Annotated in this window: 58 protein-coding genes and 1 tRNA gene (1 of these 59 running past the window's edge); 33 read left to right on the plus strand and 26 right to left on the minus strand. The window is 64.0% G+C overall.

Annotated elements, in window-relative coordinates; genetic code table 11:
* Nucleotides 1-405: 405 nt before the first annotated feature.
* Entirely contained in the window at nt 406-1,083 is a 678-nt protein-coding gene (locus tag NKH03_RS21805; protein WP_352872431.1) for a redoxin family protein, read from the plus strand.
* A 205-nt stretch (nt 1,084-1,288) separates the two neighbouring features.
* On the opposite strand, the gene NKH03_RS21810 is transcribed toward NKH03_RS21805, so the two are convergent.
* The 3 genes from NKH03_RS21810 to NKH03_RS21820 form a co-directional block, all read right to left on the minus strand.
* Nucleotides 1,289-3,025, minus strand: a complete 1,737-nt coding sequence (locus tag NKH03_RS21810) for an adenylate/guanylate cyclase domain-containing protein (RefSeq protein ID WP_352970466.1) — start codon at nt 3,023-3,025, stop codon at nt 1,289-1,291.
* Nucleotides 3,026-3,242: 217 nt separating this feature from the next.
* A complete protein-coding gene (locus NKH03_RS21815) occupies nt 3,243-3,800 on the minus strand; it encodes a c-type cytochrome (protein ID WP_352970468.1) in 558 nt (185 codons plus the stop codon).
* A gap of 21 nt (nt 3,801-3,821) precedes the next feature.
* Nucleotides 3,822-4,808: a methyltransferase gene (locus NKH03_RS21820; RefSeq protein WP_352970470.1), complete on the minus strand. Its 987-nt coding sequence runs from the start codon at nt 4,806-4,808 to the stop codon at nt 3,822-3,824.
* Nucleotides 4,809-5,553: 745 nt separating this feature from the next.
* Between NKH03_RS21820 and NKH03_RS21825 the strand changes: the two genes are divergently transcribed.
* The gene (locus tag NKH03_RS21825; RefSeq protein ID WP_352970472.1) at nt 5,554-6,477 is read left to right on the plus strand and encodes an AraC family transcriptional regulator; all 924 of its coding nucleotides are present in this window, start codon (nt 5,554-5,556) and stop codon (nt 6,475-6,477) included.
* Between the two features lie 64 nt (nt 6,478-6,541).
* Here the strand turns inward: NKH03_RS21825 and NKH03_RS21830 are convergent, their stop codons facing one another.
* Nucleotides 6,542-7,402 (minus strand): SMP-30/gluconolactonase/LRE family protein, encoded by an 861-nt coding sequence (locus tag NKH03_RS21830; protein WP_352970474.1) that lies wholly within the window; start codon nt 7,400-7,402, stop codon nt 6,542-6,544.
* Nucleotides 7,403-7,515: 113 nt separating this feature from the next.
* On the opposite strand from NKH03_RS21830, the gene NKH03_RS21835 reads away from it, so the two are divergent.
* On the plus strand, nt 7,516-8,316 hold the full coding sequence (locus NKH03_RS21835; protein ID WP_352970477.1) for a helix-turn-helix domain-containing protein: 801 nt from the start codon (nt 7,516-7,518) through the stop codon (nt 8,314-8,316).
* Nucleotides 8,317-8,434: 118 nt separating this feature from the next.
* Complete coding sequence (locus NKH03_RS21840; protein WP_352970479.1) at nt 8,435-9,811, plus strand: adenylate/guanylate cyclase domain-containing protein; 1,377 nt, start codon at nt 8,435-8,437, stop codon at nt 9,809-9,811.
* 66 nt (nt 9,812-9,877) lie between these two features.
* Here NKH03_RS21840 and NKH03_RS21845 read toward each other — a convergent pair whose 3' ends face one another.
* Genes NKH03_RS21845 through NKH03_RS21855 form a run of 3 tightly spaced genes read right to left on the minus strand, consistent with a single transcriptional unit; the run spans nt 9,878 to nt 12,159 of the window.
* On the minus strand, nt 9,878-10,705 hold the full coding sequence (locus NKH03_RS21845) for a YiiX/YebB-like N1pC/P60 family cysteine hydrolase (RefSeq protein ID WP_352872416.1): 828 nt from the start codon (nt 10,703-10,705) through the stop codon (nt 9,878-9,880).
* Nucleotides 10,706-10,756: 51 nt separating this feature from the next.
* Entirely contained in the window at nt 10,757-11,689 is a 933-nt protein-coding gene (locus NKH03_RS21850) for a CHAD domain-containing protein (RefSeq protein ID WP_352970481.1), read from the minus strand.
* Nucleotides 11,686-12,159: a CYTH domain-containing protein gene (locus NKH03_RS21855; protein WP_352970483.1), complete on the minus strand. Its 474-nt coding sequence runs from the start codon at nt 12,157-12,159 to the stop codon at nt 11,686-11,688. The genes NKH03_RS21850 and NKH03_RS21855 overlap by 4 nt, the downstream gene beginning before the upstream one ends.
* Nucleotides 12,160-12,259: 100 nt before the next feature.
* Here NKH03_RS21855 and NKH03_RS21860 point away from each other — a divergent pair, with 100 nt between their 5' ends.
* The 4 genes from NKH03_RS21860 to NKH03_RS21875 are packed head-to-tail and all read left to right on the plus strand — an operon-like array spanning nt 12,260 to nt 15,957.
* On the plus strand, nt 12,260-12,940 hold the full coding sequence (locus NKH03_RS21860; RefSeq protein WP_352872410.1) for a CerR family C-terminal domain-containing protein: 681 nt from the start codon (nt 12,260-12,262) through the stop codon (nt 12,938-12,940).
* Nucleotides 12,941-12,953: 13 nt separating this feature from the next.
* Nucleotides 12,954-13,907, plus strand: a complete 954-nt coding sequence (locus NKH03_RS21865) for an HlyD family secretion protein (RefSeq protein ID WP_352970484.1) — start codon at nt 12,954-12,956, stop codon at nt 13,905-13,907.
* Nucleotides 13,904-14,824, plus strand: a complete 921-nt coding sequence (locus tag NKH03_RS21870) for an ABC transporter ATP-binding protein (RefSeq protein WP_352970487.1) — start codon at nt 13,904-13,906, stop codon at nt 14,822-14,824. The genes NKH03_RS21865 and NKH03_RS21870 overlap by 4 nt, the downstream gene beginning before the upstream one ends.
* A complete protein-coding gene (locus NKH03_RS21875) occupies nt 14,821-15,957 on the plus strand; it encodes an ABC transporter permease (RefSeq protein ID WP_352970489.1) in 1,137 nt (378 codons plus the stop codon). Before NKH03_RS21870 ends, NKH03_RS21875 begins: the two co-directional genes overlap by 4 nt.
* Here the strand turns inward: NKH03_RS21875 and NKH03_RS21880 are convergent.
* Both NKH03_RS21880 and NKH03_RS21885 read right to left on the minus strand, forming a co-directional pair.
* On the minus strand, nt 15,938-16,939 hold the full coding sequence (locus tag NKH03_RS21880; protein ID WP_352970490.1) for a threonine/serine dehydratase family protein: 1,002 nt from the start codon (nt 16,937-16,939) through the stop codon (nt 15,938-15,940). The two genes, NKH03_RS21875 and NKH03_RS21880, sit on opposite strands and share 20 nt — an antisense overlap.
* A 234-nt stretch (nt 16,940-17,173) precedes the next feature.
* Nucleotides 17,174-17,497, minus strand: coding sequence for a hypothetical protein (locus NKH03_RS21885; protein WP_352880385.1), 324 nt, complete (start codon nt 17,495-17,497; stop codon nt 17,174-17,176).
* A gap of 166 nt (nt 17,498-17,663) precedes the next feature.
* On the opposite strand from NKH03_RS21885, the gene mbfA reads away from it, so the two are divergent.
* On the plus strand, nt 17,664-18,647 hold the full coding sequence (gene mbfA / locus NKH03_RS21890; protein ID WP_352970492.1) for an iron exporter MbfA: 984 nt from the start codon (nt 17,664-17,666) through the stop codon (nt 18,645-18,647).
* A gap of 39 nt (nt 18,648-18,686) precedes the next feature.
* Here mbfA and NKH03_RS21895 read toward each other — a convergent pair whose 3' ends face one another.
* From NKH03_RS21895 to NKH03_RS21905, 3 genes are all read right to left on the minus strand, one after another.
* Nucleotides 18,687-19,031: an antibiotic biosynthesis monooxygenase family protein gene (locus tag NKH03_RS21895; RefSeq protein ID WP_352970494.1), complete on the minus strand. Its 345-nt coding sequence runs from the start codon at nt 19,029-19,031 to the stop codon at nt 18,687-18,689.
* On the minus strand, nt 19,028-19,360 hold the full coding sequence (locus NKH03_RS21900; RefSeq protein ID WP_352872395.1) for an NIPSNAP family protein: 333 nt from the start codon (nt 19,358-19,360) through the stop codon (nt 19,028-19,030). The genes NKH03_RS21895 and NKH03_RS21900 overlap by 4 nt, the downstream gene beginning before the upstream one ends.
* Before the next feature lie 86 nt (nt 19,361-19,446).
* The gene (locus NKH03_RS21905; RefSeq protein WP_352880378.1) at nt 19,447-19,662 is read right to left on the minus strand and encodes a DUF1127 domain-containing protein; all 216 of its coding nucleotides are present in this window, start codon (nt 19,660-19,662) and stop codon (nt 19,447-19,449) included.
* A gap of 77 nt (nt 19,663-19,739) precedes the next feature.
* Between NKH03_RS21905 and NKH03_RS21910 the strand changes: the two genes are divergently transcribed.
* Nucleotides 19,740-20,414 (plus strand): ArsR/SmtB family transcription factor, encoded by a 675-nt coding sequence (locus tag NKH03_RS21910; RefSeq protein ID WP_352970496.1) that lies wholly within the window; start codon nt 19,740-19,742, stop codon nt 20,412-20,414.
* A 12-nt stretch (nt 20,415-20,426) separates the two neighbouring features.
* On the opposite strand, the gene ligD is transcribed toward NKH03_RS21910, so the two are convergent.
* Both ligD and ku read right to left on the minus strand, forming a co-directional pair.
* Nucleotides 20,427-22,940: a DNA ligase D gene (gene ligD / locus NKH03_RS21915; protein ID WP_352970498.1), complete on the minus strand. Its 2,514-nt coding sequence runs from the start codon at nt 22,938-22,940 to the stop codon at nt 20,427-20,429.
* 12 nt (nt 22,941-22,952) lie between these two features.
* Nucleotides 22,953-23,807, minus strand: coding sequence for a non-homologous end joining protein Ku (gene ku, locus NKH03_RS21920; RefSeq protein WP_352970500.1), 855 nt, complete (start codon nt 23,805-23,807; stop codon nt 22,953-22,955).
* A gap of 376 nt (nt 23,808-24,183) precedes the next feature.
* Here ku and NKH03_RS21925 point away from each other — a divergent pair, with 376 nt between their 5' ends.
* Nucleotides 24,184-24,324, plus strand: a complete 141-nt coding sequence (locus NKH03_RS21925) for a hypothetical protein (protein WP_013528645.1) — start codon at nt 24,184-24,186, stop codon at nt 24,322-24,324.
* Between the two features lie 320 nt (nt 24,325-24,644).
* Here NKH03_RS21925 and NKH03_RS21930 read toward each other — a convergent pair whose 3' ends face one another.
* From NKH03_RS21930 to NKH03_RS21940, 3 genes are all read right to left on the minus strand, one after another.
* Nucleotides 24,645-25,028 (minus strand): DUF1850 domain-containing protein, encoded by a 384-nt coding sequence (locus NKH03_RS21930; RefSeq protein ID WP_352872389.1) that lies wholly within the window; start codon nt 25,026-25,028, stop codon nt 24,645-24,647.
* Nucleotides 25,025-27,124 carry a TRAP transporter permease gene (locus tag NKH03_RS21935; RefSeq protein ID WP_352970501.1) on the minus strand — a complete coding sequence of 700 codons (2,100 nt, stop codon included), beginning with the start codon at nt 27,122-27,124 and terminating at the stop codon, nt 25,025-25,027. Before NKH03_RS21935 ends, NKH03_RS21930 begins: the two co-directional genes overlap by 4 nt.
* A gap of 169 nt (nt 27,125-27,293) precedes the next feature.
* Entirely contained in the window at nt 27,294-28,253 is a 960-nt protein-coding gene (locus NKH03_RS21940; protein ID WP_352970503.1) for a TAXI family TRAP transporter solute-binding subunit, read from the minus strand.
* 259 nt (nt 28,254-28,512) lie between these two features.
* On the opposite strand from NKH03_RS21940, the gene NKH03_RS21945 reads away from it, so the two are divergent.
* Both NKH03_RS21945 and NKH03_RS21950 read left to right on the plus strand, forming a co-directional pair.
* The gene (locus NKH03_RS21945; RefSeq protein ID WP_352872385.1) at nt 28,513-28,881 is read left to right on the plus strand and encodes a YciI family protein; all 369 of its coding nucleotides are present in this window, start codon (nt 28,513-28,515) and stop codon (nt 28,879-28,881) included.
* 7 nt (nt 28,882-28,888) lie between these two features.
* Nucleotides 28,889-30,133, plus strand: coding sequence for an RNA polymerase sigma factor (locus tag NKH03_RS21950; RefSeq protein WP_352970505.1), 1,245 nt, complete (start codon nt 28,889-28,891; stop codon nt 30,131-30,133).
* Nucleotides 30,134-30,154: 21 nt separating this feature from the next.
* On the opposite strand, the gene NKH03_RS21955 is transcribed toward NKH03_RS21950, so the two are convergent.
* The 6 genes from NKH03_RS21955 to hrcA all read right to left on the minus strand — a co-directional run bounded on the left by NKH03_RS21955 (nt 30,155) and on the right by hrcA (nt 35,651).
* Nucleotides 30,155-30,781, minus strand: a complete 627-nt coding sequence (locus NKH03_RS21955) for a glutathione S-transferase family protein (RefSeq protein WP_352970507.1) — start codon at nt 30,779-30,781, stop codon at nt 30,155-30,157.
* Between the two features lie 130 nt (nt 30,782-30,911).
* On the minus strand, nt 30,912-31,892 hold the full coding sequence (gene cysK / locus NKH03_RS21960; RefSeq protein WP_352970508.1) for a cysteine synthase A: 981 nt from the start codon (nt 31,890-31,892) through the stop codon (nt 30,912-30,914).
* Between the two features lie 199 nt (nt 31,893-32,091).
* Nucleotides 32,092-32,709: a LysE family translocator gene (locus NKH03_RS21965; RefSeq protein ID WP_352970510.1), complete on the minus strand. Its 618-nt coding sequence runs from the start codon at nt 32,707-32,709 to the stop codon at nt 32,092-32,094.
* A 115-nt stretch (nt 32,710-32,824) separates the two neighbouring features.
* Nucleotides 32,825-34,174, minus strand: a complete 1,350-nt coding sequence (locus tag NKH03_RS21970) for a PQQ-dependent sugar dehydrogenase (protein ID WP_352970511.1) — start codon at nt 34,172-34,174, stop codon at nt 32,825-32,827.
* A 113-nt stretch (nt 34,175-34,287) separates the two neighbouring features.
* Nucleotides 34,288-34,485, minus strand: coding sequence for a hypothetical protein (locus NKH03_RS21975; protein WP_013528634.1), 198 nt, complete (start codon nt 34,483-34,485; stop codon nt 34,288-34,290).
* Between the two features lie 83 nt (nt 34,486-34,568).
* Entirely contained in the window at nt 34,569-35,651 is a 1,083-nt protein-coding gene (hrcA, locus tag NKH03_RS21980) for a heat-inducible transcriptional repressor HrcA (protein WP_352880360.1), read from the minus strand.
* A 198-nt stretch (nt 35,652-35,849) separates the two neighbouring features.
* On the opposite strand from hrcA, the gene rph reads away from it, so the two are divergent.
* The 7 genes from rph to NKH03_RS22015 all read left to right on the plus strand — a co-directional run bounded on the left by rph (nt 35,850) and on the right by NKH03_RS22015 (nt 40,351).
* The gene (rph, locus tag NKH03_RS21985) at nt 35,850-36,566 is read left to right on the plus strand and encodes a ribonuclease PH (RefSeq protein WP_023762602.1); all 717 of its coding nucleotides are present in this window, start codon (nt 35,850-35,852) and stop codon (nt 36,564-36,566) included.
* Nucleotides 36,567-36,749: 183 nt separating this feature from the next.
* Nucleotides 36,750-37,160, plus strand: coding sequence for a VOC family protein (locus NKH03_RS21990; protein ID WP_352880359.1), 411 nt, complete (start codon nt 36,750-36,752; stop codon nt 37,158-37,160).
* Nucleotides 37,160-37,807 (plus strand): RdgB/HAM1 family non-canonical purine NTP pyrophosphatase, encoded by a 648-nt coding sequence (gene rdgB / locus NKH03_RS21995; protein ID WP_352970513.1) that lies wholly within the window; start codon nt 37,160-37,162, stop codon nt 37,805-37,807. The genes NKH03_RS21990 and rdgB overlap by 1 nt, the downstream gene beginning before the upstream one ends.
* A complete protein-coding gene (gene hemW, locus NKH03_RS22000) occupies nt 37,804-38,967 on the plus strand; it encodes a radical SAM family heme chaperone HemW (RefSeq protein WP_352970515.1) in 1,164 nt (387 codons plus the stop codon). Before rdgB ends, hemW begins: the two co-directional genes overlap by 4 nt.
* 162 nt (nt 38,968-39,129) lie before the next feature.
* Nucleotides 39,130-39,456 carry a hypothetical protein gene (locus tag NKH03_RS22005; protein WP_352870316.1) on the plus strand — a complete coding sequence of 109 codons (327 nt, stop codon included), beginning with the start codon at nt 39,130-39,132 and terminating at the stop codon, nt 39,454-39,456.
* The gene (locus tag NKH03_RS22010) at nt 39,435-39,914 is read left to right on the plus strand and encodes a hypothetical protein (protein ID WP_352870315.1); all 480 of its coding nucleotides are present in this window, start codon (nt 39,435-39,437) and stop codon (nt 39,912-39,914) included. The genes NKH03_RS22005 and NKH03_RS22010 overlap by 22 nt, the downstream gene beginning before the upstream one ends.
* Entirely contained in the window at nt 39,914-40,351 is a 438-nt protein-coding gene (locus NKH03_RS22015) for an EamA family transporter (RefSeq protein WP_127297006.1), read from the plus strand. The genes NKH03_RS22010 and NKH03_RS22015 overlap by 1 nt, the downstream gene beginning before the upstream one ends.
* A gap of 73 nt (nt 40,352-40,424) precedes the next feature.
* Here NKH03_RS22015 and NKH03_RS22020 read toward each other — a convergent pair whose 3' ends face one another.
* Nucleotides 40,425-40,604: a hypothetical protein gene (locus tag NKH03_RS22020; protein ID WP_352870313.1), complete on the minus strand. Its 180-nt coding sequence runs from the start codon at nt 40,602-40,604 to the stop codon at nt 40,425-40,427.
* 149 nt (nt 40,605-40,753) lie between these two features.
* On the opposite strand from NKH03_RS22020, the gene rsmI reads away from it, so the two are divergent.
* Both rsmI and NKH03_RS22030 read left to right on the plus strand, forming a co-directional pair.
* Nucleotides 40,754-41,668, plus strand: coding sequence for a 16S rRNA (cytidine(1402)-2'-O)-methyltransferase (gene rsmI / locus NKH03_RS22025; RefSeq protein WP_352870312.1), 915 nt, complete (start codon nt 40,754-40,756; stop codon nt 41,666-41,668).
* Nucleotides 41,661-42,038, plus strand: coding sequence for a YraN family protein (locus tag NKH03_RS22030; RefSeq protein WP_352870311.1), 378 nt, complete (start codon nt 41,661-41,663; stop codon nt 42,036-42,038). The genes rsmI and NKH03_RS22030 overlap by 8 nt, the downstream gene beginning before the upstream one ends.
* A 33-nt stretch (nt 42,039-42,071) precedes the next feature.
* Here NKH03_RS22030 and NKH03_RS22035 read toward each other — a convergent pair whose 3' ends face one another.
* Entirely contained in the window at nt 42,072-42,878 is an 807-nt protein-coding gene (locus NKH03_RS22035; protein WP_352870310.1) for an undecaprenyl-diphosphate phosphatase, read from the minus strand.
* A 160-nt stretch (nt 42,879-43,038) separates the two neighbouring features.
* Between NKH03_RS22035 and NKH03_RS22040 the strand changes: the two genes are divergently transcribed.
* The 11 genes from NKH03_RS22040 (at nt 43,039) to NKH03_RS22090 (ending at nt 54,009) form a co-directional block, all read left to right on the plus strand.
* A complete protein-coding gene (locus tag NKH03_RS22040; protein ID WP_352870309.1) occupies nt 43,039-43,731 on the plus strand; it encodes a glutathione S-transferase family protein in 693 nt (230 codons plus the stop codon).
* Complete coding sequence (gene queG, locus NKH03_RS22045; RefSeq protein WP_352970517.1) at nt 43,712-44,866, plus strand: tRNA epoxyqueuosine(34) reductase QueG; 1,155 nt, start codon at nt 43,712-43,714, stop codon at nt 44,864-44,866. The genes NKH03_RS22040 and queG overlap by 20 nt, the downstream gene beginning before the upstream one ends.
* On the plus strand, nt 44,863-45,762 hold the full coding sequence (locus NKH03_RS22050) for an SDR family oxidoreductase (protein WP_352970519.1): 900 nt from the start codon (nt 44,863-44,865) through the stop codon (nt 45,760-45,762). Before queG ends, NKH03_RS22050 begins: the two co-directional genes overlap by 4 nt.
* A gap of 65 nt (nt 45,763-45,827) precedes the next feature.
* On the plus strand, nt 45,828-46,916 hold the full coding sequence (mepA, locus tag NKH03_RS22055) for a penicillin-insensitive murein endopeptidase (protein ID WP_352970521.1): 1,089 nt from the start codon (nt 45,828-45,830) through the stop codon (nt 46,914-46,916).
* Nucleotides 46,917-47,111: 195 nt separating this feature from the next.
* On the plus strand, nt 47,112-48,152 hold the full coding sequence (locus NKH03_RS22060) for a glucokinase (RefSeq protein WP_352880342.1): 1,041 nt from the start codon (nt 47,112-47,114) through the stop codon (nt 48,150-48,152).
* 78 nt (nt 48,153-48,230) lie between these two features.
* Nucleotides 48,231-50,102 carry an ABC transporter ATP-binding protein gene (locus NKH03_RS22065; protein ID WP_352880341.1) on the plus strand — a complete coding sequence of 624 codons (1,872 nt, stop codon included), beginning with the start codon at nt 48,231-48,233 and terminating at the stop codon, nt 50,100-50,102.
* Entirely contained in the window at nt 50,099-50,941 is an 843-nt protein-coding gene (gene dapB / locus NKH03_RS22070) for a 4-hydroxy-tetrahydrodipicolinate reductase (RefSeq protein ID WP_352970523.1), read from the plus strand. The genes NKH03_RS22065 and dapB overlap by 4 nt, the downstream gene beginning before the upstream one ends.
* 48 nt (nt 50,942-50,989) lie before the next feature.
* On the plus strand, nt 50,990-51,610 hold the full coding sequence (locus tag NKH03_RS22075) for a 2,3-bisphosphoglycerate-dependent phosphoglycerate mutase (protein WP_023762619.1): 621 nt from the start codon (nt 50,990-50,992) through the stop codon (nt 51,608-51,610).
* 85 nt (nt 51,611-51,695) lie between these two features.
* Nucleotides 51,696-51,780, plus strand: a tRNA-Leu gene (locus NKH03_RS22080).
* A 148-nt stretch (nt 51,781-51,928) separates the two neighbouring features.
* Complete coding sequence (locus NKH03_RS22085; protein ID WP_352970525.1) at nt 51,929-53,614, plus strand: FAD-dependent oxidoreductase; 1,686 nt, start codon at nt 51,929-51,931, stop codon at nt 53,612-53,614.
* Between the two features lie 86 nt (nt 53,615-53,700).
* Complete coding sequence (locus NKH03_RS22090; RefSeq protein ID WP_352870301.1) at nt 53,701-54,009, plus strand: UBP-type zinc finger domain-containing protein; 309 nt, start codon at nt 53,701-53,703, stop codon at nt 54,007-54,009.
* 34 nt (nt 54,010-54,043) lie between these two features.
* Here the strand turns inward: NKH03_RS22090 and NKH03_RS22095 are convergent, their stop codons facing one another.
* Nucleotides 54,044-54,092: the final stretch of a DUF2127 domain-containing protein gene (locus NKH03_RS22095; protein ID WP_352970528.1), read on the minus strand. The gene runs 434 nt beyond the window's last position; 49 of the gene's 483 nt are visible here — the last part of the coding sequence; its start codon lies beyond the right edge, outside the window; its stop codon occupies nt 54,044-54,046.

The raw sequence follows: 54,092 nt of genomic DNA on the forward strand, positions 1-54,092 counted from the left end.
ATCCCCATAGCCATCAACTGTGGCCCGCGGGTTCCTGCATGAGAGGCTTTCGTACGCCTCTCGGCACCCGAAACCCTTCAGCAATAGCGGCCATTCAGGGTGCCTTTGGCGCTTCCTGAAAGCCGACTTCCCAAACGACCACGCTGGCCGACATGTTTGGCAAGGCCGGTGCCGGCGGTTAGCTACTATCTACTATAGAGGCGCTCGAGACAGCGCGAGAAACGGGCGACCCGCAGATGATTTTTCCGTGCTATGATGGTGTTGCGACGCTTAATCGACCTCTGCAATGGCAGAGGCCGAAAGCTATTTTGCCTGGCGCAGGAAGTTATGCGCCCAAGCACGGGCTCAACTCCGAAACGCTGGGTGTGCTGCCTTTTCTGACTGATCCGGGCGAGGAGGTTGTCCATGTCCACGAGTCGTATCGACCGGCCGCTGCAGCCGGGCGACCGGGTACCGAATATTGTGTTCGACGCGATCTCGCGCGACGGCAAGATCGCGCTCGACGATTTTCGAGGCCGCCCATTACTGGTCGGTTTGTTTCGAGGCCTGCACTGTCCATTCTGCCGGCGCCATGTCGCGGCGATGGCGCAGCTCAATCCGGCCCTGAAGGAGAAAGGCATAGAATGTCTTGCAGTGGTCAAGACGCCGGTCGAACGTGCGCGGCTCTACTTCCGTTACCATCCGCTACCCGATCTTCTTAGCGCATCCGACCCGGAGGGCGCTTCACACCGCGCCTTCGGTTTACCCATCCTCGAGCTCACGGAGAATGAAACCGAATGGCCGCACAAGCTCGGAATGGACGCAGTCATGACAATGCGGATCGATCTGCCGGGGGAGTTGCCCGAGCCGATGAACCCGGCTGCGGCGGGCGACTTTTTTGAGAAAAAGGACGGGTACGAAATTACGGAGGCCGACCGGCAGATTATGATCGCCGGTCACATGCCGCTTGTCGGCGAGTTCTTGCTCGATCGGGAAGGCATTGTGCGCTGGACCTTCACGGAAGCTGAAGAGGAAGGCCAGAATGTATGCCGGGCCCCAAATCCCAAAGAATTGATGGCGGCAGCTTTCCAAGTCGCACACTAATCTGGAAAGGGGTTCTGGCGTTCAGAGATCGCCGCGTCCATGAGCGTAATCCTCGCGTTGTCCTTTCCGGTGTCGAAAGTCTTCACTGGCCATGTTCAAGTCTCGATATGACGAATTTCGTTCCGGCAGCAGAGACCAAAAATTCGCTGCTGCGGCAGCCTCGAGACGCCTATCCACTGCGGCCCCGACGGCATAGCCATGACAGTCATTCTGGCAGCCCCGCCATGCGATAGCCTTCCACGATATGCCGCCGCACGTCTTCGGCCGGGAAAGGCTGCGAAGCTGACCAATGCCGGATTGTGAAGTGCGGATTGCTTATCAGGAACATTTCCGCCTCCCAGCGCGCCTCCTCCAAATGGCCAAGTCGCGCAAGGCTTGCCGCAAGCAGGCGTCGTGAAGTCGTGCGATAAGTTTCGGGTCTCCGCAACGTTTGAACCGCGGATTCGTAGTCACCGATGGCATACTGAGCCTGGCCCAACATCCAGTAATACCAACCGGGCGGGTGAGGGTTGAGTCGCAGCGCCTTGCGCACCTGCTCTATGGCTTCGGCAGGCCGGCCGTTTTCCGTCGTCAGTTCAGCCTGCATCGCCCATGCGTCGGCGTGGTTGGGATCCAGCTTGTGGGCGGCGGCGAATTCGGCATCCGATTCCGCCCAGCGACCCTCATGTCCTAATATAACGCCCAATACCCATCGGTTCCCAGCGTCATTCGGGTCGAGTCCGACCGCCTGCTGTGCTTCGGCAAGCGCACTTGCGCGATTGGGATCCATCGGTTCGTCCCAGAACTCCCAGCCCAGCCAGAGGTTGAGTGCCAGCCAACGATGGGCCTCCGCATATTCCGGATCGAGCGCGATTGCCCGGTTCAGCAGGAAAATGGCTTCTTTCGCGGTGACCGCCGTTTGCAGCCCCAAGGCCCGTGCACGCACACATAGATCATAGGCCTCCAGGTTGCTCGGTCTGTTGCGCGCCGGCGCGGCGGTCAGACGGCCCACCAGAGCCTCGACAATCTTGCCGGTCACCTCGTCCTGAACGGCGAAGATATCTTCAAGGCTTCGGTCGAATCTTTCGGCCCAAAGGTGGTCGCCCCCGATCGCATCGATCAATTGAGCGTTGATACGCACCCGTCCAGCTGCCCGCCGTGCACTACCCTCAAGAAGATGGCGCACTCCCAGTTCTCGCGCGATGCGACGCACATCCACGTGCCTGCCCTTGTATGCAAAAGACGAGTTGCTGGCGATGACAAACAACTCGCTGTTCCTCGACAGATCCGTGATCAGGTCTTCGGTGAGGCCGTCGACAAAAGCCTCCTGCTCCGGATCGTTGCTCATGTTCGTAAAGGGAAGGACGGCGATGGAGGGCTTGCCGGGGAGCGGCAGCGGCGCTTTCTCCGCCGGTCCGCCACCGTCAGATGAGGTCGATATCCGAATCCGATAAACGGACACCGGTTCGGCAACGTTCTTGATCGCTTGCGGACCGAGTTCGTCGAAGTCGCATTCAAGCTTTCGCTTGACTTGGTCGTAGACGCTGCCGGAGACGCAGATATCTCCAGCCCCGGCCATTGCCTGAAGCCGCACTGCGATAACAACGCCATCGCCGAACAGATCGCCGTCCTCGACAACGACATCGCCCAGATTGATGCCGATATGCAGGTTGATTTGTCGGTCGAACGCCAAACCCTCGTTCGCGGCCATCATCCGCTTCTGGAGTTCGACGGAGCATGACACAGCGTTCACTGCGCTTCCGAACTCGACTAGGACGCCATCGCCCATCACTTTTACGACACGGCCGTGACGGTCGCGGACCAGTGGTTCCAGGATCTCCTTCCGCCTTCTCTTTAACGCGGTCAACGTTCCTTTCTCGTCCAGGTCCAGAAGTCGGCTGTAGCCCACCACGTCGGCGGCCAATATGGCGGCAAGACGGCGTTGGGCGCGTTCTTCGGCCATTTCGCTTTGCTTTCATTGAAAGCAGAAAAATGGATTGTATGCCGCCCATTTCAAAAGTCTATCAGGCTGACTTCGAAGCTCGATCGGCAACCCGCTACATGGGGTGATCGCGCCACGTGGGTCGATCATTCACTTTCTTCTTTACGCGGTCGCGAGGACGGGTTGCTCTTGGCAGGGGCGACTCCGTAAAGGGATGGGCGCCGCCCTGCAATGCGCGCTATTGCTTCGCCGGCGGCACGATCTTCATCACGAACGAAGTCGGCGCCTCGCCCGGTGCGAACGGTCCAGGGACCTTGTTGCTCACCGGCGGCAGGCTCTTGAGATAGGCCGCGATCGCCCCGGCGTCGGTATCGGTGAGCTCCGCGAATGCCGCCCACGGCATGATCGGAGCGAGCGTGCGTCCATCGGGGCGCTTGCCTGTCCGGATTGCCGTGACGATATCACGCTCACTCCAGCGCCCGAGACCCGTCGCCGCGTCGGGCGTGAGGTTGGGGCCGTAGAAAACCCCGAGCCCCGGGATCTCGAAGCCGACCTCGGAGCCTCCGAGGTGACGCGTCATGTCCGGCTTGCCGAGGAAATGTCCCGGCGTGTGGCAATCGGTGCAGTTCCCGATGGTCACCAGGTATTTCCCCCGTTCGACCAGCTCGCGGTCGGCCGCGCCGGCAGGCGACGATCCGATCGCCGCCACCAGCGCCGTGAATGCTGCGGGCAACACCCGCCTGGCCGTCTGCGACGCCACGCGCGCCGCGGCAGATCCGAAGTCGCGAATGCTCATGCTTTCCTCCGTCCCGTGGCTCTAGGGCTTGCGGCCGATCACGGCGCCGTTCGCGGCGGGTGCGTCGAACCAGACCGTCTCGATTTGCCTGAATCCGACTTCCTCGAGCCACGCCGAATACTCGGCCGGCGTATAGTTTCGCCCTTCCGTCTCGATCAGCATGTTGAGGCTCATTAGCGCGGCCGGCGTCGGCCCGGTCTTTTCGTCATTGACGAGAAGCTCGCTGATGATGACCGCGCCGCCGCTCGGCAAAGCCTCGAAGGATCGGCGCAGCAGGGCACGGTCCTTCGCCTCGTCCCAATCGTGCAGGATCATCGACAGGAGATGCACGTCGTGATCCCCGGGAAGCTGCTCGAAGAAGCTGCCGCCTATGGTCTCGATCCGGTCGGTCAAGCCGGCCTCGGCAATCTTTCCCGCGGCGATCGCGGCCACATGCGGCAGATCAAACACGGTCGCGCGCAGCGCTCCATATTGCTTGCAAAGCTCAATGTCGTACGCGCCCGATCCGCCGCCGATGTCGAGAAGACGGCGGAAACGGCTGAGATCCACGGCCTCCCCAAGCATACTCGCGGTCATCGTGGAGAGCGAATGCATCGCCTCCCAGAAGGTTGCCAGCATCGTCGGATCCTCGCCGTCGAATGCCGAGGACTGCACTGTCGTGTCCCATGTGGTTGGCCGGTTCGTGCGCAGCGCTTCGGTAAGTTTGCCCCAGCCCGCGTAGAGCCGCTTGTCGGCCATCTGCACGAAGCCACCGAAGTAATACGGCTTCCCGCGCACGAGATAGGCTTCGCTTAAAGGCGTATTGCGATAGCGGCCGTCCGCTTTCTCCAGAAGCCCGAGTGCTGCGCAGCCGGTCAACAGCATCTCGGCCGGGCGTGGATGCAGACCGAGCGCTTGCGCTAGCTCGCCAGCAGTCGTGCCTGGGCCGCCCGCGAGGCGGCTGAAGAGGTCCAGCTCGTGTGCTGCAGCCAGGGCCTTGAAAGCCCAGAAGCCCGTCGAAAGTGCCATTAGCGGGACGGCGGAAGGAAGTTCCTGCGTGGCAATCGGCTGGTCGACCGAGCGCAGCCTTGTCCCGTCCGAGATCGAACCGGGCTGGCGGGCAAGCGTTGTCGTGCGCGCAGCAGCGCGCTGGAGATGGTTCAACATGGCGCATTCCTCAGTGTTGACGGTTAATTCGCGGCTTCAAGCCGCGCTGTATTCTTGGCAGTGCGGGTTCCGAACACTGCCGCAGGTCCGGACCGCCCCTACCTCATCGACATCAAGTTCGTGACTAAACCTGGCTTGACTTCAAGCACTGCCGCTGGGGCCTCGGCATGACCGATGTCCCTCAGCCGCTCGGGGGGCAAATCCGCGATTGCCCGACGTCTGGAGACGGCCAACAGCCAAGCTTTGGGAGCCACGTCTGTAGCCTTCAACACAACTCCAAGTAGTCGCACACTCGACGAGTGATCGACGCGAGTTTCCGCTCGAGGCATTTCAGCCTCCCATTTCCAGCCATCCGCGCGAGTTCCTTGGGGGTATGCAGCCCACCGGCCAGTTCGTCGGCGATGTTCAGCTTCGCCACCATGCACAGCAATTGCGTCGTCAAGCAATCGCATGTTCTTGCCTCGCTCTGCGAAGCCCACCGCAGGGCGACACATAGCGCAGGCACCGCGGCGCCGTCAGCCCAAAAGCTCCGGGTTTTGTTCTGATCTTGCTGCGGAATGGGCGGCGGTCTTGCTTCGGCAGAGATTTCGCTTACCTGAACTGTGCCATGTTACGATTGCAGGACTACACCACCTTCAATCATCTGCAGCAGTCGGGTGTTCCTTTGCGGGCCTCGACACGCTTCGGGGAGGGCTTGGCAGCTGCGCTCTGGGAGCGGGAGGGACACGGGCATTACCGCTACAACCCGGCCAATCACCATACGCTCAGTTTTTGGGTCGCCGGTGGTGCGGGCTTTCGCCGGCTGCGCGGACGCAGCTACGACCCAATCCATGGCGAAAGCAGCCTCTGGGTTGTGCCGGCGGGCGCACCGACCGCATGGGAGGCTGCCGGGAAAGGCCGGCTGCTCCACTTCTACATCCCGACGCCGGTGTTTGAGTCGCGAGTGGTGGAGACGCTCGATGCCGACCCCAGCCTGATAAGCCTGCGCGAAGCGGGCCTCCAACGCGATCCGTCGCTCGAAAACATTATCCGCTCCATGGTGCTGCCGCTGTCGTGGGAGGAGCCGGCTGACCGCATCGCCATAACTCAGGCCGGCGAAATGCTGACCACCTATCTCGCGGCCCGCTGCAGCGAACGCCCGCCGAGAGCGCTCTTCATCCGCGGCGGTCTGGCGCCAGTCGTTCTGCGGCGGGTGCAGGAGTATGTCGAAGCCAATCTGGAGCAGGACCTGACGATTGGGGACCTGGCTGTCGTGGCCGGTCTGAGCCCCTATCACTTCGCCCGTGCCTTCAAACGCTCGACTGGCCTTGGCCCCTATCGCTACGTGTTGCGGAAACGCACCGAGCGTGCCAAGCGGCTTCTTGCAGCAGGCAAGACTCCGTTGTCCGACGTGGCACATGCCTGCGGCTTTGGCAGCCAAAGCCACTTTTCCGCCCGCTTCCGAGAGGTAACCGGACTGACCCCACGCCAGTTTGGCCGCTGCGTTCATGGCCGATCCCTGGTCGAGCGCGTCGGGATTGGGAATCTTTGACCTCTGCACTCGCGGCTGTTGGCGAACGTCGAGGAGATCGGCCACGAGGCGCCGATCATGGCTCTCAGTCGAGCTTCAGCGCCGCAACCTCGCCCTCGTTCATCAGCGGCACATAGAGGATCGACTTGCCGTCGGTGCCGATGTCGGCGCTGCCCGGCTTGAAATGCGCCACCGCTTCCGGCGCGGCGCCGGGATGACAGCGGTAGAGCGTGCCGGTCATGTAGGCGGTGGCGTAGATGGTGTCGCCAATAGCGACGACACCATCTAGGTCGGCGAATTTCTGCGCGTCCGGCAAGGGCGAAACCACCTTGCTGGCGATGTCGACCGACAGCAGCCCGCCCGGCTCCGCCGTGCTGAAGTCGGGCTTGATGCCCTTGCCCCAGGAGGCGACGATCAGCCTGATACCATCGGCGAAGACGCCGTTGGGCGAAGCCAGCAGCGCGTCCTTGACGAACAGTTCCGGCCGGTCGCCGTCGATGCGATAGATCGTGTCGGCCAGCATGTCGGTGACATAGACCTTGCCCGACGAGTCCGATGTCATGTCGTTCAGGAAGACCGCATTCGGCACCGCGATGCTGGCGACGAGCTTGCCGCTGGCGAGATCGACAACGCGAACCTTGGTGATGTCGGCGACATAGAGCTTGCCGCCCGATATTGTCATACCCTTGGGTGCATCCATGCCGTCGGTCCAGTGTTGGGTGACCGTCTTGCCGTCCAAGGACAGAACGCTGAGATAACCGTTGCCGTCGGCCTCACCGGGATTGCCGACGATATTGGAGACGATGATGCGGTTGTTGGCGGCATCGAACAGGGCCGATTCCGGCTGTTCGAGACCGGTGGCGCGCCAGAGTTCGCCGGCCTGGGCGGCAGGCACTGCGGCGATGCCAATGACGGCGAGAAAGGCTGAGGTGACGAAGGTTTTCATAGCTGGTCTCCTGCGATGACAACGGAGAGCTATGATTTTCGATACTTTCCCGAAAGCCATATTACCACTAGTATCGAAAATCGATACGAAATTCCCGACAAGAGGTGCGTCCCATGAACGGTCTGATTTTCGAGGCGTTGAAGCGGACGCTGAAGGCGAAGGGCGTCACCTATCGCGAGCTTGCAGAACGCATGGGCGTTTCCGAGCCGACGGTGAAGCGCATCTTCCACGAGCGCAACTGCAAGCTCGACCGGCTGATGGAGATCTGCGCCGCCGCCGGGGTGGAACTCGAAAACGTGCTCGGCTCGATGAACAGGGGGCCGGGTCCGGTCAACCACATCGCGCCGGAGATCGAGTGCAGGCTCGCCGGCCGGCCGGCACTGCTGTTCATCTTCGTCATGCTGTCGGAGAAGTTCACGCCCGAGGGCATCATGCGCTCGCAAGGCCTGAGCGAAGCCTCGATGTTCCTCTATCTGCGCGATCTGGAGGAACTTGGCCTGATCGCGCTCGGACGGGGTCTGTCGGCGAGATTGCTGGTCGAGACGCCGATCCAGTGGAATTTCGAAGGGCCGCTGCGGCCGCTGTTCGAGATGACCAACAAGAATTTCATCGGCTGGGCCATCACCCATATCGAGAACGAAGCGACCTTCGTCAGCTTCTCGAGGCGGATGCGGCCGGAGACGGCGGAAATGGTGCGGCGCGAGGCCCAGGACCTCGCCGACCGCGCCAAATTGCTGGCCCATCACGATCAGCATACCACGCCGGAGGATGGGCTGGTTGGCTACAAATGGACGTTTGCCTTCGGTGCAACGCCATTTCCCGCGATCATGCCGATCGGCCCGCACCCGCGCGATGCCGGCGCGTTCGATCGGCCCGCCGCTCCCGCAAAGGGACGCCGCCCGTTACCGGCCTGACAGCCGCGGTTCAAAAATGAAATCACATTCATGATAGAGTTCGCGCACTGATTTGCCAGACTGAAGAGGGCGGGTTTGCCGAATGCGTGACACGTCCCCGTGAAATCGAAGTGATCCTATGCCGACCGCGCCAACACTTGAACTTCGCCGCTATTCGCGCCTGAAAAATTTGCGGGCGCGCGCAGAACGCCAGGGTGCTGCATTGCAGTTCTGGGCCCGTACGGCATCGCTCGCTGTGATCTCCTGCTTCTTTTCATTGATCAGCCGCTGGGATGCTTCGCTGCTCTTCGTGCTGGCGGGCCTCGTGCTGTTCCAGCTCGTCGGCCTGATCCAGTTTCTCTTTGCGCGCCGTCGCACGGCGCGATGGTGGATCGGTTACCTCGTCGGTACGCTGGACATCACTCTGTTGACCGTTCTGCTGGTAACGCCCAACCCGTTTTCCCTGGAGGTCGCACCGGCCGCGATGCAACTGCGCGAAGGCAGCTTCAAATTCCTGCTGATTTTCGTATGCCTTGGCGCGCTGACCCTTTCGACACGATTGGCGCTCTATCTCGGCGCGCTCGCGGCCTTGACATGGGCGATCGGGGTGGGATGGGTGATTTCTCATCCGGGAACCGTCATTCCGGCGACGAACCTCTATTCGCTGCCGGTGACAGAGCGACTGAACCTCTATCTCAACCCCAATTTCGTCGATACATTTGCGCAGGCGACCAACGTGTTGGTTGTGCTGATTATCGGCGCGATCATCGCGCTGGTCGTCTATCGTTCCCGACATCTGTCGGAAGACTATGTCAAGGCAGAGCGCGCCCGCGCCAATCTCGCCCGGCATTTTTCGCCCAATGTCGTCGACCAGCTCGCCACCGATGACGAGCCCTTCGGCCCGGTCCGCCGGCAGGATATCGCGGTGCTGTTCGCCGACATCGTCGGCTTCACACACTATTCCGAGGATCATCCGGCCGAAGCAGTGTTCGAACTTCTGCGTCAGTTCCACCGTCGCATGGAACAGGTCGTTTTCGACCACAATGGCACCGTCGATAACTATATCGGCGATTGCATCATGGCGACATTCGGGGTTCCGCAAGCCAGCCATGACGACGCGACTCGGGCCATCCAGTGTGCTGAAGCGATGGTCGCCGCTCTCGAAGACTGGAATGTCCAGCGGGTGTCCAGGGGATACCCGCCGCTGGACGTTCGGATCGGTGCACAATATGGCGCAGTGGTCATCGGCGCGGTCGGCAGCGAGCGCAATTTGTCCTTCGCGGTGGTGGGCGACACCGTCAACGTCGCCAGCCGTTTGCAGTCGCTCTGCCGTGAGCTTCAGGCGAATATTTGCTTTGGGTCACGACTGATTGAGGCCGCGAAGGCGGAATCGCCCACGACACTGTTGAATGCGCGCGATCATGGACCGGTGAGCATCCGCGGCCGGGACGAACCGGTCCATGTCTGGGTCGAACACAGAGCCGAAAACCAGGGTGCTATTGCGGTTTCGGCGTGATATAGGCCGCCATGTGAAACGCCTGCACCTCGGCTGGATAGCGGTAGGCCGCGCCATAGGCGGCCATCAGGTGTCTGAGGCGATTGCGCCAGCCTTTGCGGCTGCGGCGTCTGTGCTTGCCTTGTCGTCCCAGACCATCTGCCGGTAGTCGAAACCATATTCCAGCGTCGGCTTGACGATGCGGAAATAGGGCGACAGGTCGAAATCGCGCGGCGTGTACAGTGAGTGGTGGCGGATGTGCAGGATTTCCTTGCGCGAATAATTCGACTGCGCCGAAGCGCGCCCGGGCGCACGGGTGATCTCGGGCAGGATCGGATAGCGGATCTGGCCATAGGCCTCGGCGATCAGCGTCGAGCAGATCGCCCGCGTCGGGTCGCCGGAGCCGAAGGCCAGCATGCGGCGGCGCCAGCGCACCGGCACCGGTGGCGTCGGGAAGAAGAACCGCAGCATGTCGAAAATGTTCTTGAGGTCGTATTTAAGGCCGAGCTTGCTGACCATGAAGGCGACGACCTTGTCGCGGTCCTCCGGTGTCAGCCCGCTCGCCCGGCAGATGCGGGTGTTGTAGGTGCGATAGCGCGACAGGGGCACCGCCACGCAGCCTTCGCCGAGCGTGACCTCGATCAGCCGCCGCCTCTCCGTTCCGTCCTCCGGTTCGGCCAGCGCGTCGCCGACATAGAAGGCCGCATGCGACCAGGTCGACTGAGTCAGGTATTTGATCGCCGCCGAGATCTTCTGGTTGCCCTCGATCAGCAGGATGTCGCCGGGCTCAAGCGTGCGGCGCAGCGTCTCGGCATCGGATGGCGTGTAGGGTTCGTAGCCGGAAGATTCTTCCTGCAGCCGGCCGGCGAGCCAGCGGCCAAGTCGATCCAGAAGCGTGTTGCCGGGCTCGGTCATATCCTATGGCGATTAGCATAGGCGGGCAGCCGGGCGCCAGCCGCATGTCGGTCAGCTGACCGTCGCGTCTTCCGGCGGCGAAGCCAGATCGTCGCGCGCCTTGCGCGCCAGTTTGCGCGTCGAGCGTTTGGGACTGTCGCCGAACAGTTCGGCCGCCTCGGCCAGACAGCTCTTCTTCAGCTGCTTCTCCGACCGCTTCAAAAGCTTGCCTAGAAGCTTGGTGTCCTCGTGCGGTCCGAGCGGACGCCCGTCGGCCTCGAGCAGGTCGCGCATGACGAACACATCGTGCAGGTCGCCCAGCCGCTCGCCCAGTTCGTCGACCGCCTTGCGCCGGACCTTGATCGGTGTCGGCCACAGCCTGCCGAGCAGCGACAGATGCATGCCGTGGGTCTTGGCCGCCTTGCGCAGATCGTGGAAATCATTGGCTTCGCCGCGCGATCCGGCCTTGTCCAGCGCCTTTCTGGCGCGACGCAGCGTGGCACGTGCGCCTTCGGCAAGCACGTCCGCGGCCTGTTCCGGCTGGTCGGGCAAGACGAGGCTTTCGATCCGCTTGAGGCCTTCCTCGCAAGCGGCGGTCGCCGCGCCGATCGCCGCTTCGAGTCCGCTGCCTTCGTGCAATTCATGCTGGTGGGCGATCAGCCTGTCGCGCGCAGCGGTCAGCCCATCGTCGGCGCTCTCCTTGGGAAAGCTTGCCGCCAGCCGGTCGATGGTCTCGATCAGCGCCGTCGCTTCGCGCGGGCCGGCAAGCAGCCCCGCCACATTGCGGTAGCACTGGTTCTCTGTCTCGCAGAATGTTTCGTCTCCGGAACGAACAAGGCGCAGCAAGGCACGCGCGCTCTTCAGCCGCTTGCGGCATTTGTGCAGCGCCTGCTCCGGCCTGCTACGCGCGGCGTCAAGATGATGCAGAGCCTTGCCGATTTCCTCGGCAAGGATACGCCTGACCTCGCCGGTCAGCGGCAGACGCGGATCGATGCGAAAGCTCATGCGGCGATCTCCGGTATCCCCCCGAGGGCGAGCGACGCGTTGTAGAATTTCTGCTCGCCGGTCACTTCACGGCCGAGCCAGTCAGGCAGCATTTCGTCCGGCACGTCCTCCGGCGTCTCGAGTTCGGCGACCACAAGTCCCGCAAGCGGCCCGCCAAAGACATCGACTTCATAGAGATAGCCGCGGTGCCTAACATGGTGACGTGTCTTCTCGATGACACGTCCGAGGGCGAAGTCCAGCATCTCCATCGCCTCCGACAGGGGGATCGAATATTCGAACTCGTCGCGCTCGCGCGCCTTGCCGCCGAATTTGAGCGTCAGCCTGGCGGAAGTGCCGTCACTGATGCGCACGCGCACCGTGCGCGCGGGGCCGGCGGCGAGATAGAACTGCAGGATGCGGATATCCGCCTCGGCCAGTTCTAGCCATGCGGTGCCGGAAACCAGGAATTTGCGTTCGATTTCCTTGCCCATGGCCGCGCACTAAAGCGGTTGCCGCCGTTCATGGCAAGACAATGTATACAGTCGGCGCTCACGGGTTGACTTTAATCAATCGATTGATTAAATAGAGATCATGACGAAGTCGCCCGACCCCAAAAGCCCTCGCCGCGAGCCCACCGAGATGACGCGCGCCGCTCTTGTGCAGGCGGCGCTGAAACTGTTCGGCCGAAAGGGTTTTGACGGCACCTCGACGCGCGAGATCGCCGCGGAGGCGCACGCCAATATCGGTTCGATCGCCTATCATTTCGGCGGCAAGGAGGGTCTTCGCACCGCTGCCGCCGACTTTATCGTCGAAACCATCCAGACGGTTGCCGGCCAGGCGCTCGGCAATATGCAGGCAACCGCGCCGGGCAGTCCGGAGGCGGCGCAAATGCAGCTCTTCGCGGCTCTGGAACGAATGGTCGGCTTTGTCGTGGCAAGCCCGCAGGCCGGCGAGATCGTGCAGTTCCTGTTGCGCGAGCTTTCCCATCCGACGGCAGCGCTTGACCGCATCTATGACGGCGTCTTCGAGCCGACGCACCGCCGGCTGTGCCAGCTCTGGGAACAGGCGACGGGCGAGCCGGCCGAAAGCGAGGCTGCGAGGCTTACCGTGTTCACGCTGATCGGCCAGGTCATCTATTTCCGCATCGGTCGCGAGGCGGTGATGCGCCGCATGGGCTGGCACGACATCGGCGCCGCCGAGGCCGCCAAGGTGGTGGCGGCCACATCGGGCAATCTCAAGGCCATACTGGCTGCCCGGAAGAGGCAAGGATGAAGAGGCAAAGACCATGAGCGTTTTGTGTTCGCTGCCGCTCGCCGCGCAGCTTTTCAGCGCCTGTGCCCCGGCTGCCCCGCTGGCCGTCGGCTATGTCGAGGGCGACTATGTGCTGCTGGCGCCGATCGAGGTGGCGCAGGTCGAGACCGTCACCGTGAAACGCGGCGATCGTGTGGTGCCCGGCACGACCGTGGTGACGCTGGAAAGTGCCGATGCCAGGATCGCGGTGGCGCAGGCCGAGGCCGGCCTCGCCCAGGCGCAGGCGCAATTGGCCGACCTGCAGATCGGCAAGCGGCCGGAAGAGATCGCGGTGCTCAGGGCGGAGCTCGACATGGCCAGCGCCCAGGCCGCCGACGCCAAGCGCAAATTCGACCGCGCCGCGGACCTGTTCAAACGCGGCGCCGGCACGCAGGCCGATTTCGACACCGCCTCGGCGACGCTGGAGACGGCCAACGCGCAGGTCGGCCAGGCCAATGCCAATCTCGCCGTCGGCGGCCTGCCGGCACGGCCGGAGACGATCAAGGCCGCCGACAACCAGGTCAAGCAGGCGCAGGCGACGCTGGAGCAGGCTGAGTGGCGGCTGTCGAAGCGCGTGCTGGCAGCACCCTCGCCAGGCCGCGTCAACGACGTCATCCGCAATCCGGGCGACACCGCCGGCCCGACCGCGCCGGTCATCTCGATCCTGCCCGACGGAGCGGTAAAGCTCAGCGTCTACATTCCGGAGAGCGCCTTCTCCTCGGTCAAGGTCGGCACCTTGCTCGGCGTCCATTGCGACGGCTGCGGCCCGGATGTGAAGGCACGTGTCAGCTACGTCTCGCCCGATCCCGAATTCACCCCGCCGGTGATCTATTCCTTGGAGAACCGGCAGAAGCTGGTCTACCTCGTCGAGGCGCGGCCGGAGGGCGATGCCGGCCCGCTGCAGCCGGGCCAGATCGTCGATGTCGACCTGGCGGACAGCGCAAAATGAATGTCATCGACGTCCATGGCCTAGTCAAGCGTTTTGGCGACAAGACCGTCGTCGACCATGTGACGATGACGGTCGCCGAAGGCGAGATCGTCGGTTTTCTCGGGCCGAACGGTTCGGGCAAGACCACCACCATCCGCATCATGTGCGGCCTGCTGACACCCGACGAGGGCGAAGGCACGGTGCTCGGCTTCAACATCCGCACCGACAGCCTGCGCATCAAACGCGAAGTCGGCTACATGACGCAGAAATTCTCGTTCTACGAGGATCTGACGATCGGCGAGAATCTCGAATTCGTGGCGCGGCTCTACAGGCTGAGGCCGGTCGAAGAACATGTCGCCAGGACGCTTGAAGACCTCGGTCTGGCGACGCGCCGCGACCAACTGGCCGGCACCTTATCGGGTGGCTGGAAGCAGCGGCTGGCGCTGGCCGCCTGCATCATGCACCAGCCGAAATTGCTGCTGCTCGACGAGCCGACGGCGGGCGTCGATCCGAAGGCACGGCGCGAGTTCTGGGACGAGATCCATCGCCTCGCCAGCGGCGGGCTGACCGTGCTGGTCTCCACCCACTATATGGACGAGGCCGAGCGCTGCCACCGCATCAGCTACATCTCCTACGGCAAGATGCTGGCCACCGGCACCGTCGCAGAGGTGGTCAGGAATGCCGGGCTGACCACTTTCGTCCTGCAGGGCCCGCGCCTCGACCAAGTCGCGGAAGCGCTGCAGGGGCGCCCCGGTGTCGACCAGGTGGCGCCGTTCGGCGCGACGCTGCATGTCGTCGGCTCCGACAAAAAGAAGCTTGAGGCGGCACTCGCCGATGTCGAAAAGCAGCACAAGGGCGTGAAAGTTTCGCCTGGCGAAACCAGCCTCGAGGATGTCTTCATCCAGTTCATGTCCGGCTCGAAGGACAACATGGCATGAACAGCGTCTTTTCCTTCGCCCGGCTTGGCGCCCTGCTGATCAAGGAATTCATCCAGATGCGGCGCGACCGCATCACCTTTACCATGATGCTCGGTGTGCCGCTGATGCAGCTGGTGCTGTTCGGCTACGCCATCAACAATGATCCGAAAAGCCTGCCGGCAGCACTCGTGGCAACAAGCAGTGACCCCTACACGCGGGCCATGGTCTCGGCGTTGCAGACCACGGGCTACTACCGTTTCGACCATGTCTCGCAAAGTGCTGCCGATGCGGAGTTCCTGATGTCGCGTGGCGATGTCGCCTTCGTCGTCACCATCCCCGCCGACTTCGCTCGGCGGGTCGAACGCGGCGACAGTCCGCAGATCCTGATAGAGGCCGACGCCACCGATCCGGCCGTCGCCAGCGGCGCCATCTCGACGCTCGGCACCGTCGCCAGCCAGGCGCTGCTTCGGGCGCGCGGCATGCAGGAGGCGGCCGCCGAGGCGGCGCTTGGCCAGCTCGAAGTGGTGGTGCACCGGCGCTACAATCCCGAAGGCATCTCGCAATACAACATCGTGCCCGGCCTGCTCGGCGTTATCCTGCAGATGACGATGGTGATGATGACCTCGATCGCACTGACGCGCGAGACCGAGCGCGGCACCATGGAGAACCTCTTGGCGATGCCGTCGAGCCCGCTCGAGATCATGCTGGGCAAGGTACTGCCCTATCTGGCGGTCGGCGCCGTTCAGGTGGTGGTGGTGCTGGCGGCGGCGAAGCTTCTGTTTGCCATCCCCTTCACCGGCTCGATATCGCTGCTGCTCACCGCCGTGCTGATCTTCGTGCTGGCGCTGGTGCTGCTCGGCTATACGATCTCCACCATTGCCCGCACGCAGATGCAGGCGCTGCAGCTCACCTTCTTCTTCTTCCTGCCGTCGATCATGCTGTCCGGCTTCATGTTTCCCTATCGCGGCATGCCGGGCTGGGCGCAGGTGTTCGGCGAGATCCTGCCGCTGACGCATTTCCTGCGCATCATCCGCGCGGTGATGCTGAAGGGCGCCCAACTGCCGGCGGTCGCAACGGAGATCGGCTGGCTGTTGGTGTTCGTGGTATTGTTTGCCGGCGTGGCACTGGTGCGGTTCAGGCGAACGCTGGATTAGACGCCGCCGCCATGATCTCGGCATACGTTCCGAAATCGACATTGCCGCCCGACAGCACCACAGCCACGCATTTGCCCGACAGGTCGATCTCGCCCGATGACAGGGCCGCCAGCGCTACGCAGCCGCCGGGCTCGACCACCAGCTTGAGGTAGGCCATGGCATCGCGCATCGCCTGGGCCGTCGCCTTGTCGGAGACGGCGATGGCACCAGTGAGGTTCCTGCGATTGATCTCGAAGGTGATCAGGCCGGGCTCGGCGGTCAGGATCGCGTCGCAGATCGAGGCGTGGCCCGGCTCGTTCGAAACCCTGGTGCCCGCGACCAGCGAACGGCGGGTGTCGTCGAAGTGCTCGGGTTCCACCGCCCAGACCGCGGTGTCGGGCGAGGCGTCCTTGACGGCGACGGAAATGCCGCTCGACAGGCCACCACCGCCGCAGGGTACCACGACCGCGTCGAGGCTGACGCCAAGCGCTCTTGCCTGGCGCATCAATTCGAGGCCGATCGTGCCCTGACCGGCAATGATGGCCGGGTCGTCGAAGGGCGGCACCAGCACCATGCCCTTTTCGAGGTAAGGGCGGATCACGGCCATGCGGTCGTCGCGAAAACGGTCGAATGGCACCACCTCCGCCCCCATCTTGCGGACATTGGCGATCTTCATCGCCGGCGCGTCGGCCGGCATGGCGATGACCGCCTTGACGCCGAACATCGCCGCCGACGCCGCGACGCCTTGCGCATGGTTGCCCGACGAGAAGGCGACGACGCCCCGGCTGCGTTCCTCTTCGCTGAGCGACGACAGCTTGTTGTAGGCGCCGCGGAACTTGAACGAGCCGGTGCGCTGCAGTGTCTCCGGCTTGAACAGTATGCGGGCGCCGAAGCGCTTATTCAGCTCCTGCGATTCGATCAACGGGGTTTCGACGATCAAGCCGGCAAGCCGGGCTGCAGCGCGGTGGATGTCGGCAATGCCGGGAGGGGTTATGGCGGTCATGTAAGGTCCAGTGGAAGAGAAGGTGTCCTCGCATGATGCGCGCAAACAAACGTGGCGCACCAATGAAAAAATGTGACCGTTACAACGTTTTGGCGGGGCGGCAACGCCACCGCTGCACGCCTCCCTCTGGCGGTCGAGCGCTCAGCCGGGGGCCCGCTGCCTACGGCAGCCCCCGGTTCGAGCCCTTTGAAAGGTCCACCGGATCTTTCAATTCGCCTGCGGCGAACCGGGCTCTCACCCCAACAGCGTCCGCTGCCTCTTGCTCCCGCCCAGCTTGCGCCAGTTGTTGAACCGATGCGTGGCGGCGGCAAAGGAGATTTTCATTTGCTGGGCGACCGAATAGCGCGACTTGCCTTCGTCGAACATGCGGTAGCAGCACTCGACGCCTTCCTCGGTCAGTTTGCCGTCAGGCGCCTTGTTGTGCGGATTGGCGGGGTCGAATTTCTCGATCTGCTGCTCGACCAGGCCTTTCAGGCGCTGCAGATCGGCCTCGATGCTGGCGATGAGATCGAGAACGGGCTTGGGATCATAGGGATGCGGAGGCTGTTTTGCCGTCATCTGCCGGCTCCTTGTTCTTGGCTTGGCTCACCCATATAGGTAAACATTCACTGATAATGAAGGCCTTGCTACGCGCGCGGGCTTCAACAATTCTTGACCGCACGCAATTGACCGAAGGCATCTCAAACCATAGTTTAGAACTATTCTAAACTAGGGTGAATTCCTCATGCTTTCCCGCGTCTTCGGCTTCGGCCGCCGTCCCTTCGAATCGCTTACCGAACAGGAGATCCTGGCTCTGGCCATTTCGTCCGAGGAGGATGACGGACGCATCTATCGCGCCTACGCCGATGGTCTGACGGAGAACTTCCCGCAATCGGCAAAAGTGTTCGAGGAGATGGCCGAGGAGGAGGACGGCCATCGCGACGCGCTGATCGAGCTTTTCCGCGAGCGGTTCGGCGAGCGCATTCCGCTGATCCGGCGCGAACATGTGAAGGGTTATTACGAGCGCAAGCCCGACTGGCTGATCCGGCCGCTTGGCATCGAGCACGTGCGCAGCCAGGCCGAAGCGATGGAGCGGCAGGCCTATCTGTTCTATGTCGAGGCGGCCAAGCGCACCACGGATGCCTCGACCCGGAAACTGCTCGACGATCTGGCGTTGGCGGAACAGGGTCATGAGACGCTGGCGCAGCGCCTGGAGCAGAAGCACGTGCCGGGTGAAGTGAAGGACGAAGAGGCCGCCGCCGAGCAGCGCCAGTTCATCCTCACCTATGTGCAGCCAGGGCTTGCCGGGCTGATGGACGGGTCTGTGTCGACGCTGGCGCCGATCTTCGCCGCCGCCTTCGCCACGCATGACACCTGGCAGACCTTTCTGGTCGGGCTTGCCGCCTCGATCGGCGCCGGCATTTCGATGGGCTTCACCGAAGTGGCTTCCGACGACGGCAAACTGTCGGGCCGTGGTTCGCCGGTAAAACGCGGCATCACCACCGGCGTCATGACGTCGGCGGGTGGCCTTGGCCATGCATTGCCCTATCTCATCCCGCATTTCTGGACGGCGACAGGTGTCGCGGCAGTCGTGGTGTTCTTCGAACTGTGGGCGATTGCCTTCGTCCAGAACCGCTACATGCAGACGCCCTTCCTGCGTGCCGCCTTCCAGGTGGTGCTGGGCGGCGCCCTGGTGTTCGCGGCGGGTGTGCTGATCGGGAATGCTTAGTGTTCTTCCTTGTCCCACAGGGGGAGAAGGAAGAACCACTCACCCATTCACCGCCCGACTGTCCGCCGGAGCCTCGTCCCTCTCTGTCAGTCCATAGTCGCGCACCACATGCGCGATGCGCAGACGATAGCCGGCAAAGATACCGCCGCGGCCGGCCTTCTGCGCCTGCCGGTGTTCCTCGGTGTTGCGCCAGGCCTTCACCGCTGCCTCATCGCGCCAGAACGACAGGGACAGGATGCGGTTCGGGTCGACCAGGCTCTGGAAGCGCTCGATGGAGAGAAAGCCGTCGATGCCGTCGAGCAGCGGCCGCAAGTCGGCGGCGATGCTCAGATACGCATCGCGCCTGCCTGACGCCGGCTCGACCTCGAAGATGACGGCAATCACGGCAGCACCAGTTTCGCGTGCGGTCCCGAGACGTGTTTCAGGAACATGCGGTCCTCCTTCAGGATGAATCTTTCGCGCTTGGCGAACTCGTAGTTTGCCTTGCCGGCGGGATCGGCGGCAAGGCGCGCCCGGTAGGCTTCGTAGGCCGCCAGGCTGTCGATGTTGTAGGCGGCATAGGCGGTCGTGGCCGAGCCCTCATGCGGCGCGAAATAGCCGATCAAATCGGCGCCGCAACGCGGAATGGCCTGGCCCCAGTTGCGCGCATACTCCTCGAAGGCGGCTTTGCCGAACGGGTCGATCTCGTAGCGGATGAAACAGGTGATGGTCATGGCGGTCTCCTTGGGTTTTCGCATCGATAGTTCGAGCAGCGTCGAAACATTGTGCCGCCTGGTCTGCTAGGCAATCGGGGTGACGGTCACGCTTGCCAGAAGGATTTCGCGCATTCGCGGCGCACGTCTTGCGGCGTCAGGCCAAGGTCGCGCAGCAAATGGTCGTCGATCTCGGCAAGGTCGAGACGTTGCAAATGGCGGTCATACCAGCGGGCCAGCAGCCGCGAACGCAGCCAGGTAACGAACGGGAACGATTGACGGCTGGGGAGCGGTGCCGAGGGGGAAGCGGTTCGCGCGGTCATCGTCGTCTCCTTGATCTGCTTGATCTGCCTGGAGAATAGTGGTTATCTGACAAGAATGCTTCGACGGGGAGCGAACTATGCGTGAAGGACCCGACATAGCCCGCATCGCCAGTCTGGTCGGCGATCCAGCACGGGCGAACATGCTGAATGCGCTGATGGGTGGCACGGCGCTGACGGCGAGCGAACTGGCGCTCGAGGCCGGTGTGTCACTGCCGACCGCCAGCTCGCATCTGGGCAAGCTGATGGAAGGCGGGCTGCTCATGGTGATGAGCCAAGGTCGGCATCGCTATTACGGTCTCGCCGGACCGCAGGTGGCGGGCATGATCGAAGCCATCACCGGCGTCGCGGAAGCCGTTGGCCCAAAGCGCGTGCGACCGGGTCCCCGCGACGGAGCGATGCGGGTGGCGCGCGTCTGCTACGATCACCTCGCCGGCGAGCAGGCGGTGGCGATGCTCGATCGCCTTGTCGCAAAAAACGTCCTGGTCCGCGACGACAAGGAAATCAGGCTCGGGCCGGCGGCCGCATCGCATTTCGCCGCTATCGGCATCGATGTCTACACCAAGCCGCGCCGGCCGGTATGCCGCGCCTGCCTCGACTGGAGCGTCCGGCGCTCGCACCTCGCCGGCACGCTGGGCGCCGCCATCCTCGACAAGATCCTTTTGGAAAAATGGGCGCGCCGCGAAAAGGACAGCCGCGCGGTCATTTTCTCGCCCTCGGGCAAACAGGCTTTCGAGAAGGTGTTTCTAGCCTGAGCGGGCGAAGTCCTAGCCCCGCTTCAGCACCTTGCCCAGCTTGAAGAAATCCGCCCACGGGTCGGCTTGCGCCAGCTGCCTCATCGTCGTCTTGTCGCCGACCGGGAAAGCGTTCGGCGCCAGCCCGGCCTCGATCTCGGCCCAGGTCACCGGCATCGACACGGTGGCGCCCCTCTTGGCGCGTGACGAATAAGGCGCGACCGTCGTCGAGCCCCTGCCGTTGCGCAGATAGTCGACGAAGATCTTTCCCGTGCGCGCCTTCTTCGACAGCGTCGCCGTGTAGCGGTCGGGGGCACCCTGTTCGAGCGCGCGGGCAAAATCATGGGCGAACGGTTTAACCGCCTCCCAATCCGCCGACGGCTTCAGCGGCACCAGCACATGGTAGCCCTTGCCGCCGGATGTCTTGACGAAATTCGGCAGCGACAGCTCATCGAGCTTGCCTCTGATATCGAGTGCCGCCTCGCGCACCGCCTTCACGTCGACGCCTTCATCGGGATCGAGATCGAAGATGATCTGGTCCGGCTGCTCCAGTCTGTCGACGGTGCAGCCCCAGATGTGGATCTCGACCACGCCGTACTGGACCAGCGCCGCAACGCCGTCGAAATCCCGGATGAACAGTATCTCCTCGCCGTCGGTCGGGTCCTTCATGCGGGCGATCTTGTCGCTCATGCCGGCCGAGGCGTGCTTCTGGAAGAAGCGCTGGCCGCCAATGCCGTCCGGCGCTCGCACCAGGCTGAGCGGCCGGTTGACGATGAATTGCTCCATGCGCGGCCATACCTGCGCGTAGTGGTCGAGCAGCCCTTGCTTGGATATTTTTTCGTCCGGCCACAGCAGCTTGTCGGGATGCGAGAGTTTGACCGTGGTGGTCATCGACCCGGCGGGTTTGGCGGCACTGCCGGCCGGCGGCTTGGCCTTGGCTGGGCCTTTGCCCGTCGCCGCCTTCGGCTTTTCCTGCACGACTTCCTCCGCCGGCTTGTCCTCGCGCAATCCCTGGAACGAGGCGTGGCGTATTATACGGTCGGACGTCCAGCTGCGAAACTCCACTTCGCCGACAAGTTCCGGCTTCACCCAGACCAGTCCCTTGCCCTTCGGCACGGCTGCGGCGAAGGGCGATGATTTTGCCGTCAGCGCATCGAGCTTTGCCTTCAAGTCGGTGGCGCCCTTGCCGGAGAAGCCGGTGCCTACACGTCCGGCATAATGCAGTTTGCCACCCTCGTGGAAGCCGACGAGGATCGAGCGCAACCCCCGCCCGGTCTTGTCCGACGGTAGATAACCGCCGATGACGAATTCCTGCCGCGCCGTGCATTTCGACTTCACCCAGGTGGGGCCGCGCCCGCTGCGATACGGCGCATCGGCGCGCTTGGAGACGACGCCTTCCAGCCCCATGCGGCAGACATGCTCCAGCATGATCTTGCCGGGTTCGGCGAAATGGTCGCTGAAACGCACCGCCGGATTCTCGGACTGCTTGCCGAGCAGCTCCTGCAGGGCCTGCTTGCGCTCGACCAGAGGTGCCCGGCGCAAATCCTCGCCATCGAGGCGCATCATGTCGAAGACATAGTAGAGGAAGCGGTCCGTCCGCTTCGCTGAGAGATCGGCCTGCAGCAGCGCGAAGGAAGACACGCCGTTATCGGCCAGCACGACGACCTCGCCATCGATGATGGCGTCGCTGCATTTCAGCCCGGCGAGTTCCGCGACGATCTCCCCGCCGAACTTCTCTGTCCAGTCGAGACCGGTGCGGGTCAGCAGCCGCACCTCCGTGCCGGCGATTTGCGCCTGCATGCGATAACCGTCGAACTTCACCTCGTGCAGCCAGTCCTTGCCCGGCGGTGCTTCCCGCTCCAGCGTGGCGAGCTGCGGCTCGATAAAATCGAGTTTCGTGCTCCCGGCCTTCGCCTTGCCGGCGGCCGGCTTGTTGGAATGCCAGACCTTTGGCTTCTGGCCTTTGGCGGTCTTGCCTTCGCCGACCTCTTCGATCGTCAGGCCCGACTTCACCGATTCCGGCGCTTCCGTCAGAATGTCCTCGCCGGGACGCGCGGCGGCATCGTCCGACTTGATCAGCAGCCAGTTGTCGCGCCTTTCACCCGCGCGCGGCTTCAGCCGCACCAGATGCCAAAGGCCGTGCAGTTTGTGCCCCTTGAGCTCGAAGCTGATATGGCCCTTCTTCATCGCCTTGGCCGGATCGATCTCGGGTGTCCAGGTGCCTTCGTCCCAGACGATCACCGAACCACCGCCATATTCGCCCTTGGGGATTGTGCCTTCGAACGGCGCATAGTCGATCGGATGATCCTCGACATGCACGGCGAGCCGCTTCTCATGCGGGTCGAGGCTCGGGCCGCGCGTCACCGCCCAACTCCACAGCACGCCGTCATGCTCGAGGCGCAAATCGTAGTGCAGCCGCGTCGCGGCGTGCTTGTGGATGACGAAGATGCCGCCGGCCTTGGCTTTGGTGTCGCGAGAAACCTTGCCGGCCGGCTCGGCGGTCTTCCTGAAATCGCGCTTGGAATGATACTGTTCGAGGCTGGCCATCGCTTCGTGTCCTCAGGCCGATTTGCGCTTGGGCGCACCGGCTTTCGGCTTGGCGCGTTTGGCCTTCGCCGAAGCTTTCGTTGAGTCGCCATCCGACGACAGGCTCTTCTTCAGCGCGTCGAACAGATTGACGACATTGGAGGGTTTGGGCGCCGCCTTGGCGTTGGGCGCCTTTCTGCCCGCCTTCTTGGCGCGGACCAGCTCGAGCAGCGCGTTCTCGTATTCGTCCTCGAATTCCGCTGGATCGAACTTCTCCTTCTTCTTGTCGATGATCTGCTCAGCCAGATCGGTCATCTCCGGATCGGTCTTCACCGCCTTGATGTCGCCGAACACCGCGTCGGGCTCGCGCACCGTGGTGTCGTAACGCAGCGTCGTCAGCACCATGCCCGTGTCGAGCGGTTCGATCACCACGGGGCGCTCGCGTTGATAGAGCACGATGCGCGCCAGCCCGGCCATCTTCTTGCCCGCCATGGCGTCGCGGATGACGGCGAACGCCTCTTCCGACACCTTGTCGGCCGGCGCGACATAGTAGGGCGTGTCGAGATAGATCTGCTGGATCGAGGCTTTATCGACGAACCCGTCGAGAGCCAGCGTATGCGATGCTTCGATCCGCACAGCCTCGATCTCGTCCTCCTCGATCTGAAGGAATTCGCCGTCGTCGACCTCATAGCCCTTGATCTCGTCGCCGTCACCGAGCGGCTTGCCGGTTTCGGCATCGACATAGATGCGCTTCACCGTGTTGCCGGTCTTGCGGTTCAGCACCCGAAACGAGACCTTCTCGGCGTGGCTGACGGCATTGGTCAGCTCGACGGCGCAGGTGACCAGCGACAGCTTCAGATAGCCCTTCCAGGCCGGACGCGGCGCCATGACTTTTCCCTTCCACGACCCGATGAGGGTGAGAACGGACAGAGCCCGCTCCAGTTCCGCCATCGCGCGACGAATGGATGTCCAGGTCGGTTTGCGGCGCCGAGGCGCCAAGCACGGAAATTTCACGGGCGCGGCAAAAGTTGAAACAGAACCGCGCGCGGGCGACATTCAAACGAAACATATGTGATGCAAAAGTCACATTGGCCGGAATGCCGACCAACTGCACGGAAAGACCCCGAATCAGCCGCATTCCAGCCACGAAGCAAGGCATTTTTGACCAGATATTAACATCACGTTCACCGACTATTCACGCCTCGACGCTATGATGACCGCAATTCGGAAGGGACATCCGAAAATCGGGACAGGGACCAGGTAAATGAACTTCCTCGCGCACCTCATCGGCTATGCCGCCGCCATCCGCGAATTCGTCGCGCCGACCTATCGGCCCGAGCGCTATTACATGCGCGGCCCCGGCCCGGCCTGCGCCCGTCGCGGCAACTCGCTGGGCGCGCACTGATCATGGCTTTCGAAAATCGCCACGACAGCCGGATTTGCAGGCCCGCCACCTCTACCCGCGCCACCACCTATCGCGCCGAGCGTCCCGCTGTCGTCGACGGGCGACATGCGACATCGCCACGGCTTTTGGTGCCATTGCTGGCTGGCTTAGTATCATAGGACAGCCGAGGCCGGCGTGACCGACCGTCCCACGTCGGATCGTCCCTCCGAAATATCCAGCGACGCACGCCATCCTCATCGTTTTCGATGGCGTCTGCGTTCTGTGCTCCGGTCGTGGGCATGGTGTTCAGTTTCCCATCCGCTCATCGGATTGATCGTGCGCTATCGCGGCTGGCTCGTGCCGTCCGACCCGCATGGTTCCAGCACGATGGAGGCGCCAGTCGCCCTGCCCAGTTCACGGCAGCCCTGAACCGTGCACAGCGTCCAGCCGTCGCCGGTGGCACCCGAGGCAGCGAGCACGACGCGCCGCTGCGGACCGACATCAGGCGTATAAATCCACCAGCCGTCTTTCAGCACCGCGCCTTCCGGAGGTTCCATGCCGGCGCCAGAACCTTCGATCCGCGCCTCGACCACCTGCAGGCCGGAAGGCGTCAGCTTCCAGTCCTCCTGCCAGCGCGTCCGTTCCACCGAATGGGTCCAGGACAGCGTGAAGGCGGCAACCGAGAGCGTCACCGTCTTGCCGGCGGCCAGGATGCACAGGCTCATGCGGAGATCGACGCCTGCCGCGCCCGCCAGCAATGCCAGCCGATCCAGGCAAGCGACAGCGCCCAGCCGGCCTCGTCGGTGAGCGGTACCGCGGCGACCAGCAGCACGCCGGCGGCGAAGGCCAGCAGGCGCTCCCACCATGCCATGCGCCTGACGAGGAAGCCGACGGCGGCGGCACCCCACAGCATTATGCCCATGCACGCCTTGGCGACGATGTAGGCGACCTCGACCGGATAGCCGAACTGGGCGGCGATCGGCCCGGCGTCCTGCAGCATCAGCGCCGGCGTGTAGACCGCCATGAACGGCACGACGAAGCCGGCAATGGCAAGCTTGGTCGCCTGGATGCCGATCTTGAGGCCGCTTTCCTTGGCCATCGGTGCCGCGGCAAACGCGGCCAGCGCCACCGGCGGCGTCAGGTCGGCCATGATGCCGAAATAGAAGACGAACATGTGGCTGACCAGCAGCGGCACGCCAAGCGACAAAAGCGCCGGCCCGGCCAGCGACGAGGTGATGATGTAGTTGGGAATGGTCGGGATGCCCATGCCGAGCACCAGGCAAGTGACCATGGTCAGCACCAGCGACAGGAAAAGATTGTCCTCGCCAATCGAGATGATCCAGCCGATGAAGGTCGAGGCGATGCCGGTCAGCGTCAGCGTGCCGATGACGATGCCGACGATGGCGCAGGCGATGCCGACCGGCAGTGCGTTCTTGGCGCCTTCGGCGAGCGAATCGACGCAGATCCGCAGCGTTTCGCGGCCGCCCCTAGAGGTGAAGCAGGCGACGACCAGCGCGGCGATGACGAGGCCGAGGAGGTTGACGCCGAATTTCATGAACGAAGCCGCCGCAAGCCCGAGGGCCAACCAGAACACGATGCGGAAGGCGAGCGGCCCGATCGCCGCGGCCAGCGGCGTGCCGAGGATGAGCACGATGGTCAGCGCCAGGCCCATCGTGCCGGCGAAGATCGGCGTATAGCCGGCGAACAAAAGATAGATGAGGGCTGCGAGCGGCAGCACCAGCGGCCAGTGTTGTTTCACCGCGTCCCACGGGTTGGGCAGGTCCGCCTTCGCCATGCCGTGCAGGCCGGCCTTGCCGGCTTCCAGATGCACCTGCCAGAAGCAGGCGCCGAAATAGAGCAACGCCGGGATGATCGCCGCCTTGACCACTTCGGCATAGGGCACGTTCAGCGTTTCGGCCATGATGAAGGCGACCGCGCCCATCACCGGTGGCATGATCTGGCCGCCCATCGAGGAGGTCGCCTCGACGGCGCCGGCGAAAGCCGAGCGGAAGCCGAAGCGCTTCATCAGCGGGATGGTGAACTGGCCGCTGGCCACCACGTTGGCGACGCCCGATCCGGAAATGGTGCCCATCAGCGCCGACGACAGCACGCAGACCTGCGCCGGGCCGCCGCGCCATGTGCCGACAAGACCTAGCGCGAAATCGTTGAACAATGCGATCATGCCGGCGCGTTCGAGAAAGGCGGCGAAGACGACGAAGATGAAGATGTAGGCGGCCGAAACATAGATCGGCGTGCCGTAGATGCCTTCGGTGCCATAGGCGAAGGTGTCGACGAGCTGGGCGAAATCATAGCCACGATGGGTCAGTGGCGGCGGCAGATGATTGCCGACGAAGCAGTAGGCGAGGAAGATGAAGGCGATGACCGCCAGCGGTAGCCCCATCAGCCGCCTCGCGGCCTCGAAGACCAGCACCACCAGCACGGCGCCGACGATAAGGTCCGGCGTGGTCAGGAAGCCGGAGCGGCGGATGAGGTCGATATAGAACACCCAATTGTACAGGCCGGTGCCAAAGCCGAGCGCGCCGAGCGTCCAGAACGCGGCCTTCGCCGGCACGCTGGTGGCGCGCAGATTGGCGATCAGGCCGAAGCCGAGCAGCAGCAGGAAGCCGACATGCATGGCCCGCACCACCTGGCTCGGAATGCTGCCATAGGCGGCGACGTAGATCTGGAACACGGAAAAGGCGACGGCGATGAGAAAGGCGGCCTTACCGGCGAGCCCCTCGCCGAAGCCCGGCGGCAGGCCTTCGACCTGCTCTTCGGCGAGCGCAAGCACGGTCGGGGTTTTCGGATGAACGTCAGTCATTGGCGGGCTCCTGGCGGTGCTTTCCCTCCCCTCGAGGGGAGGGTGCAGAGCGAAGCGAGGCGGGTGGGTCATTGCGGCAGTGCGCGGCCTGGACCGACCCCACCCGTCCACCCGCCTCGGCGGCTGTCCACCCTCCCCTCGAGGGTCCCTCGTGGGGAGAGAAAGGCGCTTACTTCAGCAGCCCCTTCTCCTTGTAATACCGCTCAGCCCCCGGATGCAGCGGCACCGGCATGCCGTCGAGCGCCTTGGCCGGGTCGATCGCCTTGGCGGCCGCATGCGCCGCGGCAAGCTGGTCGAGATGCTCGAACAGGAGCTTGGTCATCTGATAGGCGGTTTCGTCGGAGACATCGGCGCGGGTGATGAGGAAATTGCCGACGGCGGCGGTGGCGACATCCTCGCTCTGGCCCTCATAGGTGCCCTTGGGAATGACCACCGAAAGATAGGGCGCACCGATCTTGGCGACGTCCTGCTCTGGCACCGCAACGACATTGATCGGCACGGAGGTGGCGAGGTCGCGGATCGAGGCGACGCCGAGCCCGGCCGATTGCAGCGTGGCGTCGAGCTGGCGGTTCTTGATTAGCTCGACCGATTCGGCGAAGGGCAGATATTCGACGCGGCCGAGATCCTCATATTTCAGCCCGGCGGCGGCGAAGATGGCGCGCGCGTTGAGCTCGGTGCCGGAGGCTGGCGCGCCGACCGACAGGCTCTTGCCCTTGAGATCGGCCAGCGTCTTGATGCCGGATTCCTTGCTGGCGACGATCTGGATGTAGTTGGGATAGATGGCGGCGATGCCGCGCAGTTTGTCGAGCTTGCCTGGATATCCGGCCTCGGTGTTGCCTTCAGCGGCCAGCTTGACGGAATCGCCGAGCGCAAAGGCGATCTCGCCCTTGCCCTGCTGCAGCAGATTGAGATTTTCGACCGAAGCCTTGGTCGCCTGCACCTGGGTGTGCGCGCCTTCGATGCCCTTGCCGTAGATTTCAGACAATGCGACGCCGAGCGGATAATAGACACCGGACGTGCCGCCGGTCAGCACGTTGATGAATTCCTGTGCTCTGGCTGAGGCAGCGCCAAGGCCAAGCGAGAGCGCCACGGCGCCGGCCGCAACGAATTTCGTTCTGAAATGGAACATCGGATCTCCTCCCTGAAATATCGACGACCGCACCGCCTCCCAGGTGCGAACCGGAGCGAGTTTAGACAGCGAGCCGCAAATGCCAACCCGCAATTGTGCTCGTTGGACGAACGGTTGAGGGATTGGGAAACAGATGGCGGCTTGCACAAAAAGCCAACGCAGCCGAAAGTTTTTTGAGCTGCCTGTCGAAATCGCGCGCTGCCGCGCGACATACGTCCGGCTCGCAACGAAGCGGCCTTCGAAACAACGGGAGAAGACCATGCGATACATGATTTTGATCAATAACGACGAAGCCGCATTGGCGAACACGCCGATCGAGAAGGCCCAGCAGATGAGCGCGGCCTATGGCGCCTATACCGAAGCGTTGAAGAAATCCGGTGCGTGGCTGGCTGGCGAAAGGCTGCGCCCGACCCAGGCAACCACCTCGGTGCGGATCGCTGACGGCAAGACCAACGTGATTGACGGCCCCTATGCCGACACCAAGGAGCAGCTTGCCGGCTTCTACATGATCGAGGCGGCCGACATCGATACAGCCATCGAATGGGCGGCACGCTGTCCGGCGGCCAGCACCGGCACGGTCGAGTTGCGGCCGATCTGGGAAATGGCCGACTACATGCCCAAGAAATGACGAGGTGATGGACAGTCGCCCGGAGATCGCCTGGGCGGCGGCGGAAACCGCCGCCCGGCAAAGCTACGGCAAGCTTGTCGCTTGGCTCGCGGCGCGCACGCGCGACGTGGCCGCCGCCGAGGACGCGCTGGCTGATGCCTTTGCCGCGGCGCTCGAACGCTGGCCACGAACCGGCGTGCCTGAAAAGCCGGAGGCCTGGCTGCTGGCGGTGGCAAGGCGGCGCCGCGTCGATGCGGTGCGGCGGCGGCTGACCAGCCACGCCGGCCGCGAGCATCTCAAGCTGATTGCCGAGGAGATGGAGGCGCGCATGACCGACGAAGACCTTCCCGACGAACGGCTGCGGCTGATGTTCGCTTGCGCCCATCCGGCCATCGAGCCCGGCATTCGCTCGCCGCTGATCCTGCAGACCGTGCTCGGATTCGACGCGGCAACGATCGCCTCCGCCTTCCTGGTGTCGCCGGCAACGATGGGCCAGCGTCTGGTGCGCGCTAAGAACCGCATCCGTGAAACCGGCATTCCGTTCCGCGTGCCGGAGCGGACCGAACTCGGCGAAAGGCTGGATGCGGTGCTGGAAGCGATCTACGCCGCCTTCGCAGAAGGCTGGTCCGATCCCGCGGGCACCGAAACGCGGCGCCGCAATCTGGCCAGCGAAGGCATCTGGCTCGGCCGCCTGATGGCTTCGCTGATGCCGGAAGAGCCCGAGGCGCTGGGCCTGCTGTCGCTGATGCTGTTCGCCGAGGCGCGGCGCGCGGCACGGCGCGATGCGGCCGGAGATTATGTGCCGCTGGCCGAGCAGGATCATACGCTGTGGGATGGCGCTTTGGTCGACGAAGCGGAATCCCTGCTCCGCCGCGCCGCCACCATGGGCGTCATCGGCCGCTACCAGCTTGAGGCGGCGGTTCAGTCCGCACATGCGGCACGACGGCTGACCGGCCGCACCGACTGGGTGGCGGTACGCGAGCTCTACGACGCGCTGCTCTCGATCGCGGGATCACCGGTGGTGGCGATCAACCGCGCGGTGGCGATCGCCGAGGCCGAGGGTGCCGTGGCTGGACTGGCGGCCCTCTACGTGCTGGGCGACGACAAGCGGCTAGATGAGTATCAGCCCTATTGGGCAGCCCGCGCCGGTCTCCTGGCCAGGCTCGGCCAGGCACCGCGGGCGTGCGAAGCCTATGACAGGGCGATCGGCCTGGAGCGCGACCCAGCGGTGCGCCGGTTCCTGCAGGGCAAAAGGGCAGCGCTCAAAAGTTGAGCCTCGCTAACGGCCGTCAGTTCAGCCTGGCCACATCTCATGCGATGTGTTGAGCGTCTTCATCAGGGGATGCTCGCGCAGCTTCGACCACAGACGCTCCATATCGGGCCAGGCCGCCCGCGCCCTTTCGGCGTCGGGATGCCAGGCCACCAGCATGGCGAGGTAGATGTCCGCGAGCGACATTCGGTCGCCGACCAGCCAGTCACGGCCTTCGAGAGAGGCATCGAGGACGGCGAAGCCGCGGTCCATCTCGGCGACGGCTGCCTGCTTGACCGCGTTGGTGCCTTCGGCATCGGTCGTGTAACGATGCGCGTAGTAAAGCCGTAGGATCGCCGGATAGAGCACTGATGACATGAAGGCCATCCAGCGGAGGAAGTCGGCGCGGGCAGGCGCGTCGGCCGCCGGCGCCAGGCTGGCATTGGGATGACGCTCGGCAAGCAGGATGCAGATCGCCGCCGATTCGGTCATCGAGCTTCCGCCCGGCAACGTCAGCACCGGCACTTGGTTCAAGGGGCTGATGTCGAGGAAGGCCGGATCGGGCCGGTCCGTCTTCGGCACGTCGATCTGCTCGAACGGCGCGTTCGCCAGCGCCAGCGCCGCCTCGACGACGAAGCCGCCGCTGCCCGGACGAGTGTAGAGCTTGTACATGAAATCCTCCCGGGCCGCGAAAGGCGGACCGGTGGGATATGAACCGGAAGCAGGGTGCTGCTCAAGCCGGTGGCTGGCGCCACGAGGGACTTTTTTCAGCGGGCCAGCCTAGTCGCGAAGAAGCGTAGGACTACGAGCCCAGCCCCTCGAACAGGATGGTCGACAGATAACGCTCGGCGAAGGACGGGATGACCACGACCAGGTTCTTGCCCTTGTTTTCCGGCCGCGAGCCAACGACGATGGCCGCCTGCAAGGCGGCGCCCGACGAGATGCCGACCGGTACGCCTTCGAGTCGGGCGACGAGGCGGGCATTTGCGACCGAATCCTCGTTCGACACCGTGACGATCTCGTCATAGATCGTCGTGTCGAGGATTTTGGGCGCAAAGCCGGCGCCGATGCCCTGGATCTTGTGGGGGCCGGGCTGGCCACCCGACAGAACCGGTGAGGAGTCCGGCTCGACCGCGACGACATGCACCGAGGGCTTGCGCTTCTTCAGCACCTGGCCGACGCCGGTGATGGTGCCGCCGGTACCGATGCCGGCGACGAAGATATCGACCTCGCCATGCGTGTCGTTCCAGATTTCCTCGGCCGTCGTCGTGCGATGGATTTCCGGATTGGCGGGGTTCTCGAACTGCTGCGGGATGATCGCGTTGGGGATCGTCGCGGCCAGTTCATCGGCCTTGGCGATGGCGCCCTTCATGCCTTTCGGGCCCTCGGTCAGCACCAGCTCGGCGCCAAGCAGCGCCAGCATTTTCCGGCGCTCGATCGACATCGTTTCCGGCATCGTCAGGATCAGTTTGTAGCCCTTGGCGGCGGCGGCGAAGGCAAGCGCTATGCCGGTGTTGCCCGACGTCGGTTCGATCAGCGTGGTTTTGCCGGGAGAAATCTTGCCGGCTGCCTCCAGCGCCTCGATCATCGCCACGCCGATGCGGTCCTTGACCGAGGAGATCGGATTGAAGAATTCGAGCTTGCCGATCAGATTGGCGACGATGCCCTTTTCCCGAGCGAACTTGTCGAGCCGCACCAGGGGCGTGTCGCCGATCGTATCGGTGATGGAATCGTAGACACGGCCGCGACCGGGTACACGGGCAGAGGTGACGGGCTTGTTCATTGGTTTCGCTCCCAGAATTTCAGGCAAGTGGAGAATTTCAGGCAAATGGAATTCAAGCCGGCAAGATAGGGCCTTCGGCCGCGCAAGATAGACTGTCGGCTGAAAATATCCGAGTGGGACCTGTGTCGAAAACGTCGCGCCCCCGGAAAAGCATTTCGCGAAAAGGCCTGTTTACGAAATACTTTGGCCGAAAAGCCCCCTATTGCCGGGCGGCAATCGCCGCGGCGGCGCCGACCATGAAGCCGGCGGCGGTGCGGTTCAGCGCCTTGAGCGCGCGCGGCGACTTCAGGAACCAACGCGCCTTGGCCGCCAGCGCCAGATACGGCACCAGCACCACCAGAAGCACGACGACCGTCAGCGCGACGAGAATGCCGTAATCGATCAGTGTGATGGTCTTCAGGTCGACGATGGTCGGCGTGATCGCGAGGTAGAAGATCATCGTCTTCGGATTGCCGAGCGTGACGGTCAGGCCCGCAAGGAAGCTCGACAGCAGCCCGCCCTTGCCCTTCTTCGCCTCGACCGTCTCGAGCGTGATGCCGCTGTTCCAGAAGCGCCAGCCGAGGAAGGCGAGGTAAGCGACACCGAGCCATTTGATGGCGAGAAAAACCATGCCGAAGGTCTGCGCCACGAAGGCGAGACCGAGCACCACGGCGGTCAGATAGGTGAGATCGCCAGCCATCAGGCCAAAGGACATCGCCAGGGATGAGCGGAAGCCGGAGCCGAGCGCACGCGCGACGAGCGCGGTGACGCCGGGACCAGGAATGGCGGCGGTGATGCCGAGGGCGGCACTGTAGGCGAGGAATCCGGTGAGGGTCATGGTTGCGGCCTTGCGCGCGACGCTGTTATCGCAGCCTCCTATCGCACAAAGTCCGCCGGACGTGAATTCCCTGCCCCCGAATTCGATTGCACCACGCCGGCATGCGAATTTGCGCTCAGGAGCGACCGCCGTCATGGGTGACGCGCCAGATGGTGCCGTTGCCGTCCTCGGTCACGATCAGCGCGCCGTCCTTCGCCACCGCCACGCCGACCGGCCGACCCCAGACCTCGCCGTTGGAGACGACGAAGCCGGTGATGAAATCCTCGTATTCGCCGGTCGGCTTGCCGTCCCTGAACAGCAATCTCACCACCTTGTATCCGGTCCTGTTGCCGCGGTTCCATGAACCATGCAGAGCGACAAAGGCGTCGCCTTCGTATTCGGACGGAAAGTTCTTCCCTTCGTAGAAGGCGATGTTGAGCGGCGCCGAATGGGCTTGCATCAGCACGTCGGGAATGGTCGCCTTGCCGGCAAGATCGGGGCGCGCGCCCTTGTGGCGCGGATCCTCGTTGTTGCCGATATAGTACCAGGGCCAGCCATAGAAGGCGCCCTCCTTGACCACGGTCGCATATTCCGGCGGCACATTGTCGCCGAGCGCATCGCGTTCGTTGACGACGCACCACAGCGCGCCGGTCGCCGGCTGCACGGCCATGCCCGAACAGTTGCGCAGGCCAGTGGCGACGATGCGACCGTTCTTGCCGTTGGGATCGAAAGCCAGCACAGCCGCGCGGCCATCCTCGGGACCCCAGGCAGCGCCGAGCGGCTGCGACTTCGCCCAGGCGTCGAGGCCGCCTTCCGGTTCGTTGCCCATATCCTGCGCGGCGTTCGAACCAGACCCGACCGATAGATAAAGCGTCTTGCCGTCCGGCGAGAAAGCGATATCGCGGGTCCAGTGATGACTTGAAGGGATGTCGTCGACGATGGCCTCCGGATCGCCTGATGCCTTCAGGTCGCCATTGCGATAGGCAAAGCGCACCACGCTGTCGCTGTTGGCGACATAGACCCATTGCGGGTCGTTGCCCGGAGGATAGAAGCCAATGCCATAGGGCTGGTTGAGATTGCCGGCAAAGATGCCTTTCTCGGTGGGCTTGGCACTGCCGTCGGCGAGGCGGTAGACGCGGATCTGGTTGGCCTCGCTGTCGGCGACGAACAGGTCGCCGTTCGGCGCGACGCGCACGACGCGCGGATTGTCGATGCCCGACGCGATCAGCTCGGCCGAAAAGCCCGGCGGCAGTTTCGGCTTGGCGCCTGCCGGTCTTTCGGCGAGGCCGGCGCTGTTGGAGGCGGAATTGGTGACATCGGGCTTTGGCAGATCGTTCGGCTTGATCAGGCGGCGCACACCCGGCCTGTCGGCACGCCAGTCGCCGAAGGCGGCGGCACCTTTCAATACGGGCTCCGCCTGCTGGGCGAATGCAGCGGCGGTGAGAAACACCGCGGCGGAGATGGCCAGCCCGGCCAATCGGATCATTCAATCCTCCAAACCCGGTCACACAATGAACGGCCGCAAAGGGGCAAACGAGCGGTTTCGTCTGTTGTTCCGCGGCACACGATCAGTTGAAGTGAAAGCGGAGGTTTTTTGCCTCAGGTCCCAGCGGCGTAGAAATCGTCATCGAGACGTTTTTCCAGTTCGACGAGATCGGCCGGCAGCGGCAGGCCCATGGCGCGCATTTCCCGCAGTTTTTCACGCAACTGCTCCTGGATCTCGTGCTGGTCTTCCGGCTGGTTGACCATCTCCTCGAGCAGCAGGCTGATCCGGGCTTTGAATTCTTCGAGCGCCATTCTTTTTCTCCTCGGAGGCCTTAGGTTTGGATCTAAGGTGCTGAGATTCAGGTCAGGCCGGCATCCCCGGAATATCAATACACCTAACGCAGCATGCGGGAAATCAGCTGTGCGGTATAGTCGACCATCGGCACGATGCGGGCATAGTTGAGCCGGGTCGGGCCGATGACGCCGAGCGCGCCAACGACTCGGGCGTCCTTGTCTCGATAGGGCGCGACCACCAGCGATGAGCCGGACAGCGAGAACAGTTTGTTTTCCGAGCCGATGAAGATGCGCACGCCCGATCCTTCCTCGGCGAGGTCGAGCAACTGGATCAACCCGTCCTGCGTCTCCATGTCCTCGAACAAGTGCCGCAACAGTTCGATATCGGCCTGGGCGGTGACGTTTTCGAGCAGATTGGCGCGGCCGCGCACGATCAGCCGTGCCGGCAGGCCGCTGTCGGCGCCGGCCCAGACCGCCAGCCCCTTTTCGACCAGGTCCTGCGACAGCGTGTCGAGGGCGGCCCTTGTCTCTTCCTTGATGCGGGCGATCTCGATCCGCGCCTCGGCCAGCGTGCGGCCGCGGATATGGGCGTTGAGGAAGTTCGAGGCTTCGTGCAGCTGCGAGACGGTGATGCCGGCGGGCAGCTCGACGACGCGGTTTTCGACATCGCCATTCTGCGACACCAGCACCGCCAGCGCCTTGGTCGGCTCGAGCTGGATGAATTCGATGTGCTTCAGCGCCACTTCGTTCTTGGCGGCAAGCACCAGGCCGGCGCCGCGCGACATGCCCGACAGCATCTGGCTGGCCTCGGTCAGCATGTGTTCCAGCGTCGCGCCCGAGCCGGATGCCCGCACCTGCGCCTCGATGGCGCGGCGCTCCTCGTCGGAGAGATCGCCAAGCTCCATGAAGGCGTCGACGAAGAAACGCAGGCCGGCCTGCGTCGGCAACCGGCCGGCCGAGATGTGCGGCGCGTAGATCAGGCCGAGATGCTCGAGGTCGCTCATCACGTTACGGATGGTGGCCGGCGACAGCGAGGACGGCAGGATGCGCGACAGGCTGCGTGATCCCACGGGTTCGCCGTCCTTGAGATAGGAATCGACGATGCGCCGGAAGATGTCGCGCGAGCGCATATCCAAAGATTGAAGCGCGGGCGACTGCGAACTCGGATCGACTGGCTTGGTCATTGCGGCCAAAAACCTCCGGCCCAAGGATATAGACTTCGCTACGGCCCGCGCAACCCGGTGTCTGAGCGCGGTCACCCGGTGTCTGTGTCGGATCACCCGGCGTCAGTGTCGGATCGGCCGGCCATTTTCCTTTGCGCCGTGCGTCCCATGCGGTTACAAGCCGGCCAAGATTCCGAAGATGACAAGAAAGCAGTCTGAATGCGCCCTTCCAAACGTCAATTCGACGAAATGCGTGCCATCTCCTTCGAGCGCGGCGTCTCCAAGCATGCCGAAGGCTCGTGCCTGGTGAAGTTCGGCGACACGCATGTCCTGTGCACGGCCAGCCTCGAAGAGAAGGTGCCGGGCTGGATGCGCAATTCCGGCAAGGGCTGGGTGACGGCGGAATATGGCATGCTGCCGCGCTCGACCGGCGAGCGCATGCGCCGCGAGGCTTCCGCCGGCAAGCAGGGCGGCCGCACGCTGGAGATCCAGCGGCTCATCGGCCGCTCCTTGCGTGCCGTGGTCGATCTGCAGGCGCTGGGCGAGCAGCAGATCACCGTCGACTGCGACGTCATCCAGGCCGATGGCGGCACCCGCACCGCCTCGATCACCGGCGGCTGGGTGGCGCTGTATGACTGCCTGCGTTGGATGGAAGCCCGCCAGATGGCCAGCGTCGCCAAGGTGCTGAAGGACCATGTCGCGGCGATCTCCTGTGGCATCCATGACGGCCAGCCGGTCATCGACCTCGACTATATCGAGGACTCGTCGGCCGGCACCGACGCCAATTTCGTCATGACCGGCAAGGGTGGCATCGTCGAGATCCAGGGAACCGCCGAAGGCGAGCCTTTCTCCGAAGGGCAGTTCGCGGAATTGATGGGCCTGGCCAAGAAGGGCATCCAGCGCCTGGTCAGTTTGCAGCAGATGGCAGTGGCTTAGTTCTCAAATGCCGAGCTTGAGCGCCCCCCTCTGGCCTGCCGGCCATCTCCCCCTCAAGGGGGGAGATCGGCTGTGGTTGCGGGTTTCGCCAATCACCAACTTTGCAAGTCATGAGCCGGCGCTGATGCTTCCAATCTCCCCCCTTGCGGGGGAGATGCCCGGCAGGGCAGAGGGGGGTGCCTCGTGACGCCCTCTGCTATCCTGGAATCCGCCCTCTACGTCACCGACCTTGCCGCCGCCGAAACCTTCTACACCGGCGTTCTCGGCCTCTCCGTGCTCGGCAAGGTCGACGGCAGGCACCTGTTCTTCCGCTGCGGATCCGGCGTCCTGCTCATCTTCAACGCCGAGGCAACCAAAATCCCGCCGGCGCCCGACGCTAGGCTGCCGGTGCCGCCGCACGGCACGGTCGGCGAAGGCCATCTCTGCTTTGCGGCGACCGCCGAGGAAATCGTGCGCTGGAAAGCGCGTCTCGAGGCAAAGAAGATCGCCATTGAAAGCGAATTCGAGTGGCCGCAGGGCGGTCGTTCGATCTATATACGCGACCCCTCGGGCAATTCGATCGAATTCGCCGAGCCACGAATCTGGGGCCTTTGATGCATTCTCTCGATGGAAAGAAGATCGTCGTCGCCAGCCACAATGAAGGCAAGCTGCGCGAATTCGCCGATTTGATGGGGCCGTTCGGCTTCGAAGCGAAGTCAGCCAAGGAGTATGGCCTGACGGAGCCTGACGAAACCGGCACCACCTTCGAGGAAAACGCCTACATCAAGGCGCTGGCCGCGGCCAAGGCGACCGGCCTGCCGGCGCTGTCGGACGATTCCGGCCTGTGCGTCGACGCGCTCGACGGCGCGCCCGGCGTCTACACCGCCAACTGGGCCGAGACCCCTGACGGCTCGCGCGATTTCGGCATGGCCATGCAACGCACCGAAGTGGCGCTGCAGGAAGTCGGCGCCGCCTCGGCCGAACGACGCAGGGGCCGCTTTGTCGCCGTCATCTGCCTGGCGTTCCCCGACGGCGAGGCCGAATATTATCGCGGCGAGGCCGAAGGCACGCTGGTCTGGCCGCCGCGCGGCGACCTCGGCTTCGGCTACGATCCGGTGTTCCTTCCCGATGGCTTCGAAAAAACCTTCGGCGAGATGAGCGCCGAGGAAAAACACGGCTGGAAGCCCGGCCAGCCGACGGCGCTGTCGCACCGCGCCCGCGCTTTCCAGAAATTCGCCAAGGCGAGATTGGGCTCGACATGAGCATGCTGCTCGACCGGGCGCCCGGCTTCGGTGTCTATGTCCATTGGCCGTTCTGCGCGGCCAAATGCCCCTATTGCGATTTCAACAGCCATGTCCGCCATCAGCCGGTCGATCAGGATCGTTTTGCCAGCGCCTTCGAGGCCGAGCTTGCGACGATGCGCGAACGAACCGGACCGCGCGAGGTGACTAGTATTTTTCTCGGCGGCGGTACGCCGTCGCTGATGAAGCCGGAAACGGTGGCCAGGGTCCTGGACGCCGTGGCTAGGAACTGGACCGTTCCTGACGGCATCGAGGTGACGCTGGAGGCCAATCCGTCCTCGGTCGAGGCCGAACGTTTTCGCGGCTACCGGGCGGCGGGCGTCAATCGTGTCTCGCTCGGGGTGCAGGCGCTGAACGACAAGGATTTGCGCTTCCTCGGCCGGCTGCACAATGTCGAGGAAGCGCTGCATGCGATCGGTTTGGCCCGAGAGATCTTTCCCAGATTGTCCTTCGACCTGATCTATGCGCGACCCGGCCAGACGCTGGAGGCTTGGGCATCGGAACTCGAACAGGCGATCGGCCACGCCGCCGATCATCTGTCGCTCTACCAGCTGACCATCGAGGAAGGCACGCCGTTTCACGCGCTGCATGCGGCGAAGAAATTCATCATCCCCGACAATGACCACGCCGCCGACCTTTATGCGCTGACGCAGGAGATTACGTCGGCGCACGGCCTGCCGGCCTACGAGATTTCCAACCACGCCAGGCCGGGCGCCGAAAGCCGGCACAATCTGACCTATTGGCGCTACGGCGAATATGTCGGTGTCGGTCCCGGCGCGCATGGCCGCTTCGTCGAGAATGGCCGCCGCACGGTGACGATCGCCGAACGGATGCCGGAAACCTGGGCCAATCTGGTCGAGGCCAAGGGCCATGGCGTCACCGGCGGCGAGATCCTGACGCGTTCGGAAGAGGCCGACGAGTTCCTGCTGATGGGCCTGCGGCTGGCCGAGGGCATCGACCTCTCCCGCTACGAAGCGTTCTCCGGACGCGGCCTGTCGAGCGCGCGGCTATCGATGCTGCAGGGCGAGGGGCTGGTGGCGCCGATCGGCAATGCGCGGCTGCGCGCCACGCCGGCCGGCATGATTGTGCTCGACGCCGTGGTGGCGGACCTGGCGCGATAGATCATCTGCCGTTAACGCAAGTTTCCTTCAACGAGAATCTCCAGTATCGTTCCGCATTGGGGGTGTGGAATGACAAGGGACGAATGGCGACTAAAATCTAGGATATTTGCGCGAACTGCGCGAGTGCTTCTAAACAGCAGTGAACAGGACGCGGCATACTACATGTCAGGAATTGCCGTTGAATGCGCCCTGAAAGCGAAAATTGCTTCCGCATTTCGGGCCAACGATCTGCCTGATAAAAACTTTGTGAACCAGATCTATAACAACGGCCACAAGTTGGGTGAGTTGGTGAAATTGGGGCAATTGGCCGCCGCTTTGGCAGCAGAGGAGCAAGCAAGTGCCGCTTTTCGAGCTTACTGGAACACAGTGAAGGCTTGGGATGTCGATTCGCGATATAAGTTTTGGACTTCAGCAGAAGCGACTAACATGGTCACGGCGGTGACCCGTGGCAAAACAGGTGTGTTGGCATGGATAAGACGACACTGGTAGAATCCGACATTGAAGCCGGGTTGACGGCGGTCAAAGCGCTGGAGGCTGCGGGACTGCCCATAGCAGCGGCTATGTGGCTACGGCTTCACGATTCCTCGAAATGGGAACTCTATATCGCGTCGCCCGACGTAGAAACGCACGGGCCGACGACCGTAAACAGATTTATCGACCGTATCCTGCTAGCAATTAACTCACCTATTTCTCTTGACGAAGTGACGGTGGCTAATACCACGAACCACTTCATAAATAAGGCATCTTTGTTGTCAATTCTTACTGGCGGGAGATCGAATTCTTTTACCGTGGCGAGTAATCTAATGCGATTCGCAAATAGCACATTTGACGGTGTTGAGGTGGATGAAGGAGTAATTTACAAGATTGCTCCGGGCGTTAAGGCCTCAAGGGAGGCACCTAAGCCGGACGGAACGGCATTGAAGAAAGCTAGGGCTCTCGCTGCTTAATGAACCTGACCGTTTCCTCCTGGCAATTCTGGGCTCTGCTGTCGGCTGCGTTCGCAGCGCTCACGGCGATCTTCGCCAAGGTCGGCATCGAAAACATCAATTCCGATTTCGCCACCTTCATCCGCACGGTCATCATCCTGATCGTGCTCGGTGCGATCCTGCTCGCCAGCGGCCAATTCCAGTCGCCGGCGACGATCTCGGGAAAGACTTGGGCTTTCCTCGGCCTGTCCGGCCTGGCGACCGGCGCCTCGTGGCTTTGCTACTTCCGTGCCCTGAAGATCGGCAATGCGGCGCAGGTGGCGCCGATCGATAAGCTAAGCGTCGTGCTTGTGGCGGTGTTTGGCGCGGCCTTTCTCGGCGAGCGACTCTCCGGCGCGAACTGGCTTGGCGTCGCCCTTATCGCGGCGGGCGCGGTGCTGGTCGCCTATCGGGGATAGCGGCTCGCCGTTGCGGGCGTTTTTCGTTTCAAGACGGGTGATGAAAATGTCGAAGCGATTGGGCATCGTCCGGTCAGTGCTCCGTCGTGCTGTCGGGCTTGGTGTCGGAAAGCCTGACGTTCGTGGGCAAGCGGGCCTGCTTGGCTAGGCTGGCGTCGGTCTTGGCGGGCAGGCGCTTGTCCTTGCGTACGGCCACGCGGTCGCGGTCGGCATGATAGGGTTCGAAAGCGTCCTGCGTCTTCAGGCTATCCATCCTGTCCTCCTCGGGAATCAGAGGGTAAATCTGCCGTAGCCGGTTTCGTTCCCTACTGTGGCAAAGGAATGGCGAGTTCCTTTCATCGACGTCAGCTTTTGCAAGCCGGCGCCGGCCGTGCCAAACAGGGCTGAATGGAGAAGGCATCAGTGACCGGCGAGACGGGCAAGCGCAGCTATGTGGTCGGTCAGACCGAGATCGCGGCGCGGCCGCTCGAGCCGGCGCTCTATCTGGTGGCAACGCCGATCGGCAATCTCGCCGACATCACGCTGCGCGCGCTGGAGACGCTGGCCGCCGCCGACATCGTCGCCTGCGAGGACACGCGGGTGTCGCGCGTGCTGCTCGACCGCTACGCCATTCGCCGCCGCACCACGGCCTATCACGAGCACAATGCCGGCGAGGCCGGGCCGAAGCTGATCGCGGCGCTCCAGGCAGGACAGAGCGTGGCGCTGATTTCCGACGCTGGCACGCCGCTGGTGTCCGATCCGGGCTACCGGCTGGTCGGCGAGGCGCTCGACCACGGCATTCGCGTCGTGCCCATCCCCGGCCCGTCGGCGCCGCTCGCGGCGTTGACGGCATCCGGCCTGCCGTCGGACGCCTTCCTGTTCGCCGGTTTTTTGCCGGTCAAATCAGGGCAGCGGCTGACGCGGCTGGGGGCACTGAAGGCAGTGCCGGCGACGCTGATCTTCTTCGAATCACCGCGCCGGCTGGCAGAATCCCTCGGCGCCATGGTCGAAGCGCTCGGCGGCGAGCGCAAGGCCGCGATCGGCCGTGAATTGACCAAGACCTTCGAGGAGATGCGCACCGGCACCCTGCAGGCGCTGGCCGACCACTATGCGGCGGCCGATACGCCCAAGGGCGAGATCGTCGTCTGCGTCGGTCCGGCCGAGGCCAAGGCCGACGAACCGGCCGATATCGACCGGCTGTTGCTGTCGCTCGCCGCCGAGATGCCGGCCTCCAAGGCGGCGGCGGAAGCCGCGAAAATGACAGGCGGCCAGAAACAGGCGCTCTATCGGCGGCTGCTTGAGCTCAGGGATGCCGCTGGAGAAAGCGACGTTGGCTGAGCGGCCGAGCGCCAGCCGCCAAAAAGCCTATCGGCGCGGCCATCGCGGCGAATGGCTGGCGGCGGCGGCGCTGATGCTGAAGGGCTACCGGATCCTCGCGCGCCGCCATCGCACGCGCTTCGGCGAGATCGACCTGATCGCGCGGCGCGGCGATCTCGTGCTGTTCGTCGAGGTCAAGGCCCGCCGCACGCTGATGGAAGCCATGGAGGCGATCGGCCATGAATCGGAGCGCCGCATCGAGGGTGCCGCCGATATCTGGCTGTCGCGCCAGACGGACTACGGCCGACTGTCGATGCGCTTCGACATGGTCGCGGTGCTGCCCTGGCGCTGGCCGGTGCATGTCGAGAATGCGTTTTATGGGCGGAGTTGAGGGTTTATCCTCCCCACAAGGGGGAGGGTAAGCTCACCCCCAGATCATCAAGCCAACCAAACCCACACCACCCACCACCAGCCGCCACCAGCCGAACAGCGAGTATCCGTTGCGAGAGACGTAATCGAGCAGGAAGCGCACGACGATCAGCGCGGTGACGAAGGCGGCGACGAAGCCGACGGCGATGATTGGCAGGTCGGCGCTGCTCAGCACGTTGCGGTTCTTGAACAGGTCGAAGGCGAAGGCGCCGACCATCGTCGGGATGGCGAGGAAGAATGAGAACTCCGCCGCCGCCCGCTTGTCGACGCCCAGCAGCAGCGCGCCGACGATTGTCGAACCCGAGCGTGACGTGCCGGGAACGAGCGACAGGCACTGGAAAAGCCCGATCTGCAGGTAAAGCCGGGTCGGGAATCGCTCGACGTCGCGATAGACCGGCTTGAGGTTCATGCGGTCCACCGCCAGCAGCACGAAGCCGCCGATGATCAGCATGATACAGATCATCCGTGGCGATTCGAACAGCACCGTCTTGATGAAATCATGCGCCAGCGCGCCGATGATCGCCGCCGGCAGGAAAGCGATGAGGATGCCGATGGCGAAATGCCGTGTCAGCCGGTCACGCGGCAGGTCGACCAGCATTTGCCACAGCCGGCGGAAGTAGACGCTGAGAATCGCCAGGATGGCGCCGAGCTGGATCAGGATCTCGAAGGCCTTGCCGGTCGAGTGGAAACCGAGGAAATGGCCGGCGAGCAGGATATGGCCGGTGGATGAGACGGGAATGAACTCAGTCAGCCCCTCCAGCAGGCCGAGCAGCAGGGCTTCGACGATTGGCTGGCTTTCCATGGCTACCTCGGAATTGGCGTGACGGCTGACAGAACGGCTTGCTTGTCATGGCGTGCAAGTCCCCCTATAGGTCGCAACACCCTGACGGCCCGCTAACCGGGCGGCCAAGACTTACCGGTGCGCCCTGCGATTCGCCAGTGCGCTTTATCATCGCGGAACCATGCTGACGCTTTTCCACCATCCCATGTTTGCCACCTGTCGCTTCGTCCGCCTCGCTTTCGGCGAGTATGGCGAGGAGCTGGCCCTGATCGAGGAAAAGCCGTGGACACGGCGCAAGGAATTCCTGGCGCTGAACCCGGCCGGCACACTGCCGATCCTGCTGGCCGAAGGCGACGTGCCGATCGTCGGAGCGACGGTGATCTCGGAATATCTCGATGAAACGCGCGGCGTCTTGAAGCGCGACAAGCGGCTGTTCGCCGAGGATCCGATGCAGCGCGCCGAAATCCGCCGGCTGATCGACTGGTACCTCAACAAGGCCGAAAGCGAAGTCACCCGCCATCTGGTGCGCGAACGGGTGCTGAAGCCGGTGATGCCGGAGACCGCGGGCGGCGGCTCGCCCGATTCGGGCGCGATCCGTGCCGCGCGCGCCAACATCCGCCAGCACATGAAATACACCAACTGGCTGGCCGGCACTCGCCATTGGCTGGCCGGCCCTAGGGTTACCTATGCCGATCTGGCCGCCGCCGCGACGCTGTCGGTGCTCGATTATCTCGGCGAGATCGACTGGCGCGAACACCCAGCCGCGCGCGAATGGTACACGCGGGTGAAGTCACGGCCTTCCTTCCGGCCGCTTTTGACCGACCGCGTGCGCGGCCTGTCGCCGGTGTCGCATTATGCGGACCTCGACTTCTGACGCCGCGAAACTCCGCGCGCTGATCGACGCGGAGGCGCGTCGCGCCGGCTTCGATGCCGTCGCCGTCACCACCCCCGATGCGATCCCGCTGGCGCCGGCGCGGCTGGCCGAATTCGTCGCCGACGGCTTTCACGGCTCGATGGACTGGATCGCCGAGACGCTGCAACGCCGCGGCGAACCGACGGTGCTGTGGCCGCAGGTGCGCTCGATCATCGTGCTGGCGATGAATTACGGCCCCGACCGTGATCCGCGCGGCGTGCTGGCCAAGCGCGACCGCGGCGCGATCTCGGTCTATGCGCACAACCGCGACTATCACGACGTGATGAAGGGCCGGCTGAAGGAAATCGCCAGCAAGATCGTCGCCCGTGCCGGCGGCGACGTGAAGGTGTTCGTCGACACCGCACCCGTGATGGAAAAACCGCTGGCGGAAGCGGCAGGTCTCGGCTGGCAAGGCAAGCACACCAATCTGGTCAGCCGCGAACACGGCTCCTGGCTGTTCCTCGGCACCATCTTCACCACCGCCGAACTGGTGCCCGACCGGGCGGAGATCGATCATTGCGGCTCCTGCCGCGCCTGCCTCGACGTGTGCCCGACCGATGCGTTCCCGGCGCCCTACCGGCTCGATGCGCGGCGCTGCATCTCCTATCTCACCATCGAGAACAAAGGCCCGATCCCGCATGAATTCCGCGAGAAGATCGGCAACCGCATCTATGGCTGCGATGATTGCCTGGCCGTCTGCCCGTGGAACAAGTTCGCCCGGGCGGCCTCGGAGGCCAAGCTTGCCGCGCGCGACGAATTGCGCGAGCCACCGCTCGCCGACCTGTTGCGATTGGATGATGCGGCGTTCCGCGTCTTCTTCTCCGGTTCACCGATAAAACGCATCGGCCGCGATCGTTTCGTCCGCAACGTGCTGATCGCCGCCGGCAATTCCGGCGACACCGCGCTTGCGGTCAGCGTGCGTGCGTTGCTGGACGATGCCTCGCCGCTGGTGCGGGGCGCGGCAATATGGGCGCTGGCGCGGCTGGTGCCATACGCCGAATATTCCGAACGGGCCGCTGCCGGCCTGAAAGCTGAAAACGACGAAGCCGTACGCGACGAATGGCGTCTGGCGCGGCCAACCAGGACGCATGTATGAGCGAGAAACAGGTCTTCATCGTCGGCGCCGGCTATTCCGGCAAGGCTTTTGCCCGCGCCAACAAGGGGGCCGCCAACATATTCGGCACGACGCGGTCGCCGGAAAAGTTCGAGGCGCTGCGCCAGGCCGGCATCGCACCGCTGCTGTTCGATGGTGTGCTGACCGACGAAGTCGCGGATGCGCTGGAAAAAACAACGCATCTGGTGATCTCGGTCGCCCCGGAAGAGGCCGGCGATCCCGTTCTGAATGCCGCGCGAGAGGCAATCGCTCAAATGCCGGCGCTCGAATGGATTGGCTATCTCTCCACGGTCGGGGTTTATGGCAACTACGACGGCGCATGGGTCGATGAAAACGCCGAATGCCGGCCGGTGTCGAAGCGCTCGGTGATGCGGGTCGCGGCCGAGCAGGACTGGCTGCAACTGGGCAAGGACATCGGCCGGCCGGTGGCGATCCTGCGCCTGTCCGGCATTTACGGGCCGGGCCGCAACGCCCTGGTCAATCTGGAAAACGGCACCGCAAGGCGGCTGGTCAAGCCGGACCAAGTGTTCAACCGCATCCATTGCGACGACATTGCCGGTGCGCTTTGGCAGCTGATCGAAGGAAACACAGGCGGCATCTTCAACGTCACCGATGATCTGCCGGCGCCGCCGCAGGATGTCGTGGCCTATGCCGCTTCGCTGATGGGCATCGAGCCGCCGCCCGAAATTCCCTTCGACGACGCCCAACTTTCGCCCATGGCGCGGTCCTTCTATGGCGAGAACAAGCGTGTCGCCAACACGGCGATCAAGGCGGCGGGCTATCGCTTTCGCTTTCCGGACTACCGCGCCGCCTTCGACCACATGTGGGCAAGCGGCGACTGGCGTGACGGCGAGCCGCGCAGCCCGATGAAGCGCTAACGGTCGAAGCCGCGGGCGCGGCGTGCTATGATTCGACCTCGGGATTGCGGTGGGAAACCGGTTTCATGAAAACAGCGATGCGGCCATTTCTAAGCAAAAAACCACTGCTGGCAGCCGCGCTCGGCCTGTTTGCAGTGCTCGGGCTCGCGTCGCAGCCGGCAGCGGCCGAGGAACGGGCAAAAGACCTGTTCGGCGCCAAGAAGCTGCCGGCGGCGGCCGCCGCGCAGTCGATCGGCTTCTATTCCAAGGGCTGCTTCGCCGGCGGCGTCGCCATTCCCATGTACGGTCCTACCTGGGAGCTGATGCGGCCGTCACGCAACCGCCGCTGGGGCCATCCGGCGATGATCGCGGTGATCGAGAAATTGTCGCGCGACGCAGCGGTCGATGGTTGGCCCGGCTTGCTGATCGGCGACATTTCGCAGCCGCGCGGCGGCCCGATGATGACCGGGCATGCCTCGCACCAGATAGGGCTCGACGCCGACATCTGGCTGACGCCGATGCCCAGCCATCCGCTGTCGATGGCGCAGCGCGAATCGATGAGCGCCACCTTGATGGTCGACGAGAAGACCCATCTGGTGAAGGACGCGCTGTGGACGCCCGCGCATACAAGGCTTCTGAAGCGGGCGGCGAGCTACAGCCAAGTCGAGCGCATCCTGGTCAACCCGGGCATCAAGAAAAAGCTCTGCGACACCGTCAAGGGCGACCGCTCATGGCTGCGCAAGATCAGGCCGTTCTGGGGTCACGACTATCATTTCCACATGCGCCTCGGCTGCCAGCCGGGTTCGCCCGGCTGCAAGGCGCAGGAAGCGACGCCGGACGATGATGGCTGCGGCAAGCCGCTGGCCTGGTGGTTTACCGAGGAGCCATGGCGCCCCAACAAGAACCCGGATGCGCCGAAGGCACGCGACCTGATGACGATGGCAAACCTGCCCCAGGAATGCCGCGCCGTGCTCGACGCGCCGGGGCCGGCCTCCGCCGAGGCCGCGACCTACCATGGCGGCGCCGTGCCGGTTGCGGTGGCCGCGTCCGAACCCGAAGCGCCGTCGCTGCCCGCCACCCCGGCCGCGGCCGGATTACCAAGCTCGCTGAACGCCTTCACCGCGACCCCCGAGATCGGCATCCCGCTGCCGCGGCCACGGCCGCCTGGAAACTGACCGTCAGGGCGCGCTCGAGCTCCAACTTGTGCTGGAGACAAATTGTTTGCCGAAGCTGGCAGGCAGGTGAGGGGCAGCGCCAACGCTGGACGGGTAAGCCCTGGCCCGACGCCGAAGCGGCTTTCCCTTTGCAAGGTCATGCGCTAGTCAACGACGAGGCGGTGAGAGGCTGCCAGGAACGAGACGGACAAAAGCATGGCAGGTGACGACGATACTTTGTTGCGGTTTCCGATCCTGATCGGCGACATTGGCGGGACCAATGCGCGCTTTTCGATCGTGCTCGACGCCAATTCCGAGGCCGGCGAGCCGACCATCGTCCAGACCGCCAATTACAACACCATCGACGAGGCGATCCAGGCGGCCGTGCTCGACCGCTCGTCGGTGCGTCCCAATTCGGCGGTGCTGGCTGTGGCCGGCCCGGTCGACGGCGACGAGATCGAGCTCACCAACTGCCCGTGGATCGTCAAGCCGAGAAAAATGTTCGCCAGCCTCGGCCTGAGCGACATCGTCGTGCTCAACGATTTCGAAGCGCAGGCGCTGGCCGTCGTCGCGCTCGGCGAGGAGCACATGGAAAAGATCGGCGGCGGCACGCCGGAGCCCAATGCCGGCCGCGTCGTGCTCGGTCCGGGAACCGGGCTCGGCGTCGCCGGGCTGGTCCATGCGCTGCGCCACTGGATTCCAGTGCCCGGCGAGGGCGGCCATATGGACATCGGCCCGCGCTCGGCCCGCGATTTCGAGGTCTTCCCGCATATCGAGAAGCTCGAGGGTCGCATTTCGGGCGAGCAGATCCTGTGCGGGCGCGGTCTGGTCAACGTCTACCGGGCGGTGGCCAAGGCGGATGGCAAGCCGTCGCCCTTCACCACGCCGGCCGAGGTCACCGCCGCCGCACTGGCGAAAGCCGATGCGGTCGCGGAGGAAGCGCTGGAGACCTTCGTCACCTGCCTCGGGCGCACCGCCGGCGACCTCGCTCTGGTGTTCATGAGCCGTGGCGGCGTGTTCCTCACCGGCGGCATCGCGCAAAAGATCGTGCCGGCGCTGAAAGCCGGCAATTTCCGCGCCGCCTTCGAGGACAAGGCGCCGCACAGCGCGCTGATGCGGACCATGCCGGTCTATGTCATCACCCACCCGCTGGCCGCACTCCTGGGCCTTGCCGCCTACGCCAGGAACCCCTCGCTGTTCGGCGTCCAGACAGAGGGCCGGCGCTGGCGCGACGAAGTTAGTCATCCCAAGGCATAGGCAAGCCGGCTCCTTGGCGTTAAGAGGGGTGCCGAATTGCCCGGCCGCGGGAAGCGGAAACCTACGAAGCGCTCCGATTTGACATTTCAGCCCCCCAACCTGTCGAAACCCCGTGCGGGCGAGATCGTGGCGGTCATCCGCCGCATCCTCCAGGAAAACGGCCGCGAATATCGAGGCGCGTACATCTTCACGATCCTCTGCCTGCTGACCGTGTCGGCGACGACGGCGCTTGCAGCCTGGATCATGAGCCCTGTCGTGAACCAGATATTCTATGAACGGCGCGGCGACCTGATCCCATGGATCTGCGCGGCACTGCTCGGCGCTTTCATCCTGCGCGGCCTTGCCGGCTACGGCCAGGCGGTGACGATGGCCAGGATCGGCAACAATCTGGTGGCGCGCTACCAGCAGCGCATCTTCAACCATCTGATGAAGCTCGGCGTCTCCTTCTTCAACGACACAAGGTCCGGGCGGCTGGCCGCGCAGGTCAACGAGAACGTCAACGGCATTCGCGACCTGTTGTCGATGACGGTGACCTCGACGGCGCGCGACGCCGTCTCGCTGATCGGCCTGGTCGGCGTCATGATCTACCAGGATCCGATACTTTCGCTGAGCTCGCTGCTGATCGGGCCGCCGCTGATCTGGACCGTCACCTACCTGATGCGCCGGGTGCGCCGCATCACGCGCGAATCGGTGCAGATCAACTCGCGGCTGATCGGCGCCATGCAGGAGGCCACACAAGGCATCGCCATCGTCAAGGCCTTCACCATGGAAGACGAGCTGTCGCGCAGGATCAGCAAGCTTGCCGAGGATGCGGAACAGCGCTCGAACAAGATCGCCCGCGTCTCCGAGCGGCTGACGCCGGTTTCCGAGCTGCTGGCCGGCATCGCTTTCGCCAGCGTCATCGCCTATTCCGGTTATCGGGCCACCGTCCTCGGCCAGCCGCCGGGCGCGGTGTTTTCTTTCATCACGGCGCTGACGCTCGCCTATGATCCGGCCCGCCGGCTGGCGCGCATGCAGGTCGGCATGGAACGCGCGCTGGTCAATGCGCGCATGATCTATGAGCTTCTCGACATCGAGCCGCAGCAAAGTGACGCTGCTGGCGCCGCCGAGGCGAAATTCACCTCTGGCGAAGTGCGCTTCGACAAGGTCTCCTTCCGCTATGTCGAGGAGGCGCCGGTCCTGCACGATCTGAGCTTCGTCGCCGCCGCCGGCAAGGTGACGGCCATCGTCGGCGCCTCGGGCGCCGGCAAGACGACATTGGTGGCGCTGCTGCAGCGCTTCTATGACGTCGACGCGGGCAGAATCGAGATCGACGGCCAGGACATCTCGAAGGTCACAAAGCAGTCGCTGCGCGGCTCCATCGCCTATGTCTCGCAGCAGCCCTATCTGTTCGAAGGCACCATCCGCGACAACATCCGCTACGGCCGGCTGAGCGCCACCGATGCCGAGATCGAGCAGGCCGCAAGGCAGGCCGCGGCCGACGATTTCATCCGCCAGCAGCCGCAGGGCTATGACACGCCGGTCGGCGAAAACGGCGTGACGCTGTCGGGCGGCCAGCGCCAGCGCGTGTCGATTGCGCGCGCCATCGTGCGGCAGGCACCGATCCTGTTGCTCGACGAGGCGACATCGGCGCTCGACAACGAGGCCGAAGCCCGCGTCCAGCAGGCGCTCACAAAGGTCATGGAAGGCCGCACCACCATCGTCATCGCGCACCGGCTGTCGACGGTGGTCAACGCCGACCACATCATCGTAATGGAACAGGGCAGGCTGGTCGAAGAGGGCACGCATGCCTCGCTGATGGCCGATCCGCACAGCGTCTATGCGCGTTTCCACCGCATCCAGGGCGTCAAGGGCCTGGGGCTTGTCGACGACAGCGCTCCGATCCAGACTTCGGCCCAAGGCCCAATTCGCAACATCCAGACGCAAAGCATCGCCGGGAGCACGACATGAGCGAGACGCCCGCAACCGACAGGATCGCAAGCGATATGGGCCTGGTGGTGGTCGGCGCCGCCGGCCGCATGGGCCAGACGCTGATCCGTGCCATCCACACCATCCCGGGTGCTCGCGTCATCGGCGCGGTCGAGCGTGCGGGTTCGCCCCATCTGGGCAAGGACGCAGGCGAACTCGCCGGCGTCGGCCGCATCGATGTGGCGATCGGCGATGACCCGCTGCCGGTCTTCGCCAAGGCCGATGGCGTGCTCGATTTCACCACCCCGGCCTCATCAGTCGAGTTCGCCGGCTACGCGGCGCAGGCGCATATCGTCCATGTCATCGGCACAACCGGATGCACGGCCGACGACAACGCCAAGATCGCCGCGGCGGCGCGTCATGCGACGATCGTCAAGTCGGGCAATATGAGCCTTGGCGTCAATCTTCTGGCGGTGCTGGTCGAACAGGCGGCGCGCGCGCTCGATGCAGACGATTTCGACATCGAGGTCCTCGAAATGCACCACAAGCACAAGGTGGACGCGCCGTCGGGCACCGCACTTCTGCTCGGCGAGGCCGCTGCCGCCGGGCGTGGCATCGCGTTGGCCGGCAATGATGTGCGCGTCCGCGATGGGCATACCGGCGTGCGCAAGACGGGCTCGATCGGCTTTGCCACGCTGCGCGGCGGCTCGGTGGTCGGCGATCACAGCGTGCTGCTGGCCGGCACCGGCGAGCGCATCACGCTGGCTCACCATGCCGAGGACCGCGCCATCTTCGCCCGCGGCGCCGTCAAGGCCGCCCTGTGGGCGCGTGGCCGCAAACCGGGACTGTATTCGATGCGGGACGTGCTCGGCCTCAGCTGAGCGGCCAATCCGCCAACTTGCCAATCTGCCAACGTGAAGGGAGAAAATATGTCGAGAACCCTCGTGCTCGTGCGCCACGGCCAGAGCGAATGGAATCTGAAGAACCTGTTCACCGGCTGGCGCGATGTCGACCTGACCGAGCAGGGCCACGCCGAGGCCAAGGCCGCCGGCCAGAAACTCAAGGCGCGCGGCCTGAAGTTCGACATCGCCTTCACCTCGGCGCTGATCCGGGCGCAAAAAACCTGCCAGCACGTTCTCGACGCGGTCGGCCAAAGCGATCTGAAAACCATCCGCGACCAGGCATTGAACGAGCGCGATTATGGCGATCTTTCCGGCCTCAACAAGGACGACGCCCGCAAGAAATGGGGCGAGGAGCAGGTGCATGTCTGGCGCCGTTCCTATGACGTGGCGCCGCCCGCCGGCGAAAGCCTGAAGGACACCGGCGCCCGCGTCTGGCCCTATTACCTGCACGATCTGCAGCCGCATGTGCTGCGCGGCGGCACCGTGCTGGTCGCCGCCCACGGCAACTCGCTGCGCGCCCTGATCATGGCGCTGGACGGCAAGTCGGGGGAGGAGATCGTCAAGCTGGAACTCGGCACCGGCGTGCCGGTCATCTACCAGCTCAACGCCGATTCGACCGTGGCTTCGAAGGAAGTGCTGGAGGGCTGACGGTCCTTGAGCCGGCAAGCAGCAAACGGCTTTGAAAAAAGCGCGTTGACACACATCGCTTGCCCGCTTACATGAGCCCGCACCAGCCCAGATGGCGGAATTGGTAGACGCGCACGGTTCAGGTCCGTGTTCCGCAAGGAGTGGAGGTTCGAGTCCTCTTCTGGGCACCAAATTCCCGTTTCGAACCATTCGACGGTTCAGAAACTCCGAGAAAAGCCCGGTTCGTCCGGGCTTTTTCTTTGCCGCCAACCTCCCCTTCCGGCCAGTCCCCTAACAAACCGCTTCAAACTCCGCGGCCGCTTCGATACGCTCGAAGCCATGTCGCAATCCACCAACCCGATCTTCGGCGCTCGTCGCGATCAAGCCTTCCCCACTCTGGCCGAGGCGGACATCGATCGCATGCGCCGGTTCGGCGAGGCCAGCACCTATGCCGCCGGCGAACCCATCGTTAAAGCCGGCGATGTGGCGCCCGGCCTGATCGTGGTCCTTTCCGGTAAGGTGGACATCACCCAGGATGGTGGGCTCGGCCGGCGCGAGACGATCGTCACGCATGGTGCGGGCAGTTTCGTCGGCGAGCTGGCCCAGCTTTCGGCGCGTCCGTCGCTGGTCAATGCCGAGGCCGCCGAACCGGTGGAGGCGTTCGTCATCCCCTCGCAGAGGCTGCGCGAACTGATGGTGCAGGAGGCCAATCTCGGTGAGCGCATCATGCGGGCGCTGATCCTGCGCCGTGTCGGGCTTTTGGAAAGCGCCACCAGTGGGCCGATCATCATCGGACCTGTCGCCAATGCCGACGTCTTGCGGCTGCAGGGCTTCCTGGCCCGCAGCGGCCAGCCGCACCGCGTGCTGGATTCCGACAGCGATCCTTGCGCCAGAACCCTGGTCGAGCGCTTCGAGGTCGACCCTCACCATCTGCCGATCGTTCTGTGCCCGAACGGCAGGCTGCTGCTCAATCCCGGCGAAAAGGACCTCGCCCGCTGCATCGGCCTGCTGCGGCCGATCGATGCCGACAAATTATACGACGTCGCCATTGTCGGCGCCGGTCCGGCGGGGCTGGCGGCCGCGGTCTATGCGGCGTCAGAAGGGCTGTCGACGATCGTGCTCGATTGCCGTGCCTTCGGTGGACAGGCCGGTGCCTCCTCGCGCATCGAGAACTATCTCGGTTTCCCCACCGGCATTTCTGGCATGGCGCTGATGGCGCGCGCCTACAACCAGGCGCAGAAATTCGGCGTCGAAATGGTGATTCCGGACGAGGTGAAGCTATTGAGTGCCGCCACCGGCAATGCCCGCTACACGCTTGATGTCGGCGACGGCGAAACCGTGCGCACGCGCAGCGTGGTGATAGCCAGCGGCGCGCGCTATCGCCGCCTCGATGTCGCCAATCTGGCTCGGTTCGAGGGAACGTGCGTGCATTATTGGGCGTCGCCCATCGAAGGCCGGCTTTGCGCGGGGCAGGAAGTAGCGCTGGTCGGCGCCGGCAATTCGGCCGGACAGGCGGCGGTCTACCTGGCCAGCCATGCGCGGAAAGTGGCACTGCTGGCGCGCGGCGACAGCCTCGATGCCAGCATGTCACGCTATCTGGTCGAGCGCATCAGGGCGCAGCCGAACATCGAGGTGCTGACCGGGACCGAGGTCGAAGCCCTGGAAGGCGAGGAGGGCAATCTTAGCACGGTGCGCTGGCGCAACCGCGCCAGCGGCGAGGAGACGATGCGCCCGATCCGCCATCTCTTCCTGTTCATCGGCGCCGACCCGAACACGGACTGGCTGGCGAACTGCAACGTGGCGCTGGACGCCAAGGGGTTCGTCCGCACAGGATCGGATTTGGGATCGGCGCAAATGGAGACGAGCCGCAGCGGTGTGTTCGCCATCGGCGACGTTCGCGCCGGCTCGGTCAAACGCGTCGCGGCGGCCGTCGGCGAAGGCGCCCAGGTGGTCGCGGCCTTGCATGCATATCTTGCGCAAGACGGCAGTCACGCCGCCGAGAGCAATTCCAGGAAAAGGGTGTAGCGGCTTTCCCGGGGAAGCGCATGGCGCCTTGTCCCGGGAATTGCGCAAAAGGAATAGTTCGAGCCTGAACGGATCGGGAGAGTGTGATGGCGGATGAATGCAGACACGCGGCGGAGATCAGGGACGTAACGCCGAGCGCGCTCGGCTGCGAGGAATGCCTGAAGAGCGGGTCGGAATGGGTGCACCTGCGGCTCTGCCGCACCTGCGGCCATGTCGGCTGCTGCGACGACTCGCCCAACCGCCACGCCACCAAGCATTTCCACGCGACACGCCATCCGATCATCGAGGGCTACGACCCGCCGGAAGGCTGGGGATGGTGCTACATCGACGAGGTCTTTCTCGACCTCGGCGATCGAACCACGCCACAGAACGGCCCAATCCCGCGCTTTTATTGAGGCAGCGCCAGGGACGTGGCCGGTAGTTCAGCTGTCACGCTGGCTTATGTCGTCGCACGACCTTCCACTCGTGCCAGATCCGC

The sequence above is a fragment of the Mesorhizobium sp. M1406 genome (assembly GCF_040317555.1).
Taxonomy (GTDB): Bacteria; Pseudomonadota; Alphaproteobacteria; order Rhizobiales; family Rhizobiaceae; genus Mesorhizobium.

Bases quoted from the DNA above. Each gene is read 5' to 3' on its own strand.
- NKH03_RS21805 (WP_352872431.1), top strand. From the start codon at position 406: ATGTCCACGAGTCGTATCGACCGGCCGCTGCAGCCGGGCGACCGGGTA.
- NKH03_RS21810 (WP_352970466.1), bottom strand. From the start codon at position 3,025: ATGGCCGAAGAACGCGCCCAACGCCGTCTTGCCGCCATATTGGCCGCC.
- NKH03_RS21815 (WP_352970468.1), bottom strand. From the start codon at position 3,800: ATGAGCATTCGCGACTTCGGATCTGCCGCGGCGCGCGTGGCGTCGCAG.
- NKH03_RS21820 (WP_352970470.1), bottom strand. From the start codon at position 4,808: ATGGCACTTTCGACGGGCTTCTGGGCTTTCAAGGCCCTGGCTGCAGCA.
- NKH03_RS21825 (WP_352970472.1), top strand. From the start codon at position 5,554: ATGTTACGATTGCAGGACTACACCACCTTCAATCATCTGCAGCAGTCG.
- NKH03_RS21830 (WP_352970474.1), bottom strand. From the start codon at position 7,402: ATGAAAACCTTCGTCACCTCAGCCTTTCTCGCCGTCATTGGCATCGCC.
- NKH03_RS21835 (WP_352970477.1), top strand. From the start codon at position 7,516: ATGAACGGTCTGATTTTCGAGGCGTTGAAGCGGACGCTGAAGGCGAAG.
- NKH03_RS21840 (WP_352970479.1), top strand. From the start codon at position 8,435: ATGCCGACCGCGCCAACACTTGAACTTCGCCGCTATTCGCGCCTGAAA.
- NKH03_RS21845 (WP_352872416.1), bottom strand. From the start codon at position 10,705: ATGACCGAGCCCGGCAACACGCTTCTGGATCGACTTGGCCGCTGGCTC.
- NKH03_RS21850 (WP_352970481.1), bottom strand. From the start codon at position 11,689: ATGAGCTTTCGCATCGATCCGCGTCTGCCGCTGACCGGCGAGGTCAGG.
- NKH03_RS21855 (WP_352970483.1), bottom strand. From the start codon at position 12,159: ATGGGCAAGGAAATCGAACGCAAATTCCTGGTTTCCGGCACCGCATGG.
- NKH03_RS21860 (WP_352872410.1), top strand. From the start codon at position 12,260: ATGACGAAGTCGCCCGACCCCAAAAGCCCTCGCCGCGAGCCCACCGAG.
- NKH03_RS21865 (WP_352970484.1), top strand. From the start codon at position 12,954: ATGAGCGTTTTGTGTTCGCTGCCGCTCGCCGCGCAGCTTTTCAGCGCC.
- NKH03_RS21870 (WP_352970487.1), top strand. From the start codon at position 13,904: ATGAATGTCATCGACGTCCATGGCCTAGTCAAGCGTTTTGGCGACAAG.
- NKH03_RS21875 (WP_352970489.1), top strand. From the start codon at position 14,821: ATGAACAGCGTCTTTTCCTTCGCCCGGCTTGGCGCCCTGCTGATCAAG.
- NKH03_RS21880 (WP_352970490.1), bottom strand. From the start codon at position 16,939: ATGACCGCCATAACCCCTCCCGGCATTGCCGACATCCACCGCGCTGCA.
- NKH03_RS21885 (WP_352880385.1), bottom strand. From the start codon at position 17,497: ATGACGGCAAAACAGCCTCCGCATCCCTATGATCCCAAGCCCGTTCTC.
- mbfA (WP_352970492.1), top strand. From the start codon at position 17,664: ATGCTTTCCCGCGTCTTCGGCTTCGGCCGCCGTCCCTTCGAATCGCTT.
- NKH03_RS21900 (WP_352872395.1), bottom strand. From the start codon at position 19,360: ATGACCATCACCTGTTTCATCCGCTACGAGATCGACCCGTTCGGCAAA.
- NKH03_RS21905 (WP_352880378.1), bottom strand. From the start codon at position 19,662: ATGACCGCGCGAACCGCTTCCCCCTCGGCACCGCTCCCCAGCCGTCAA.
- NKH03_RS21910 (WP_352970496.1), top strand. From the start codon at position 19,740: ATGCGTGAAGGACCCGACATAGCCCGCATCGCCAGTCTGGTCGGCGAT.
- ligD (WP_352970498.1), bottom strand. From the start codon at position 22,940: ATGGCCAGCCTCGAACAGTATCATTCCAAGCGCGATTTCAGGAAGACC.
- ku (WP_352970500.1), bottom strand. From the start codon at position 23,807: ATGGCGCCGCGTCCGGCCTGGAAGGGCTATCTGAAGCTGTCGCTGGTC.
- NKH03_RS21925 (WP_013528645.1), top strand. From the start codon at position 24,184: ATGAACTTCCTCGCGCACCTCATCGGCTATGCCGCCGCCATCCGCGAA.
- NKH03_RS21930 (WP_352872389.1), bottom strand. From the start codon at position 25,028: ATGAGCCTGTGCATCCTGGCCGCCGGCAAGACGGTGACGCTCTCGGTT.
- NKH03_RS21935 (WP_352970501.1), bottom strand. From the start codon at position 27,124: ATGACTGACGTTCATCCGAAAACCCCGACCGTGCTTGCGCTCGCCGAA.
- NKH03_RS21940 (WP_352970503.1), bottom strand. From the start codon at position 28,253: ATGTTCCATTTCAGAACGAAATTCGTTGCGGCCGGCGCCGTGGCGCTC.
- NKH03_RS21945 (WP_352872385.1), top strand. From the start codon at position 28,513: ATGCGATACATGATTTTGATCAATAACGACGAAGCCGCATTGGCGAAC.
- NKH03_RS21950 (WP_352970505.1), top strand. From the start codon at position 28,889: ATGGACAGTCGCCCGGAGATCGCCTGGGCGGCGGCGGAAACCGCCGCC.
- NKH03_RS21955 (WP_352970507.1), bottom strand. From the start codon at position 30,781: ATGTACAAGCTCTACACTCGTCCGGGCAGCGGCGGCTTCGTCGTCGAG.
- cysK (WP_352970508.1), bottom strand. From the start codon at position 31,892: ATGAACAAGCCCGTCACCTCTGCCCGTGTACCCGGTCGCGGCCGTGTC.
- NKH03_RS21965 (WP_352970510.1), bottom strand. From the start codon at position 32,709: ATGACCCTCACCGGATTCCTCGCCTACAGTGCCGCCCTCGGCATCACC.
- NKH03_RS21970 (WP_352970511.1), bottom strand. From the start codon at position 34,174: ATGATCCGATTGGCCGGGCTGGCCATCTCCGCCGCGGTGTTTCTCACC.
- NKH03_RS21975 (WP_013528634.1), bottom strand. From the start codon at position 34,485: ATGGCGCTCGAAGAATTCAAAGCCCGGATCAGCCTGCTGCTCGAGGAG.
- hrcA (WP_352880360.1), bottom strand. From the start codon at position 35,651: ATGACCAAGCCAGTCGATCCGAGTTCGCAGTCGCCCGCGCTTCAATCT.
- rph (WP_023762602.1), top strand. From the start codon at position 35,850: ATGCGCCCTTCCAAACGTCAATTCGACGAAATGCGTGCCATCTCCTTC.
- rdgB (WP_352970513.1), top strand. From the start codon at position 37,160: ATGCATTCTCTCGATGGAAAGAAGATCGTCGTCGCCAGCCACAATGAA.
- hemW (WP_352970515.1), top strand. From the start codon at position 37,804: ATGAGCATGCTGCTCGACCGGGCGCCCGGCTTCGGTGTCTATGTCCAT.
- NKH03_RS22005 (WP_352870316.1), top strand. From the start codon at position 39,130: ATGTCAGGAATTGCCGTTGAATGCGCCCTGAAAGCGAAAATTGCTTCC.
- NKH03_RS22010 (WP_352870315.1), top strand. From the start codon at position 39,435: ATGGATAAGACGACACTGGTAGAATCCGACATTGAAGCCGGGTTGACG.
- NKH03_RS22015 (WP_127297006.1), top strand. From the start codon at position 39,914: ATGAACCTGACCGTTTCCTCCTGGCAATTCTGGGCTCTGCTGTCGGCT.
- NKH03_RS22020 (WP_352870313.1), bottom strand. From the start codon at position 40,604: ATGGATAGCCTGAAGACGCAGGACGCTTTCGAACCCTATCATGCCGAC.
- NKH03_RS22035 (WP_352870310.1), bottom strand. From the start codon at position 42,878: ATGGAAAGCCAGCCAATCGTCGAAGCCCTGCTGCTCGGCCTGCTGGAG.
- NKH03_RS22040 (WP_352870309.1), top strand. From the start codon at position 43,039: ATGCTGACGCTTTTCCACCATCCCATGTTTGCCACCTGTCGCTTCGTC.
- queG (WP_352970517.1), top strand. From the start codon at position 43,712: ATGCGGACCTCGACTTCTGACGCCGCGAAACTCCGCGCGCTGATCGAC.
- NKH03_RS22050 (WP_352970519.1), top strand. From the start codon at position 44,863: ATGAGCGAGAAACAGGTCTTCATCGTCGGCGCCGGCTATTCCGGCAAG.
- mepA (WP_352970521.1), top strand. From the start codon at position 45,828: ATGAAAACAGCGATGCGGCCATTTCTAAGCAAAAAACCACTGCTGGCA.
- NKH03_RS22060 (WP_352880342.1), top strand. From the start codon at position 47,112: ATGGCAGGTGACGACGATACTTTGTTGCGGTTTCCGATCCTGATCGGC.
- dapB (WP_352970523.1), top strand. From the start codon at position 50,099: ATGAGCGAGACGCCCGCAACCGACAGGATCGCAAGCGATATGGGCCTG.
- NKH03_RS22075 (WP_023762619.1), top strand. From the start codon at position 50,990: ATGTCGAGAACCCTCGTGCTCGTGCGCCACGGCCAGAGCGAATGGAAT.
- NKH03_RS22085 (WP_352970525.1), top strand. From the start codon at position 51,929: ATGTCGCAATCCACCAACCCGATCTTCGGCGCTCGTCGCGATCAAGCC.
- NKH03_RS22090 (WP_352870301.1), top strand. From the start codon at position 53,701: ATGGCGGATGAATGCAGACACGCGGCGGAGATCAGGGACGTAACGCCG.